The sequence below is a fragment of the Nitrospira sp. Nam74 genome, from assembly GCF_965152615.1.
Map to the genome: position 1 here is coordinate 3767501 of NZ_OZ224220.1, position 57671 is coordinate 3825171.

At 55.0% G+C, this 57671-nt stretch carries 51 protein-coding genes and 1 rRNA gene (2 of these 52 running past the window's edge); 25 read left to right on the forward strand and 27 right to left on the reverse strand.

The genetic code is table 11. The annotated features are described in order from the left end of the window. Positions 1 to 137 (reverse strand): 16S ribosomal RNA (locus ACWHYZ_RS17720); it reaches 1406 nt to the left of the window's first position. A 497-nt stretch (positions 138 to 634) separates the two neighbouring features. Here ACWHYZ_RS17720 and ACWHYZ_RS17725 point away from each other — a divergent pair. The 4 genes from ACWHYZ_RS17725 (at position 635) to ychF (ending at position 7374) form a co-directional block, all read left to right on the forward strand. Further along, entirely contained in the window at positions 635 to 1651 is a 1017-nt protein-coding gene (locus ACWHYZ_RS17725) for a molybdopterin-dependent oxidoreductase (protein WP_447984000.1), read from the forward strand. A 313-nt stretch (positions 1652 to 1964) separates the two neighbouring features. Then, entirely contained in the window at positions 1965 to 3224 is a 1260-nt protein-coding gene (locus ACWHYZ_RS17730; protein ID WP_447984001.1) for an MFS transporter, read from the forward strand. Positions 3225 to 3471: 247 nt separating this feature from the next. Beyond that, on the forward strand, positions 3472 to 5802 hold the full coding sequence (locus ACWHYZ_RS17735; protein WP_447984002.1) for a PAS domain S-box protein: 2331 nt from the start codon (positions 3472 to 3474) through the stop codon (positions 5800 to 5802). Between the two features lie 480 nt (positions 5803 to 6282). Then, a complete protein-coding gene (ychF, locus tag ACWHYZ_RS17740; protein WP_447984003.1) occupies positions 6283 to 7374 on the forward strand; it encodes a redox-regulated ATPase YchF in 1092 nt (363 codons plus the stop codon). A gap of 107 nt (positions 7375 to 7481) precedes the next feature. Here the strand turns inward: ychF and ACWHYZ_RS17745 are convergent, their stop codons facing one another. Continuing rightward, positions 7482 to 8156 carry a pseudouridine synthase gene (locus ACWHYZ_RS17745; protein ID WP_447984004.1) on the reverse strand — a complete coding sequence of 225 codons (675 nt, stop codon included), beginning with the start codon at positions 8154 to 8156 and terminating at the stop codon, positions 7482 to 7484. After that, a complete protein-coding gene (locus ACWHYZ_RS17750) occupies positions 8114 to 9592 on the reverse strand; it encodes a CHAD domain-containing protein (protein ID WP_447984005.1) in 1479 nt (492 codons plus the stop codon). The genes ACWHYZ_RS17745 and ACWHYZ_RS17750 overlap by 43 nt, the downstream gene beginning before the upstream one ends. A gap of 177 nt (positions 9593 to 9769) precedes the next feature. Here ACWHYZ_RS17750 and ypfJ point away from each other — a divergent pair, with 177 nt between their 5' ends. Then, positions 9770 to 10633, forward strand: coding sequence for a KPN_02809 family neutral zinc metallopeptidase (gene ypfJ / locus ACWHYZ_RS17755; RefSeq protein ID WP_447984006.1), 864 nt, complete (start codon positions 9770 to 9772; stop codon positions 10631 to 10633). 75 nt (positions 10634 to 10708) lie between these two features. Here ypfJ and ACWHYZ_RS17760 read toward each other — a convergent pair whose 3' ends face one another. Next, positions 10709 to 10909, reverse strand: a complete 201-nt coding sequence (locus ACWHYZ_RS17760; protein WP_447984007.1) for a hypothetical protein — start codon at positions 10907 to 10909, stop codon at positions 10709 to 10711. A 258-nt stretch (positions 10910 to 11167) separates the two neighbouring features. Between ACWHYZ_RS17760 and ACWHYZ_RS17765 the strand changes: the two genes are divergently transcribed. From ACWHYZ_RS17765 to ACWHYZ_RS17780, 4 genes are all read left to right on the forward strand, one after another. After that, on the forward strand, positions 11168 to 11389 hold the full coding sequence (locus tag ACWHYZ_RS17765; protein ID WP_447984008.1) for a hypothetical protein: 222 nt from the start codon (positions 11168 to 11170) through the stop codon (positions 11387 to 11389). Positions 11390 to 11504: 115 nt separating this feature from the next. Further along, entirely contained in the window at positions 11505 to 14504 is a 3000-nt protein-coding gene (locus ACWHYZ_RS17770; protein WP_447984009.1) for a DUF748 domain-containing protein, read from the forward strand. Positions 14505 to 15136: 632 nt separating this feature from the next. Beyond that, positions 15137 to 15622, forward strand: a complete 486-nt coding sequence (locus ACWHYZ_RS17775; protein WP_447984010.1) for a hypothetical protein — start codon at positions 15137 to 15139, stop codon at positions 15620 to 15622. Positions 15623 to 16011: 389 nt separating this feature from the next. Continuing rightward, on the forward strand, positions 16012 to 16518 hold the full coding sequence (locus tag ACWHYZ_RS17780; RefSeq protein ID WP_447984011.1) for a hypothetical protein: 507 nt from the start codon (positions 16012 to 16014) through the stop codon (positions 16516 to 16518). A gap of 839 nt (positions 16519 to 17357) precedes the next feature. On the opposite strand, the gene ACWHYZ_RS17785 is transcribed toward ACWHYZ_RS17780, so the two are convergent. The 3 genes from ACWHYZ_RS17785 to ACWHYZ_RS17795 form a co-directional block, all read right to left on the reverse strand. Continuing rightward, a complete protein-coding gene (locus tag ACWHYZ_RS17785) occupies positions 17358 to 17552 on the reverse strand; it encodes a hypothetical protein (RefSeq protein WP_447984012.1) in 195 nt (64 codons plus the stop codon). A 214-nt stretch (positions 17553 to 17766) separates the two neighbouring features. Continuing rightward, positions 17767 to 18054: a M48 family metalloprotease gene (locus ACWHYZ_RS17790; protein WP_447984013.1), complete on the reverse strand. Its 288-nt coding sequence runs from the start codon at positions 18052 to 18054 to the stop codon at positions 17767 to 17769. 37 nt (positions 18055 to 18091) lie between these two features. Continuing rightward, positions 18092 to 18436 carry a hypothetical protein gene (locus tag ACWHYZ_RS17795; RefSeq protein WP_447984014.1) on the reverse strand — a complete coding sequence of 115 codons (345 nt, stop codon included), beginning with the start codon at positions 18434 to 18436 and terminating at the stop codon, positions 18092 to 18094. 451 nt (positions 18437 to 18887) lie between these two features. Here ACWHYZ_RS17795 and ACWHYZ_RS17800 point away from each other — a divergent pair, with 451 nt between their 5' ends. From ACWHYZ_RS17800 to ACWHYZ_RS17815, 4 genes are all read left to right on the forward strand, one after another. After that, positions 18888 to 19577: an MEDS domain-containing protein gene (locus ACWHYZ_RS17800; protein WP_447984015.1), complete on the forward strand. Its 690-nt coding sequence runs from the start codon at positions 18888 to 18890 to the stop codon at positions 19575 to 19577. Between the two features lie 267 nt (positions 19578 to 19844). Next, positions 19845 to 20027 carry a hypothetical protein gene (locus ACWHYZ_RS17805; protein ID WP_447984016.1) on the forward strand — a complete coding sequence of 61 codons (183 nt, stop codon included), beginning with the start codon at positions 19845 to 19847 and terminating at the stop codon, positions 20025 to 20027. A gap of 66 nt (positions 20028 to 20093) precedes the next feature. Further along, on the forward strand, positions 20094 to 20399 hold the full coding sequence (locus tag ACWHYZ_RS17810; protein ID WP_447984017.1) for a PilZ domain-containing protein: 306 nt from the start codon (positions 20094 to 20096) through the stop codon (positions 20397 to 20399). 1025 nt (positions 20400 to 21424) lie between these two features. Further along, entirely contained in the window at positions 21425 to 21580 is a 156-nt protein-coding gene (locus ACWHYZ_RS17815) for a hypothetical protein (protein WP_447984018.1), read from the forward strand. Positions 21581 to 21723: 143 nt separating this feature from the next. Here ACWHYZ_RS17815 and ACWHYZ_RS17820 read toward each other — a convergent pair whose 3' ends face one another. The 9 genes from ACWHYZ_RS17820 to ACWHYZ_RS17860 form a co-directional block, all read right to left on the reverse strand. Next, on the reverse strand, positions 21724 to 22527 hold the full coding sequence (locus ACWHYZ_RS17820) for a PepSY domain-containing protein (protein WP_447984019.1): 804 nt from the start codon (positions 22525 to 22527) through the stop codon (positions 21724 to 21726). A 1-nt stretch (position 22528) separates the two neighbouring features. Next, the gene (locus tag ACWHYZ_RS17825; RefSeq protein ID WP_447984020.1) at positions 22529 to 23344 is read right to left on the reverse strand and encodes a DUF4198 domain-containing protein; all 816 of its coding nucleotides are present in this window, start codon (positions 23342 to 23344) and stop codon (positions 22529 to 22531) included. Positions 23345 to 23392: 48 nt separating this feature from the next. Then, on the reverse strand, positions 23393 to 25789 hold the full coding sequence (locus tag ACWHYZ_RS17830) for a TonB-dependent receptor domain-containing protein (protein ID WP_447984021.1): 2397 nt from the start codon (positions 25787 to 25789) through the stop codon (positions 23393 to 23395). A gap of 246 nt (positions 25790 to 26035) precedes the next feature. After that, on the reverse strand, positions 26036 to 26500 hold the full coding sequence (locus ACWHYZ_RS17835) for a hypothetical protein (protein ID WP_447984022.1): 465 nt from the start codon (positions 26498 to 26500) through the stop codon (positions 26036 to 26038). Between the two features lie 73 nt (positions 26501 to 26573). Continuing rightward, the gene (locus ACWHYZ_RS17840) at positions 26574 to 27605 is read right to left on the reverse strand and encodes a TonB family protein (protein WP_447984023.1); all 1032 of its coding nucleotides are present in this window, start codon (positions 27603 to 27605) and stop codon (positions 26574 to 26576) included. Next, positions 27602 to 27976, reverse strand: a complete 375-nt coding sequence (locus tag ACWHYZ_RS17845) for an ExbD/TolR family protein (protein WP_447984024.1) — start codon at positions 27974 to 27976, stop codon at positions 27602 to 27604. The genes ACWHYZ_RS17840 and ACWHYZ_RS17845 overlap by 4 nt, the downstream gene beginning before the upstream one ends. Next, entirely contained in the window at positions 27966 to 28391 is a 426-nt protein-coding gene (gene exbB, locus ACWHYZ_RS17850) for a TonB-system energizer ExbB (protein WP_447984025.1), read from the reverse strand. Before exbB ends, ACWHYZ_RS17845 begins: the two co-directional genes overlap by 11 nt. Before the next feature lie 288 nt (positions 28392 to 28679). Further along, entirely contained in the window at positions 28680 to 29492 is an 813-nt protein-coding gene (locus ACWHYZ_RS17855; protein ID WP_447984026.1) for a hypothetical protein, read from the reverse strand. Further along, entirely contained in the window at positions 29489 to 30304 is an 816-nt protein-coding gene (locus tag ACWHYZ_RS17860; protein WP_447984027.1) for an SDR family NAD(P)-dependent oxidoreductase, read from the reverse strand. Before ACWHYZ_RS17860 ends, ACWHYZ_RS17855 begins: the two co-directional genes overlap by 4 nt. Positions 30305 to 30475: 171 nt before the next feature. Here ACWHYZ_RS17860 and ACWHYZ_RS17865 point away from each other — a divergent pair, with 171 nt between their 5' ends. The 3 genes from ACWHYZ_RS17865 to ACWHYZ_RS17875 all read left to right on the forward strand — a co-directional run bounded on the left by ACWHYZ_RS17865 (position 30476) and on the right by ACWHYZ_RS17875 (position 33851). Beyond that, a complete protein-coding gene (locus tag ACWHYZ_RS17865) occupies positions 30476 to 30664 on the forward strand; it encodes a hypothetical protein (protein ID WP_447984028.1) in 189 nt (62 codons plus the stop codon). Between the two features lie 107 nt (positions 30665 to 30771). Then, a complete protein-coding gene (gene clpB, locus ACWHYZ_RS17870; protein ID WP_447984029.1) occupies positions 30772 to 33372 on the forward strand; it encodes an ATP-dependent chaperone ClpB in 2601 nt (866 codons plus the stop codon). 80 nt (positions 33373 to 33452) lie between these two features. Next, positions 33453 to 33851, forward strand: coding sequence for an Hsp20/alpha crystallin family protein (locus ACWHYZ_RS17875; protein ID WP_447984030.1), 399 nt, complete (start codon positions 33453 to 33455; stop codon positions 33849 to 33851). A 45-nt stretch (positions 33852 to 33896) separates the two neighbouring features. Here the strand turns inward: ACWHYZ_RS17875 and ACWHYZ_RS17880 are convergent, their stop codons facing one another. The 3 genes from ACWHYZ_RS17880 to ACWHYZ_RS17890 all read right to left on the reverse strand — a co-directional run bounded on the left by ACWHYZ_RS17880 (position 33897) and on the right by ACWHYZ_RS17890 (position 36435). Next, positions 33897 to 34322, reverse strand: a complete 426-nt coding sequence (locus ACWHYZ_RS17880; RefSeq protein ID WP_447984031.1) for a hypothetical protein — start codon at positions 34320 to 34322, stop codon at positions 33897 to 33899. 230 nt (positions 34323 to 34552) lie between these two features. Next, positions 34553 to 34765 (reverse strand): hypothetical protein, encoded by a 213-nt coding sequence (locus ACWHYZ_RS17885; protein WP_447984032.1) that lies wholly within the window; start codon positions 34763 to 34765, stop codon positions 34553 to 34555. Positions 34766 to 34908: 143 nt separating this feature from the next. Continuing rightward, complete coding sequence (locus tag ACWHYZ_RS17890) at positions 34909 to 36435, reverse strand: YifB family Mg chelatase-like AAA ATPase (protein WP_447984033.1); 1527 nt, start codon at positions 36433 to 36435, stop codon at positions 34909 to 34911. Between the two features lie 420 nt (positions 36436 to 36855). Between ACWHYZ_RS17890 and ACWHYZ_RS17895 the strand changes: the two genes are divergently transcribed. Together ACWHYZ_RS17895 and ACWHYZ_RS17900 are read left to right on the forward strand one after the other, a co-directional pair. Beyond that, the gene (locus ACWHYZ_RS17895) at positions 36856 to 38304 is read left to right on the forward strand and encodes a Kelch repeat-containing protein (RefSeq protein WP_447984034.1); all 1449 of its coding nucleotides are present in this window, start codon (positions 36856 to 36858) and stop codon (positions 38302 to 38304) included. A gap of 55 nt (positions 38305 to 38359) precedes the next feature. Then, the gene (locus tag ACWHYZ_RS17900; RefSeq protein WP_447984035.1) at positions 38360 to 38596 is read left to right on the forward strand and encodes an Lrp/AsnC family transcriptional regulator; all 237 of its coding nucleotides are present in this window, start codon (positions 38360 to 38362) and stop codon (positions 38594 to 38596) included. 38 nt (positions 38597 to 38634) lie between these two features. Here ACWHYZ_RS17900 and ACWHYZ_RS17905 read toward each other — a convergent pair whose 3' ends face one another. Next, the gene (locus ACWHYZ_RS17905; RefSeq protein WP_447984036.1) at positions 38635 to 39603 is read right to left on the reverse strand and encodes a Gfo/Idh/MocA family protein; all 969 of its coding nucleotides are present in this window, start codon (positions 39601 to 39603) and stop codon (positions 38635 to 38637) included. A 373-nt stretch (positions 39604 to 39976) separates the two neighbouring features. On the opposite strand from ACWHYZ_RS17905, the gene ACWHYZ_RS17910 reads away from it, so the two are divergent. The 3 genes from ACWHYZ_RS17910 to ACWHYZ_RS17920 all read left to right on the forward strand — a co-directional run bounded on the left by ACWHYZ_RS17910 (position 39977) and on the right by ACWHYZ_RS17920 (position 43809). Further along, the gene (locus ACWHYZ_RS17910) at positions 39977 to 41527 is read left to right on the forward strand and encodes a hypothetical protein (protein ID WP_447984037.1); all 1551 of its coding nucleotides are present in this window, start codon (positions 39977 to 39979) and stop codon (positions 41525 to 41527) included. Positions 41528 to 41776: 249 nt separating this feature from the next. Then, positions 41777 to 42571: a dienelactone hydrolase family protein gene (locus tag ACWHYZ_RS17915; protein WP_447984038.1), complete on the forward strand. Its 795-nt coding sequence runs from the start codon at positions 41777 to 41779 to the stop codon at positions 42569 to 42571. Between the two features lie 92 nt (positions 42572 to 42663). Further along, positions 42664 to 43809: a hypothetical protein gene (locus ACWHYZ_RS17920; protein WP_447984039.1), complete on the forward strand. Its 1146-nt coding sequence runs from the start codon at positions 42664 to 42666 to the stop codon at positions 43807 to 43809. Positions 43810 to 43817: 8 nt separating this feature from the next. Here ACWHYZ_RS17920 and ACWHYZ_RS17925 read toward each other — a convergent pair whose 3' ends face one another. Beyond that, positions 43818 to 44204 carry a DUF423 domain-containing protein gene (locus tag ACWHYZ_RS17925; RefSeq protein ID WP_447987606.1) on the reverse strand — a complete coding sequence of 129 codons (387 nt, stop codon included), beginning with the start codon at positions 44202 to 44204 and terminating at the stop codon, positions 43818 to 43820. Between the two features lie 316 nt (positions 44205 to 44520). Here ACWHYZ_RS17925 and ACWHYZ_RS17930 point away from each other — a divergent pair, with 316 nt between their 5' ends. Together ACWHYZ_RS17930 and ACWHYZ_RS17935 are read left to right on the forward strand one after the other, a co-directional pair. After that, positions 44521 to 44982 carry a hypothetical protein gene (locus ACWHYZ_RS17930; protein WP_447984040.1) on the forward strand — a complete coding sequence of 154 codons (462 nt, stop codon included), beginning with the start codon at positions 44521 to 44523 and terminating at the stop codon, positions 44980 to 44982. A 300-nt stretch (positions 44983 to 45282) separates the two neighbouring features. Further along, the gene (locus tag ACWHYZ_RS17935) at positions 45283 to 47598 is read left to right on the forward strand and encodes a GspE/PulE family protein (RefSeq protein ID WP_447984041.1); all 2316 of its coding nucleotides are present in this window, start codon (positions 45283 to 45285) and stop codon (positions 47596 to 47598) included. Positions 47599 to 47687: 89 nt separating this feature from the next. On the opposite strand, the gene pabA is transcribed toward ACWHYZ_RS17935, so the two are convergent. From pabA to ACWHYZ_RS17950, 3 genes are all read right to left on the reverse strand, one after another. Then, entirely contained in the window at positions 47688 to 48251 is a 564-nt protein-coding gene (pabA, locus tag ACWHYZ_RS17940; RefSeq protein WP_447984042.1) for an aminodeoxychorismate/anthranilate synthase component II, read from the reverse strand. A gap of 282 nt (positions 48252 to 48533) precedes the next feature. After that, positions 48534 to 48731, reverse strand: coding sequence for a hypothetical protein (locus ACWHYZ_RS17945; protein ID WP_447984043.1), 198 nt, complete (start codon positions 48729 to 48731; stop codon positions 48534 to 48536). A gap of 650 nt (positions 48732 to 49381) precedes the next feature. Further along, positions 49382 to 50815, reverse strand: coding sequence for a DUF4832 domain-containing protein (locus ACWHYZ_RS17950; protein WP_447984044.1), 1434 nt, complete (start codon positions 50813 to 50815; stop codon positions 49382 to 49384). 922 nt (positions 50816 to 51737) lie between these two features. Between ACWHYZ_RS17950 and ACWHYZ_RS17955 the strand changes: the two genes are divergently transcribed. Beyond that, positions 51738 to 52376: a PEP-CTERM sorting domain-containing protein gene (locus ACWHYZ_RS17955; RefSeq protein ID WP_447984045.1), complete on the forward strand. Its 639-nt coding sequence runs from the start codon at positions 51738 to 51740 to the stop codon at positions 52374 to 52376. 1435 nt (positions 52377 to 53811) lie between these two features. Here ACWHYZ_RS17955 and ACWHYZ_RS17960 read toward each other — a convergent pair. Next, a complete protein-coding gene (locus ACWHYZ_RS17960; protein WP_447984046.1) occupies positions 53812 to 53985 on the reverse strand; it encodes a hypothetical protein in 174 nt (57 codons plus the stop codon). A 139-nt stretch (positions 53986 to 54124) separates the two neighbouring features. Here ACWHYZ_RS17960 and ACWHYZ_RS17965 point away from each other — a divergent pair, with 139 nt between their 5' ends. After that, positions 54125 to 55840, forward strand: a complete 1716-nt coding sequence (locus ACWHYZ_RS17965; protein WP_447984047.1) for a serine hydrolase — start codon at positions 54125 to 54127, stop codon at positions 55838 to 55840. Positions 55841 to 56105: 265 nt separating this feature from the next. Here the strand turns inward: ACWHYZ_RS17965 and ACWHYZ_RS17970 are convergent, their stop codons facing one another. Both ACWHYZ_RS17970 and ACWHYZ_RS17975 read right to left on the reverse strand, forming a co-directional pair. Next, on the reverse strand, positions 56106 to 56285 hold the full coding sequence (locus ACWHYZ_RS17970) for a hypothetical protein (RefSeq protein ID WP_447984048.1): 180 nt from the start codon (positions 56283 to 56285) through the stop codon (positions 56106 to 56108). A 199-nt stretch (positions 56286 to 56484) separates the two neighbouring features. Then, positions 56485 to 57671 carry the 3' portion of an HAD-IC family P-type ATPase gene (locus ACWHYZ_RS17975; RefSeq protein ID WP_447984049.1) on the reverse strand. The gene runs 976 nt beyond the window's last position, so only the last 1187 of its 2163 coding nucleotides appear in the window; the start codon falls outside the window, past its right edge; its stop codon occupies positions 56485 to 56487.

Here is a 57671-nt window from a genome sequence, read left to right on the forward strand (position 1 = left end):
ACTCGAGGGTAGGTTACCCATGTATTCCTCACCCGTTCGCCACTGTACCAGCGGATTGCTCCGCCTTCTCGTTCGACTTGCATGTGTTAAGCGCGCCGCCAGCGTTCGTTCTGAGCCAGGATCAAACTCTCATGAATTCAGTGTGCTCTTCAATTTGGATCCAAGGGCCACCACTGCAATACACCTTCCCCTTGCTCGCTTGCTGTGCTCTCACTCTATTCAGTTGTCAAAGAACAGAACAAACCGGAGCCGCACACTCTACAACCAGAAACGTGAACCTGTCAAGGGGCGTTCCGATCAGCGCGAGAATCAATTCGAGGATCGTCGCGAGAGGTGAGTTTATACTCTCCTGCCTATTCTCTTGTCAAGCAAAGAGTCGGCCCCTTGGAAAAGTTTTCCCAGGCCGTCATCAATAATTAATCCGCGTCCCAACTTACATGTACCCCTTAGCCTCAGGAATCAAAGAGGAGTGAAATCTTAAGTATGCTGCTAGTTGCTTGACTGCTTTCCACGCGATGGTGCTTGGCAGTATTCATGCGGGTAGCCGTCTTGCTCACCGCCGCATGGATAGGGCTACCTTGCGCACTCCGGTTGCGCAGGAATATGATATTTCATTAAACGGGAGCGCGGTCGCGTGAATTTACGACGACGAACATTTTTGCAATTGATAGGCATGGGCACCGCAGCCGGCATGTTTGGAGGCTGTGATTCCGTTGGTAGTGTCTTTGGCCGTATGTTCGCCATGCCACCACGCGAGACGATGTATTTCACGCCTAACGACAAGTTTTATGTCGTCAATTACATGGACTCCCCGTACAACCTTTCTCGAGATCTTAATCAAGAGCAATGGAGATTATCCATCAGCGGGGAAGTCAGACAACCGATGACTCTGGGGTGGCGCGACATTTTAAACCGACCTTCGTTCGATCAAGCAGTCACGCTCGAATGCATTGATACATTGCCCGGTGGAGATAGTCTTGGCAATGCCATGTGGCGCGGCATCTCCCTCAAAAAATTACTGGAAGATGCAGGAGTCGATGAAGAAACTGCTCGGGATGTCGTGTTCAAAGCCGCCGATGGGTACGACGACAGCATACCGTTCAAGCGTGCCATGCAAGATGACGTCATGCTTGCCTATCTGATGAACGGCGAGAAGCTTCCCAAAGCACATGGCTTCCCGCTCCGGCTCCTCGTTCCGGGGCTCTATGGGATCAAGAATGTGAAATGGATTACCGAGATCCAAGTCTACAATGGTGATTATCTCGGCTATTGGCAACGCCAGGGCTGGACGGATGACGGCACAATCAAAATCTTTTCCCGCATCGACAGCCCCGGGCACTATCAAACGCTCCGGGGACCCGAACAACTCTTTCGCGGTATTGCTTTTGGCGGCCCGCATACGATCAGCAAAGTCGAGGTAAGTTTCGACGCCGGTAAAACCTGGAATGACGCAGAACTTGAAACGCCTCAGTCTCCCTACTCCTGGGTGATCTGGAACTACCGCTGGCACCCACCGAAAAAGGGCAAGTTCCAAGTGGTCGTCCGCGCCACGGACATCAAAGGCAACCTGCAGATTGCTGAACTCGTGCGGCCACAACCGGCCGGCGCGAGCGGGTTACACACCATCATCGCTGATGTTGAGGAACTCTAAGCCCCGCGCTTGCTATCCCTTGGCGTCCTCTTATTCGTAGGTGCGCCGGCGAAGACCCCGCGATAAGCGCCGAACCCCCGCCCCTTCGATCTCGCTATTGATCGGATCGCTTAACTCCCTACGCCTTGCACATTCCTTCTGCCTTCAGCCACGCCATCAGGCTCTCCTAACGCGAGTCCTCTTCTCCGGCTCACACCCTGATACCGTTTGAACGGACTGCACGAGCGCATCCCCTCGGCTATAAGACATCCACGTTAGCCAACGTGAGGGCGGGTTCCATAATCTGGACAGTTAATCACTCTTTCGTCACGCCATGGCGCCTCCTCGGCATTTATTATTCTTTTTTGGTCTGGCCTATTTTTCACAAGGTCTCGCCGGCACGCTCATTCAACATCCACTCGCCTATCATCTGAAGTCGAACGGCATGGCCGCTATTCACGTGGCCCAAGCGTTGGCCTTCATTGCCATTCCGTGGATCGTGAAACCGCTCTACGGCCTCATCAGTGACTCGATTCCTTTGTTCGGGTATCGGCGCAAGAGCTATCTCGCCCTTGTCACGTCGCTGTCAATAGCAGGCTATCTCACCATCGCGCGGCTCGAAGGTCCGGATATCATTCTTTCGGTCTTGTTTGTGACCACGCTCGGCATCGCAGCCATGGATGTACTGGTTGACGCGCTGATGGTCGAAGAAGGCCAGAGGACAGGGCTGATTGGAGAGTTTCAGGGGCAACAATGGACATGGTTGAATATCGCGTCCATTACGGCGGCGGCCCTCGCCGGCTGGCTCATTGAAACTTCGACACCGTCCGGCGCGGTGCGATCGGCTGCGTTGATTGTCGCCTTCGCCCCCCTCTCCGTCTTAATCAGTACGCTGTTCTTGATTCGAGAAACTCGCGTCGCGATCAACGCTCCGCTCTTCTCAAGCATGCGTCGGCACGCGAAGATCGCGCTTCGATCTGGACGCGTGTGGCTCATGGCCGCCTTCCTAGCCTTTTGGAATCTGACGCCCAATTTCAGCTTGCCGCTCTATTATCACATGACTGACCAATTGCAGTTCGAACAAGGGTTCATCGGGCAACTCCATGCCCTCGGCGCGGCGGGCGCCGCCGTCGGAGCGTACGCTTATCGCAAATATTTGCTTGAAGCGTTCACGATGCGAGCACTGCTCGTGCTGAGTATGATACTCAGTGCAGCAACGGCCTTTAGTTATCTGTTGCTCAACGGCTCTACCAGCGCCCAACTGTTGCATATCATAAGCGGTATGGTCAGCATGATCGCGCTGCTGACCTTCTTTAGTCTGGCGGCATCAATCTGTCGGGTTGAGGCGGCCGGGTTTACGTTCGCCGTCTTAATGGCAATCTATAGCATTGCAGGCCAAATCTCGGCCGTTGTCAGCGCCCACTTCTACCAGGAGATTTTTCGGCAAGATATTACCCTGCTGATTCTTGCAGCAGGAAGTTTTACGCTCTTGGCATTCCTCTGGATTCCGGTCTTGCCGGTCGCTGAGCCGAAGGCATATGCCTGTGCGACGCGATTAAAACAAACGGTAAACCCTTCGCAGATCTCTGTGTAATTGGAGGGGACTGCGGATCTAAAGAGGCTTGCGCGAGACAACATTAAAGAAACTGTCCGCACCACTTCGGCAAGCTCGACCGCCGACTGTAGCATGCTCACATATCCGTGCGACATCACGCTACGGTATAAAACGTACTATTGCCACCTGCTCGCAAGCAAGATCTTTTAACCTTGCTTTTTACGTGTAATTACTACTTACTGTTACCTGAATTCAATCGATGTCTGAACTCGGAAAGGAGATAGCTATGGCCATCTCATTTGAAGAGCAGCGTTTCGATTCCGGGCAGGTGACCATCTCAGTGATCGAGCCTGAGTCCTATAGAGTCCAGTTCCAAAATAAGGAAGGGCTCGGCAAAGCAGGGGATTCCACACAGGTGAATGAGACTTGTCATGAGAGGAATTTTGGTCGTCCTTCACCTTGCACTTTCTGCAAGGCATCCGAAGCGGTAGCCAGCGGACACACCGTGTCTTCTGAAGTCGTGCTTCCAAATAATGAATCTCTGCTCGTTCAATGGTCGAAAATTCAGACCACAGATGGCCACGCCCATATTCTTGAGACGATCATCGATATCACAGAGCGAAGGCAAATTGCGCAAACGCTGGAACACTTACAACGCCAGCACGAGTTATTTTTAAGCTCCGCGGGCGAGGGCATTTACGGGTTGGATCGGCATGGCAACATGACCTTCATTAATCCTACCGCCGAGAAGCTACTGGGGTGGAACGCAACCGAAATTATCGGCAAACCAATGCATGCGACGCTGCATCACTCAAAAGTAGACGGCTCTCCCTACTCGAAGGAGGACTGTCCGATCTTAGATTTCAAGGACAGCAGCGTGCATTCGACCAAGAACGAGGTGTTCTGGAGGAAGGATGGGACCAGTTTTCCGGTTGAGTATACGAGTACTCCTATCCGGGAAGGCGCGGAGATGGTGGGGGCCGTGGTGGTCTTCAAGGACATTACCGATCGCAAGCAGGCCGAAGAGCGGCTTCGATCCAGTGAAGAACGATATCGCGCGCTCTATGAAGACAATCCTTCGATGTATTTCACCGTCGATTCCACGGGGACGGTCCTTTCCGTGAATCGATTCGGCGCCGAGCAACTCGGGTATGCGGTTGAAGAACTCGTCGGACAGTCGGTGACGTCTGTATTTTACGAAGAAGATAAAGCCGCGGTTCTCAACGAACTGAACAAGTGCGTCAAGAATCCCGGAAACGTATGCCACTGGGAATTTCGGAAAGTCCGGAAGGACGGGACGCTCCTTTGGGTAAAAGAAACCGTACGGATGGTGTGTGATGCACAGGGCAATGCAACAGCGCTCATTGTGTGTGAGGACATCACCGATCTCAAGCGGGCGGAGGCTGAGCAGCAGCAGTCAGCAGCACGATTGCAGCAACTGAATGACTCTCTGGAGGTGCAGATCAAGGACCGGACGGCAGCATTGCTCACGAAGCAGCAACAGTTGCGTGCGCTGGCTTCCGAGCTCAGCCGCGCCGAGGAACGGGAGCGGAAACGACTCTCCACAGATCTGCATGACAACCTCGCACAGACGCTAGCCTTAGGCAAAATGAAGCTCGGCGCACTGGCAAAGAGTGTGAATCTCGAGGGGTCATCAACAATGCTACAAGATCTCGATGCCCTTCTCGACGACGCACTCAACTATACCAGAACCCTGATGTCCGACCTTCGCCCCACGCTCATGGGCGATGACCATGATTTAAGGGCGGCCATCGCCTGGGTAGTAGAGAAAATGCAACGGTATGGATTGCGCGTAACCATCGAAGATGATGGTCAGTTAAAGGTGCTGGATGAGGAGATGCTCACACTCACCTATCGATCGATTCAGGAACTGCTGTACAACGTTCTTAAACATGCGCAGACCCACGAGGCCACAGTGACGCTCCGCCGATCGGGCAAATGCCTCGAGGCGACGGTAATAGATCGAGGGGCAGGGTTCGATCCCTCCACCCTGCACGTCCCCTCAAAGGAGGGGCGTTTCGGGTTATTCAGCATTCGAGAGCGAGTCGAACTGCTCGGCGGGCGCCTGGAGGTGACTTCGGCTGCAAACCAGGGGTCCTGTGTGAAGCTTATCGTGCCGCTCAAAATCGAGACGGCCTCAACCGGTCTATTGGCGGATCAGCACGAGGGCCAATCGCCAAAAGGTCCAAAGGCGATTGAGCAAAAGACCGTGGGCTCAAAGACTCGAGTCATACTCGCTGACGATCATCGGATGATGCGAGAAGGCTTGCGGAACATTCTCGAAGGGCAGCCTGATTTAGTAGTGGTGGCAGAAGTCGAGGATGGGCGTATGGCGGTAGACGCTGCCTGTATCTTCCGACCGGATGTGATCGTTATGGATGTGAATATGCCGAGGCTGAGCGGCGTGGACGCTACACGGCTGATCAAGGCGGGACACCCTCATGTTACCATTATCGGGCTGTCTGTCTACGAGGATGAGAAGACAGCTTGCGCGATGCGGGAGGCGGGTGCTGCGGCGTATCTCACCAAGGGAGGATCATTCGAGGCGCTCTGTGCGACCATTCGCGAAAAGGGGGCCATAACGAGGGACTCATAGGGCGGAAAGGAAAAGGTCTTTCCCCGTCATTGGCTGCCTCTGGACTCACGCGCGAAGCTAGGTGCAAATAAGATTCTGACGTCTAAATACACGTCCTAATACCTAGGATCATCCGATTGACCACCGTATAGACCTTGCGGTCATCACACACACTTCTAACGTCGGCCGGCCCTGGTCATCGGTAAAACACGACCTTGCCATAAGACTGCTTGTAGAATCCTTAGTAACGAGTCGTTGTCCTTTTATTGGTGCTCCCTCTCCCACCCTTCAAAATGAGCCAGCACGATACAGAGGTCGTCAAAAAAGGCGCCTCTTCGCGACAGCGGCGCCGGACAGGTGCAAGAGGTTGAAGGCAGGGGTGGACCGGACCGAGTCTGAGAAAGTAGAATGCGACACCGCTTTTCCTTCCCCCCCCCGTCGTCCAGGAAGGCACGTTGGAAACGGCAACACTAAACTAACAATTAAAGCGAAGGGATCGTCATGAGTCTGAAATGCGGAATCGTCGGGCTGCCCAATGTGGGCAAGTCTACCTTATTCAACGCCCTCACCAAGTCTGGGATCGCCGTGGAGAACTATCCTTTCTGTACCATTGAGCCGAACGTCGGCATCGTGGAAGTGCCGGATGCACGAATGCAGGCACTCGCCGACATCGTCAATCCGCAGAGAATGCAATATGCCACCACAGAGTTCGTGGACATTGCCGGATTGGTGGCTGGGGCCTCGAAGGGTGAAGGCTTGGGCAATCAATTTCTCGCCAACATCCGTGAGACCGACGGGATTGTGAATGTGGTGCGGTGTTTCGAGGACGACAATGTCATACACGTGGCGGGCAAGGTCGATCCGGTTTCCGACATTGCCACGATCGTCACCGAACTGGCGCTGGCGGATCTGACCACAGTGGAAAAGGCCCAGGAGCGGAATACGAAGCTCGTTCGGTCCGGCAATAAGGATGCCGTAACACTTGGCGACCTGCTGGTCCAGGTCGCGGACTGTTTGAACCAGGGCAAACCGGCGCGCACGATGAAACTGGACGCGGCGCAGCTTGCCTTGCTGAAACCGCTGTGTCTGCTCAGCATCAAGCCGGTCATGTATGTGGCCAATGTATCGGAAACTGGGTTCAAGAATAATCCTTTGTTGACCCGAGTAGAAGATTTCGCCGCCCGCGAAGGCGCGCCGGTCGTGGCGATTTGCGCTGCGCTAGAGTCGGAAATCTCGGAACTCTCTGACGATGAGAAACGTGAATTCCTGGCCGATGTCGGCCTGGCCGAACCGGGTCTCAACCGCCTCATTCGCGTCGCCTATCAATTACTGGGACTGCAAACCTACTTTACCGCCGGGGTCAAAGAAGTCCGTGCCTGGACGATTCATGTGGGTGATACCGCGCCGCAGGCCGCAGGCGTCATCCATGGTGATTTTGAGAAGGGCTTCATCCGCGCTGAAGTGATCAGCTACGATGACTTCATTGCGTGCAAGGGCGAAGCGGGCGCGCGTGAAAAAGGGAAGATGCGGCTGGAAGGCAAGGAGTACGTGGTTCAGGACGGCGATGTGATGCACTTCCGCTTCAACGTATAGAACGGCAATCGTGCGTGCCTGCATCTCAAAGCATCCCATTTATCTAATCCAAACCATTTCATATCTGACGCAGCGGTGAGAAACACAGATCGGTCTGGGTCATAGGCCTACGGGTTTCGATAGAGCCGAGCCACTTCATCAGACGTCAATTCCCGCCATTGGCCTGGCTTCAATTCCCCAAGCATAATGGGACCGATCGCGATTCGAATGAGCCGTAATGTCGCATGGCCCACCGCAGCGGTCATGCGGCGGACTTGGCGATTCAGGCCTTCTCGCAACGTGATCTTTATCCACGCGGTGGGCACGGATTTGCGGAATCGGATGGGCACGGGACGGTCTGGAAGGTTCGGAGGTTCGGATATCATTTGGGCCTCGGCGGGTCGCGTGCGCTTGCCGTTGAGCAGAACGCCTTGCCTCAACTGTTCTAAGGCCTCGTCGCTCGGGATACGCTCCACCTGTGCCAGATAGACCTTTGGCAGCTTATGCTCTGGGTCCGTGATGTGATGTGCCAGCGCGCCATCCGACGTCAGGACCATGAGGCCCTCGCTGTCCATATCCAAACGGCCGGCCGCATACACCTCGGGAACCGCCACAAATTCTGCCAATGTGGGCCGGCCGTGCTGATCAGTAAAACAGGGAAGCACGCCATACGGCTTATTGAAGGCGAGCGCATATGGGCCCGACATCGGCTCGACCTTCGCAGTGTGTCGCTTGCCGGCACGGTTGGAGCGATTGCCCTTTAGCGCCACGCCTTTTCGCCCCGCTTTTTCAGCTTTCTCCATTGTGACTTGAACGTTGCCCGCGCTGATTCACGGCGTTGACGTTGGCGCTCAACCATCCGGCCTGCGACGAAGGCCGCCCGCACACTCGTTGAGTGCTCCAAAAATTCGCGGATATGTTTCTCAGCGAAGACCGCATCCTGGTGCACCCCCAGAAGATCCTGAAATACTTTCGCCTGTTCAATAAAGCGCGTGGCTGGACGGCCGCTGCAGCTTTCGGCAAGCTCAGCGGCATATCGGGCGCGCTTCGCCTTAATTCGCAAACGATGGAGAGTGGAATCGGTCGGTGCCCCTTCGAGCTTTCGCATGACCTTACGCAGTTTCATGAATTCACCTGCCGCAATATCATGTAACGTCACACTAGACACCACAACGGCCGGACCTTGAGCCGCCTGCACAAGCTTCCTGACCAGTTCGAGATATCGTTGAGACTTCAACTGCGTCACAAGCACCTGCTGCCTCTCTTCTCGTTCAGTGCGGAGATGCGCGATGAACCGTTCCAACGGCTTGCGATCGCGTGGTTCCAACACCGCCGCTTCCTCCTGAAAATATTTCACTTGCACATCCAGATCACGGGCGGGCCCGAGGAGTTCTCCCAGCCAGGCTAATTCAGTGCGCAAAGCTTCCGGCCATCCCGGCACGAGTAGCGGTCGAGCTGCCCGCAGGATCGCCCGGAGCCGTCGCGTGGAGACGCGCATCTCATGAAGATCTTCAATCTCACCACCAAGTCTGGTGCCCGGGTCGCGCACGCGCAAGGTATCCACATATTTCATGAGGATGTACTTCAGATGTTCGAGGGCCGGCGATTCAACAGGAGGCGGCTGAGTTGGATGAAAAGCGGGAAGCCCAAGCGCCCGGAACAGTTTAGGACGGCCGTCATGGTTACGTGCGCCCGATTTGTGGAGTGTCTCTTCAAGATGTGTGACCAGGGCGCCGTCTCCGCTCAGCCGTTCAATCTCCACTTCTCGAAAGCTGCGTATGACGTGGCGATCCTTCAACACAGACACGGTATCGAGCAGCACGTCAGCGCTCGCGTCGTTCTGATCGTGTACTCGGACACCTGTCCGCCAGGTGCGTAACGTGGCGACCGGTGCCAAGGCTTGGCCCTGGAGATGGAGAAGCAGCAACTCCTGGAATACAGTCGGCGGTACACCTGCAGCACCGGCCAGCTCGATTTCCCGCCTCGCGCCATCCAGCGGCAGCTTAAGTTGCCACGCGCCTTTGCGGTTCTCGACCCGGCGGCGGAGGGTAATCTGGGCGTGAGCGAGGTCGTAGTTGGATGTGTCGTAATACGTCGAGGTCAAGAGACGTCGGGGAAGCCGCTCCCCTTTCAGCTCAGGCAATCGAAAACCCCGCTCCATGCTAAGCTTCGTCTCTCGCTCGATCGCTGCTGTGATCGTGGTTTGTGCTTTTGTGACGCGCGGCTCGAAAAGTGCCATTGTGGACATGGGCTCCAAAACTGTGCCTCCAGCATCTTCCAGCGACATGTGAAAATCAAGAACCAGGCGGTCACAATCTCTGTAGAACATCCTTCCTACAGTCACGTCCCCGCATTTCGACTTGATCGGCATCAGTATGTGTGATTACGTGAGGGCGGGACGATAGGGGGGTGCAGGATGCGATGGGGCGGCCAACGAGAAAGCGGCAATATCGAGGATCGTCGTGGGATGAGCCCGGTTGGAGCCGGAGGGATTGGGATTGGTGGTCTCCTGTTCGTTCTGGTCGTCAGCTATCTCACCGGAACAAATCCGTTGACGCTTCTCAACATGGTTGAAACCGTGCAAGAGGTCTCGTCCCCTTCTGGAGCTGAATCCCCTGCGCCGACCGGTCCACCAACAGATCGACTCGGCAAATTCGCAGCGGTCGTCCTCGCTGACACTGAAGATACCTGGCAAGGTCTCCTTCCGAAGTTGGGGACACGATACGAAGAGCCCACGCTCGTCCTTTTTACCGGCACAGTCCGCTCCGCGTGTGGCCTCGGCTCCGCCGCAACGGGTCCTTTTTATTGTCCTCCGGATCGAAAGGTCTATCTCGACCTGTCATTCTTCAACGAATTGGCACAGCGATTCGGCGCGCCAGGAGACTTCGCGCAAGCCTATGTCATTGCCCATGAGGTCGGCCATCACGTGCAGAACTTGTTGGGCATAGCGGAAAAAGTGACCCGCCTCCAGCGTCAGGCATCGCAGACCCAGGGTAACGCGTTATCCGTGCGGGTTGAGCTGCAAGCGGACTGTTTGGCAGGCGTGTGGGGGTATCATGCCAGGCAAGATCGGAACCTCATTGAACCAGGGGATTTCGAGGCCGGGCTGCGTGCAGCATCGGCGATCGGAGACGATCGCCTCCAGCACAAGTCACAAGGTTCTGTGCAGCCCGAGACCTGGACCCACGGCTCATCAGAACAACGCACGGCTTGGCTGCGACGCGGTTTAGAGACAGGCGATCCAGGCGCGTGCGACACGTTTGCCGCAACCCGCTTATAGCGACGTTCACCTATCGTCACAAATCTGCGGCCACGCATTCCGAAACAACACGGTTTAACGAGCAACCGTCCTTCGCTAGATGCTCACCCGAAAGATGAGATAGAGTGCAGTCTTGCTTGCCGCGACGGTCAACGGTCTCTTCAGAATCCAGTTTCCAGTCGGCAATTGGCCCCACACCGCCATCCGATAGACCTGCATGCTGTCTTCATTGAGGACGGCAGCACCGTCTATCCGTTTCCAACGACCGTGGGCCAGTACTTTGCGCATCCACTTCATCGTTCACCTCCCGCATTGAAAACGTGTGATGGCCATCAATTCGAAAACTGTGCCGCGGGAAACTCTCCATGATTCCAGGATCTTCAAGACGCGAACGGCGGTACTTAAGACATGATTGGCTCAGTAGCTAGGCAAAATCTATCCAGCTATGACTGTATGAACCATTGACGTAACGATCTTTTAACGTGGTGGTAATCCGTGCGAGATGCTCGCTGCTTATTGTGTGGATGGAGTCCATTTCAATTAGGGGAGGTGACGATGCAGTGCTCACGTTGCGGCGGATTAATAATTAGCGATCGCTATCTCGGGCTGGACGGGCAGCTCCCGATGTTACGCTGCGCAAACTGTGGCGCGATTCTTGATGCGAGCATCCAGCGCCATCAACGCGACCGCCAGTGTACAGAGGTGCAACGCAGCCGTGCCAGGCACCGTTTCCCCGAGCTCTCCCGCATGACGCGGTTGCTGCTCCACAATGAGTGACTGAGACGCCCGGGTTGGCGCGGTGATAGTCGCACATAACAAAACCTGAGGATGGTATGATCTTAAGTAATAGCTGGGGATTGCTAGTCACTGCTTTGTCGTCAGACAATGCGAAATGGAATCGAGCACCTACGACGATCCGTCTGAGCCGAACGCTAAGATTCCCGCGATCCGGCAGTTACCCCCAGGCCGCCGGCGATGGACGCGCAGGCTCAGAACACTGGCCCTGATTGTCGTCGGCCTGGTCGCCCTCTACGCATTGCTCGGTTTCCTGATACTTCCCGCCTACCTCCGCGCCAAAATTCCGGCCATGCTCTCTCAGCAACTCGGTCACCCTGTGACGGTCGGCGACATTTCGTTTAATCCGTTTAGGTTCGCGCTCACCGTGAAGGAATTCGATATTCGCGAACAGGACGCCAGTCCATTGATTGGCTTCGAAGAACTGTACGTGAATATCGGACTTTCCTCGATGATTAATGGCGCGCTCACGTTCGATCAGATTCGTGTTCGCATCCCATACGGGTTGATCAAAATCCGCCACGATGGCACGTTGAATCTCCTGGACCTTCGGCCGGCTGCTGACACATCGGCCTCTCCACATGCGAATACTAGCGAGTCGCGTTCCCTTCCGTCGCTCATCATCCGTTCGCTCGAGATCGAGCAGGGCGCAGTAGAGTTCCATGATGAATCACGGCCGACTCCATTTAACGCGCATATCGTCCCTATTTGGTTGGCGGTGAAGAATTTCCGCACGCTCCATGGCGGCGACAATACCTTTGCGTTCAAAGCCGAATTTGAGGCGGGCGAATCGCTGGAATGGCGGGGCACGCTCCTCTTGAATCCAGTACGTACGGATGGCCATGTGGTCTTATCCGGTCTAAAGATCAGAGAAGTGTGGGAGTACATTCAGGACCGAGCCGGCTTTGAAATCACGGACGGCGTCTTACACGTCGACGCCACGTATCACGCAGAGGCCGGCACGGATGCGTTCCACGCCAATGTATCCGATGGTGAAATCGGTCTCGATAACCTCACGGTGTCGGAGAAAGGGTCTCCGATCCCATTGATTGTCCTTCCCGCATTCGAGATGAAAGATATCCAAGCTGATCTGCTTCAACATCAGATTGAGATTGGAGCGGTGCAGTCGCACGGGGCGCGTATTCAGGCATGGCTCGACAAGGACGGGACGATCAACTTTCGTCATCTGTTCGCCCCGGCACAGACAGGGGCGCCGGTGGACGCGCCTTCACCTCCTACCTCTAATCATCAACAAGCACCGTGGACCGTCTCACTCAAGAAACTGAAGTTGGAAGACTACGACGTGTCCATGGAAGATCGGAGGCCTCCATTGCCGGTTCGTCTACACTTGGCAGGGTTGCAGGTGCACCTGAACAACCTCACCTACCCCCCCACCTCTCAATTTGAGCTCACCGTCGATGCGGACATCAATCGCACGGGACACATTTCGACATCCGGGACAGTGCGACTGAACCCTGTGACCGCGGACCTCGCACTCGACATGACGAAACTTCCATTGATACCGTTCCAACCGTATGTCAGCCAAGCGGCCGATGTGGAGGTTCGCAACGGGTCGGCAAGCCTGAAGGGACGTCTACACTATCAACCTGCAGAGAAACAATCGATCCGTTTTCAAGGCGACGCAAGTGTCATAAAGTTCGCGACCGTAGATGGGCAGCTCCACAAAGACTTCGTGAACTGGGATTCACTCACTGTGAAACGTATCGATCTCGCCCTGCCCGAAGGACACGCCGCCATAGGCGAGGTGATCGCGACCAAACCTTATGCCGACATCATCATCAACGATGATCGAACCGTGAACGTTCGCACGATTCTCTCCAAACCCCACGAGTCCAAGTCCGCCCCTCGGAATGAATCGACTCCTGAACAAGTCAAGAGCCCGCCCTCCCGTCCACTTCTCGTGACGATCGGTTCCATCAACGTCACCGGCGGATCAGCGCATTTTGCCGACTTCTCAGTGCAGCCGAATGTCGATACCGGCATTTATGGTTTGAAGGGAACGATCAAGGGTCTGTCCTCGAAGGAACAGGCGCGGGCCGACGTAGCGCTGCAAGGCGAAGTGGACAAGTATGCGCCGGTGACCATTGCCGGGCAGATCAACCCGTTGAGCCATGATGCGTTCACGGACCTTAACATCTCGTTCAAAAATGTGGAGCTGACTACATTGTCACCCTATTCCACGAAGTTTGCAGGGTACCCCATCGTCAAGGGGAAGCTGTCGATGGACCTGCACTACAAGCTCGACCATCAGCAATTGGAGGCCAGTAACGATGTGCTCATCGACCACCTGACGTTGGGTGACAAAATAGAGAGTCCGGACGCCACATCGCTCCCGGTGAAACTGGCCATTGCGCTTCTCAAAGATCGTCATGGCCGCATTGATATCGATCTACCGGTGAAAGGGGACCTCAGCAATCCGGAATTTGAGTATGGCAAGCTCATTTGGAATGTCCTGACCAACCTCATCACCAAGGTCGTGGCATCGCCGTTCACGCTCATGGCCAAGCTTGTAGGTGGGAGCAGCGACGAACTGAGCGAAGTACCGTTCCCTGTCGGAAGTGCGGACATACCAACGGCCAAACTCACCCAACTCAAAGCGGTGGCGAAATCCCTTGAGGAGCGACCAGCGCTTCAGTTAGAGGTGTCCGGCACGGCCGACCCGGCGGCCGACAGCGCAGCCCTCAGCGAGATCAAACTGCAAAATGAACTGGAAGCCCTGAAGCAGGAAGCTTCAAAGAAGGGGCGCAAATCTACGTCTTCTACAGACGTCGGTGACACGGACGAGTCCAGTTTACTCAAGGCACTATACGTGCAGAAGTTTGGCCGGCTCCCCAACCAGATGGATCCAAAGATGCCCGTGCCGACCGAGCAATTAAGGGAGCGCCTGCTGCATGCATTTCCCGCCGAGGAGGCGGAATTGCGTCTCCTTGCCCAAGAACGCGGGAAACAGATACAGAATTTTCTGATCAATGATGCGGGGATTTCAGCCGATCGTCTGTTCCTACTCGATGCCAAGCTAAACGGCCGCGCTCAGAATGGCACCGTCGTCAGCCGCCTCAGCCTCACAGCCGAATGAGTCTGCCTGACCGTCTCCCGTTATAGCACTCAACGGTTTTCTAGAGAGAAGCAGCCACGACCATGCGGAGAAAGCTGTAGAAGTTAGCGGGTGAACCTCAGTGGAGACGACACGCCCGTTAGGTTATCACCCGCATTCGCGGTCAAATTTTTGCCATCAGGAGAGATGGTCAATGCGGCTTCCGGCTATCGCTTCCTGCCTGACGGCAGTCACGCCAAGCACGGGGATTCTATTCCTGAAATGCCACCGCCCGGCCAAATCGTGCCAATGCCTTCGGCATTGCGCGTTCAGCAGGCCTCATAAAACGCCTTGCCGATTCGTTGACATAGAAAGCCCGCCTCACTGACCGGCATGTTGCTCCGCGGCTGATCCACGCCAGTGCACTTGCCTGTAATAGTACGCCGCAGGTTCTGACCCGGCTTATTTGTTGGAGGTCTATCATGAAACAGATTGAAATGCTGGTGTCGTCCGCATCGTTGATCCGCATGCAGAAGAGAAGAAGGCCCGGTGTGCTGAGACATGCACTACAAGCCAAAAAGCGGCCAACGATGAGTATTCGGACTTTACTACGGCGAGTAAATCGGCCCGAGCGATCAGCACCAGGTCTATGGTGGTAGGGGCAAGTTTGAAGTATGCCGCCGACCGAAACAGGAGATCTAACACGCGCGCAGTATTACGATAGAATCAGAAGTCAGATTGAGCACGAAGATGAGCTCATTAATCTCCGGGTGGTATGGCAACTCCTCGCCCAATCCTTCTTCTTCAGCACCTATGCCTCGCTGTTAACTGCACAGAAGGAAGCGAAAAGCGTTTTGTTCGGCGACGAGCAACAACTCTTGCTGTGGCTAGTTCCATTCGCCGCCTTATTCGCCGGGCTGCTCACTTCTATCAGCATCTTTACCTCCCTGACCAATATTGCTTCTCTTCGAGAGAGTTATGAATTGTACGCAAAGGCTACACCAGCAGAGGACCGCAGTTCCAAGTTATTCCCTCCTATCCAAGGCGCGGACCGGCTACGGAAGCTTGCGAACATAGCTCCAATTGGCCTCCCCTTGCTGTTCATCGTGGCTTGGCTGATTATTTTAATACGGCTTCTACTGCCGGCTTCGAGGGGATAGAGCCTATCGGCACGAGGAAGCGAGTAGTCCTCACGTCCTCCGTTTTCCGAATCACGCGACACCAACCCACAGGCTTGCTGATGACTTTGCACAGGTGTGGCCTGTGCTGACAGTCACATCAGTTGGGTCTGTCCTTCCCCATGCAACCGCCGCCTGCGGTTTCCGTCTCGATATGGACTTCCACAGAGGTATCGAAAATGGAGGACTATCGCTGCCCCTATCGGTCTATCATGCATCGGCTACACAATGGGGCGCGTTTAAGCCTTCATTTGCCGGATGTGTTTCTCTACAGGTCGTCTGCTTCTGACAGATGCCCGGGGACCGTTCGCACACGGACGCGTGTATCGGGCCGATAGTTCATGCCAAGATTCCGTCGTATAGTGTCACTCATGCCAGCCGCTATTCAGAAGTGTCCATTCGTTCACACTATGCTCAGTGTTTACATTATCGCGATTGCGGGAGCGTCGCTGTGCAGCGCAGGGGTGGACTCAGGACAGGCGCGACTTTGGCTGGTGCAAGACAACAAACCGTATGAGTCCGTGAACAAGTCGAGCAAACTGTATCAGGACCGTGAAGCTCACACGATTCGGGGCATAGTGCAAGACATCAAGACCGTGAAGTTAGAGAATGATGAGCAGTTCTTGCAAGTGGATCTCAAGACGCCTGAGGAGGTGGTGAACGTTCACCTTGGCCCGGACTGGTACATGACCGAACAAATTCAAAACATCGAGATCGTAAAAGGCCGCGAATTGGAAGTCGAGGGGTCCGGCAATATTGTGGCCGGGACACCCGTGTTTGTCGCCTCGGAGATTCGCGATGACAAACGCAAGGAACGACTACGATTGCGCCACCGTGATGGTACTCCGGTCTGGAGCGGCAGCGAACGCACTCATTGACTCAATTCTTGTCCCACGACATCCCGACAGCCGCCGCACAAGAGCCATCCTTCAGCCGTTACAAATTTCCAGTCTGTATATCGCGACGGAGCCGTCCCGTCATATCGCCTCTGGTCATTTGAAACTGCTTCTTCATCGGAGCCCTTTCTTTCGGTTGGCCATAACCGAAAATCGCTCAAGTAATTGTGCTAACGACGATAGGCCCATTTTTGCCATTACTGTCAAGGCAGACAGCTTACGTAGATGTTGCATTCAGGTGTACAACCGGTAGACGACGGACTATGCAATGGAGTCCCTGATTATGAAGGAATCGGAACGTCAGCAGGGCGGCTGTGTACGGACTACGCCTACATGAGACCATGAGGCCTATCTCTCGCGGTTATACACAGCGCCTTGGACATTACATGAGGAAGACCTAGATTCACTTAGAGCCCTAGAAAAAAATAAATATTGACCCATATCTTGTGGTGGCACAGGGCGAACCACAATGCCTAAATAATGGGCAAGGAGCTGATTGCCTTGATCAGAGCCTCGTTGAAGGATCAAAACGAGGATTATCCACAGGATATTCCACAGAGCATCCGCATAACCGTCCCCTCCTGTCCCGCCTACAAAAACCTATCTCAATGCCTCGCCCCCTATGTCCGCGCGGCATTCAATTTGGTTTCTCCCTCTTGGTCATGCTCAATGTGTCGGCCGATAGTGGCGCGCTATACTGTCGGAACTTCAGTGGAACATCTTGGAACAACAATTTCTAGAGGGTTGCAACAGTCGCACCCGTCGTGAATTGTGCTCGCCGGCCGCTGGATGTTCCTATTATTGAAGTCCTAATCCATCAGTCAACAGTTGGCAGCGTGATGCTTCATTTGGCAGCGTTGTTCAAGGATCAGCTGACCCAGTTCAGTGAGACGTCCACCATGCTCCCATACATGGAGTGTCTGATCCAAAAAAGAATCGATGGTCGTATGCTTCTGGAGGTCATTCAGCAGTTTTTCGGTTGCATCCGCTACTATCGAGGCATCTCTACTAGTCATGATTTCACCTCGCGCTTTATAGGGCCAGAAACACCCCCACTACCATACAGACCCCGAACAGGCATAGAAAGTGGGGAACAGGGAAAACAACGGGCAGCGGCAGGATTACGACTTAAGTGGCCCGCCTGTCTCGCGCCTCCACCAGGGCATGACTCTTCTGGACACAAATTGTCCTTCCGTCACGCGTAAGTTGAGGTTCTTTGAAATCACAGTGTCAGCGAGAACCGCCGGCTGCGGGGAGTTCTGATACGGGGGCCTTTGAGGATTGTTCATACAGAGCGCGCGCTTCCGGCATCGGCTTGTTCAAGTCTTTGATTCGGGTTCCGTGCCCCGGATGCGTCGAAAGAAGCTCAGCAGGTTGCTCCCCGCTCTCCGCTTCCATACGCTCCCATACATGAACGGCCTCCTCTGGAGGATACCCCGCTTGGGCAGCGAGCAACAGTCCGATGTAGTCGGCTGGCTGAACATGGAACCGAACGTATGGGCCAAGGGTTGTTGGCACAAGTCGGGCTTGTCGGAGCCTCTATTGCACTTCAAAGTCAGGGGCTCAGTCCGATGGCTTCCCAGGCCGGCATGGCTGCACTCGGGCTAGGAACGCAGGTCGGTATATTGCTTCCCTTTAGCCGCAAGCATGAATCGGAGGCCCACTTAAACGCCCTTGCTTTTTCCGCATACTTCGATTGCTTCGCCGCCTCAATGATTCGTTCGGCCACCTGCTGAACCGGTTCTACCTCCTGAGGATCCTTGGAGATCTTGATATTCGGACTATTGATCACCTGCGCATAGGATCGTGCCTCCAGCCCTGCCATATAGCCGCTGGGAAAGGGCACGAATTGCCAGCGGCCGGTGTAGGGATTGGTGGTACAGCCAGAAAGGGAGATCACAACGAAAACGAAGCGTGAGCGACTTCGGTGAGTGACAGGTCGGCGGTTCCTACCTAGATATTACTAACTAACACTAGTCAGCGTTCTTAGCCTGCGCCGGCATGGCCCAGGGCCGGGAATCTCCGCGTTGCTCACGCAGCCATCCTTCATGCCGGTCCATATCCCCTCAACCCACTTCGCCGATGAGGATACGTGGCGCGACAGTCGTGTCACGGGGAGCACTGGAAAATTCTTCGAGCACTTGATCCGAATGCACCACACACATCGATCGCCGCCTACATGACGCTCACGGTTTCCTTGAAAAGCCGCCGGTTCGATAGTAAGATTCTTTCACGGTCAACGTCTCGTCCAGACAATACTAGTGTTCATCCCCGGTTCTTATCTTATAACGTAAAGCCATGGTAGTGTTCAGGAATGCTTGCATTCGCGTGCAGGCGAGAGGAGCCTCACAATGAGCAATGGATCGGTGGATGGACCCAAAAGCTTTGCACACCGGATCGCGCGATTAAAACAAGGAGAGCACCTCTGCTCGGTGTATGCCGAGTCAGGAGAGATGTTGACTCAGGTGGTTCCCTATATCAAGGCCGGCCTTCTTAACGGTGAACGCTGTATCTATGTTCTCGATGAAAATAAAAAGGAGTTGCTCGTTCAGGCGCTGAAGTTCTGGGGGGTGGATGCTGATCTGGAATTGAGCAAAGGCCAGTTAGTGTTCTGGACTCGACATGAATACCGGCAGCCCGGCCCGTTTGATCTCAACACCATGTTGAACTTTATCAATCGCAATCTACAACAGGCGTTGGTCGATGGGCATACCGGAATCCGACTTGGAGTGGAAATGAGCTGGACCATCAATAGCGGCCTGAGTAATGAGGACCTCGTGCGGTGGGAGGATTTTATCAATACCATTTCATTTCCAAACAGCAAGATTTCGTTTCTCTGCCAATACAACCGCCGTTTACTCTCGTCTGATTTGATTGCGCAGGCTGTTCACGTTCATCCCGTTGTGGTGTTGGGACAAGAAATTTGCCCGAATCGCTACTACCGCTCGGCCACTGATGTCCTGGCGAGTCAGGACAATCATAACCTGGACTCACTGCTGACCAACATTAAGGCCCCCGCTTTCCATCAAGCGACTTCTTAGCCGGTTCGGAACGCTGGCTCCCTGAGGCCGAACGGCCTTATCCATCGACCCGTCTTCAGCTGTCATCTGGCTCTACCTTCCTACTTTTCTCGTGTGATACATCTGCTGAATCATCCGCGCAGGTACGGATTCATCAACTGCGATTCGCAGACTGTTCGATGGTCTACAACGATGAGCGCTCTCCGTGTGTCCTCAAAAACAACCGGAAAACACTATCGTATTACTGTTACCTGAATCCGACCATCACGACGCACAAGTGGCAGTTCTATGGATTGCAACGATCATATGGGGCAATTATCGGCGTTTCGCCCCGCTCAGCGATGGAGCCTTCGGGTCGGCGTCGCACGCTTCCCTTTTGAGGCGGAGGATTCTGAGGGCTTGTTTCAAACTGCCACAGATACGCAGTTTCTTCTGCAAGCGTCCGTCGATCAGTTCACCATGACGCCGTAGTCCCATGCCCTTACTGGCCTAGGAATTCGAGAAGATTACATCGTGCCCCGCATGGAAAGACGACGAATGCCTCGATGTACCTTGCGCCTAGACTCGTGGGTGTCCATGGAGAACGGACGGCAATACGGTGGCCTGGTTACCGATTTATCGAAGTCTGGATGCCGAGTGCATAGTTTTATTCCTTTGGTAGACGGTATGCCTCTGCAGTTGCAATTGAGACTGCCGGGAGGCGTCTCCCCGCTGCAAATCGGACGTGCGGCTGTACGGTGGACATACCAGGCGTTCTTTGGTGTAGAGTTTCTTGCAATCGATCCTGACGAGGCGCAGCGCTTACATCGCGTGATGGCGAATCTTCTCGCCTCCCCTGCCTAGAATTCTGTGGTGTTGGTCTTTTCTCTGCTCTACCAGTTCATCTAGGCCATTTTGGCCCTAGTGGCAACATCCTCCATCCTCTATGCATGATTCGTAGGCCATAGCATAGACGCCTTTAGGTGCGTATCGGGCATGCATCTCCATCTACTTAGTCATCCACTTTTTTTCGGTCGTAGATATTCATCCTAGGACCATTAAAGATATACGTATATTACCCTGTCTGCGTTATGATCGATTCCCCAGGAGGTGATAGATTGACAGCAGATCAAGCCATGCGGCTGCGCGACCGCTGGGTTATACGCAGAGACACACGACCATGCCAACATTTTGAACTGGAGTTGCTATGGACCGATGAAGGCGTGTCGACAGGAACTTATATCTGTCTACACTGTGGGACAGAAGTATGCCAGGGCATAGAATCGGACCGGTCTGCTGACGACTCCTTGCCGTCTCAATAGGGGAACGTGTCAAACCGTTTTGAACCATCAACAGAAAGAACTGATAGCGGAGCACGGCTAGCGGTTAATGGAATTCGAGATGGGAAATCAGCAGGAAATGAAAAATGATTCCCTTTTCAAGGACACATAACACCTTTTTAACACTTAGGCTTTTAAATGCAGGATATCAACCTACGACGGGACTCGTCATTCTCCTTCTTCACAAAGGCAACCCAGGAGGCGCTTAATACCCTGCTTTCATAATCGTTGGCTGTAATTCCACAGTCCGTTGTGATTAGAATAGCGTGAGCTATGTTATGGGACCGCTTGCCTGATTCAACAGCACTCCCCCTGATGAACCTTTGCTAAGGAACGCTTAGACTTCACCCGCTCATCACTCCGACTTGGGGCTTCCGCACGCTCGCATTGACTGGTCTTCTGACTTTGCATCCAACAATTCTGCCGCTTATACAAGCTGTACGTTAGGATCCTTCCCGTCCTGGCCAATGCTCTTGACTTGAAGACCCTGGGACCGTTAGTTAATTCCACCGCCGGCATTTTGGTTATCTGTCATAGAGAGGGTGTCTTATGGAATCATGGGCCGAGAAGGAAGCGGAAAAAATCCTGGATGATTTTGCGGCGTATGAAGGGGCAGACGACCTGCTTAAGCTACAACAAGCCATTGCCCGCGCCCTAAGCCGTGCGTATGAAGCCGGCAAGGCACAAAGGCCGCCTGACCAGTGACCCAAATCGGCCGTTGCACGACTCATATGGGCTGCCGGTGTAACGGTGCAGCCGGATTGATGGCATGAGGAATTTTTAGTCTGCGCATTTGAACTTTCCGTACCGCTTGTGATTCTTTCCTTTTCGAGCATCGATGTCTCAGCTCATAGCACATTCGCATCTGTGTTCGGCATAGCTGGCTTATGTGATGCAACGTGGTTTGCGCGCCTGTCATGCACGTGTCCTGCTCGACGTTTCCTTGCAGCCTGTATGCGCCACAACACGAACCCCGAGACGCCCATCAGAAGAAGTGGGATGCCCGGGACATTGAGGAGCGTCTTCTCAAAGCCGAAGAAATTGAGTTGATGGAGTTGCATGACGAAGAAGTGCACTTTTCTCCAACGGCCTTCGTCTTCGAGAATTTCGCCGGTCTGCCTATCTAAGATGATCTCGGTTCGACCGGTATCGTTAAATCCCACACGAATGGCGTCTTGGGCATGGTGCTTTTTTCGCGGGGTGTATTGCTCCGGTGAGACACTGGTGACGTCGGCGGGCTCGTTGACGTATTGCCGGGCAATGTCGCGCGCCCAGTCTGTCGAGATCGGAGACAGTCGTTCCCCGGTCATGGCATCCACTAAAACCGTTCGCCCCTTCCCTTCCGCGCGAAGCCGGATATCATAGAACAACCTGCCGGCATCGGAGCGAAGCATCACCTGCTCTACATGAGCCTTGGCAGCCACAGCGGCTTTGCTCGCCTCTATTGCAGCCGGCAGGGCCACCCGGACGCCCTCCAGGGGAGGTGCGGCGACTGAATGCACTTTTTCCTTGTAATGGCCCTCCCAGTACAGGAATCGTGCGTTCGCCCACAGGAGTCCGGTAGTAAGTGAAAGCAGAAAAAATCCGAGCGCGGACATCGCAATCCAGCGATGCGCGTTTCTCATCTTTCGTTCAGTGTCCCCCTTGCTCATGCTATTTCTCCCTCTTCTTCTCCGGCACGACTTCAAGCGCTAGCGTTCCTCGGTGCCGAATCGCCTCGAATGACTTTCCTTTGAACTGGCCGGAGGTCTTTTCCTGGTGCTCTGCTTCGAACACATAGCGTCCAGGCCACGGCGGTGTGAATGACGCGATGCCTTGGGAGTCCGTATGAAGTTCCTTGTCCCAGCCGATGGGCGCATGCACCAGGAGGTGCTTGGACGCGAACGGCGCTCCTTTGAAGACAACCTTCACGACAATCTCACCGCCTGGCTCATACGTCAGCGTGCCCTTTGCGAGGTTCAGCCCTTTGCTAAGCGGAATGACGTCGAGATCCTGATGGGCCGCTGTATCCGGTTCACGCTCCCCCACTCTGCCCTCTTCGAAACACATGAACTGAGTTCTGGCATGGAACATCGGTTTCACGATCCCGATGTCGTACTTTGTGAGATCCTGTACATCGGCCTCGCGCTGTTCGGCCATTACGGCGTATCGGCCCGGCGTGCACGACGGCAAAGTTCCTTCGAAGTGATTGCCCTTCTTGGTCAGCATGAGCTCTGTCTGGGTACGCTTGGGATCGACGATTCGAAGCATCACACCGTCAATTGTATCGAGTCTGCCACCGGCTTCCTCGCGCAGAAACTCCTGGTATTCCCCAAAATACACGCGGATCGACTGCTCGATTCCCGGCCGTGCGGTGGAGTCCGTTTCAATCCACACAAAATGGGCTTCCGCCTGGGTCGTGAAGCCCATCGTCAACGCAACGCTCAAGCCGCACCCAGACAACAACACACGTACATTGTTCCCTAACATCGCGATTCCTCCTTCTCAATGAACGGAACGAATTGCCGCTATGCCTCATTAGAACTTCATCGCAACCCCGCCATAGAAATTCCTGATTTCTCCTGGCAGGATCCCGACAAAGCTCGCCGTTGCACGTTGGGCTATGAATCTCTCGTCGAAGAGATTCCGGATGCCGGCAAAGACCGACCACCGTGACTTCGGCGGCGAATAATTCAGGCGCAGGTTAAAAATGGCATAGGATGGGATTGCCCCGACTGATCCCAGCGTATTTTCCTGCGTGGTGTTGTTCACGTCTGAAAACTGCCGTCCGACAAACACCCCGTCCAGCTCAACAGAGGCGCCTTGAGGGTGGAAGTACCCAATCGATCCATAGGACGTCATACGTGGCGCCATCGGCAGATCTTTTCCATTGGTCGTCCCCGAGAGAGACTTGGGCCTGAGCACGGTCACATTCGCCCGGCTGGCGAAACCTTCCAACGGCTTCCACAAACGCCCCCAGTCGAACATCAGCGTGGTTTCAACCCCCTCATGCAACGTCTTCCCACCATTGACCAACTGACTGCCGTTCTGGACGATCTGGTTGCTAAAATCGATGCGGAACACAGCCACCTCAGCCGACACACCCGGATAGAACGTGGACCGGACACCGACATCGGAACTCAATCCGCGTTCGGCCGCCAAGTCTCGATCGGTTCCCGTGGTAGGGTCTATCGCGTTGGCAAAGGTTGGAGGGCGGAAGGTCGTATGGACGTGGCCGAAGAGCAGCGTATTCATCGGCAATTGGTATTTCACGCCGGTACCGTAGATGAGGCCTTGCGTCATAGCAGAACCTTTGAAATTCGGCGTGGTAGCCGGCGGAATCGCATTCATTGTTTCACGGCTCTGATTCACCTGCTCCCAGCGAATACCGGGGGTAATCGAAAGTGCTTCAGTGAACTTGAATTCCCCTTCCGTGTAGGCTGAGTAGGCCACCGTCTCGAGATCCGCATTATTCGTAGTCCGCGAAATCTTCGACCCGGCGGTGCCGAGACCAGTGACATCAGTCAGTCGCTCGGCGTGATACCGCACACCGGTCACCAGTTTGTGATCCAGCCCAAAGAGTGAAAAATTGAATTGATGCTGAGGCACCACGCCAAATACGTTAAACTTGCGGAGAAAATTGGTGCTGGTAGGCAGCAGGGCTCCAGTAGCGGCGTTCTGATCCTGAATGTACCAGTTCCGTTCGAACACATTGCCGTAGACGATCAGCTTGACGGTGTTATGAACATCGATTTGGCGGGTCGCGGTGACGTCGATGGCCCCACGCTGTCCCTTGAACTCGTCAAACTGTTTGCCTGCCTTCCTCACATCTGTGGCGAACTGTGCGGGAGTGATTCCTCCCGGGGTCTGGGCGGTTTCGTTGTACCAGTACACATTGGTTCGTATCTGAGTCTTGTCGTCCGGATTGGACTCCAGCCGAAGGGTAAAGTCATCCACTTGAGAGGCGCTGTGCTCCCTGAAGCCGTCGGACTGCTGACGGAGATAGCCGATTTGCGCGCCTAAATTTCCAAATCTCCCGCCGTAGTAACTGTTGCTCTGAAACAGATTGAAGCTGCCAACCGTGTTCGTGGTGGAAAACGTAGGCGTCACCGGGATACTTTTCGTGACAAAATTGATTAGGCCGCCTTGCGTGTTTGGCGAATAGCGGACCGTCGCGCCGCCTTTAATGACGTCGATGTGATCGACCCGATCAATAGGGATCATGTAGTACATCGAGGGATCGCCGAACAATGCGGGTTGAATCGGCACCTCATCCACCAGCACAAGAATATTTCTGCTTCTGGTCGGATTCATCCCGCGGATGCCGATATTCGGACGAAGGCCTTGACCATACTCTTCTAAGATGTTGACGCCTGGGATGCGCCGCAGAATCTCATTAGCGTTTTTGGGCCTAGCACGTTCAATCTCCTCTCTCGTGACGATGTTCACGGTGCCGGCGATCTCTTTGATTTGTTCTTCATCGCGGGTTTCGGTGAAATCTTCGCGCTCGCGCACATCTTTCACCACCACTTCCGGCAGCTTTACTTTTTTTGATTTTGGCTCCATGGCAGCGCGTGGTGGCTCGCTTATTCCCGCACCGGTGGGGCTGAAATCATTCTTGTGCACGGCGATCGTGGTGGCATCCACGAACGTATAGGTGAGGCCCGTGCCATCCAATAACTGATGAAGCGCGTCCTGCGGGGTAGCCGCATCGGTCACGCCCTTCGTCGAGAGTCCGCGAACCAGGTCGGGGGTGTAGAGTATCTGAAGATTCGTCTGCTCGACGAAGACTGCCAGTGCACGGTCCAACTCCTGCGGAGGAATAGTGACCATTGCACTTTCTATCTGTGCCCAACTTCCACTGGCAATCCCACAGATGGCTGCCGCCACAAAAGCGAACAGTAGCCGTCGTAATCCCGTCACATGCCATGTCATGATGGCGTTCCCTTTCTTCTCATCGAGGCTGTCTCCTTACCGTCGCGCACAACAAAAAGCCCACAACCGCTGGAGCGGCTGTGGGCTCTGGATTCTGAATCCTTTGGCCTCTTATGTTTATCGCGGGTGCGCGAAGAGCCTCACGCACGACTCCAAATCACTCCTACACCCAGGCACACTTGGCAGTCGCAACCCCACAGGTTGGGTGCCGGATTCGAATCTCACATGGGGAATGATTTCCGACTGCTACTTGAAGACGATCTTTTTCAGTTCGGCGGCTGGGAGTTCGACTTCTCCAAAATCCGATAGTCCCTTAAAGCTTCCCGCGATAGCCAATGTGAATTCTCCCGACTTCCCATCGTTCAGTGTAATGGTGACGGCCGGCAAGGCGCCGTTTCCGGATGGCTTGAAATCCAGATACTTGATCGTGTCGAACTTGATTTTGACCGTTGCGGTCCCGCGCTTGACGGGTACTTCGCGGACTTCATGGGGAACGAACGCGGTTTCACTTACTTTTTCTTCCCAATAGAACAGCACGTTTTTCATGTCGGTGTCGATTCCTTTGGCATCAGTGGCAGTGGCATGGAACGCCTTGTCCGCTTTCCCTTCGACCGCCCACAGGGAATTACTACCCATCAGAGTCACAGCAATCACGATGTACATGATGCTCTTCACAATCCGATCATATCGGTATCCTTGAACATGATTCACGGGTTCTCTCCTTCGTGGTGTGTCAATCATTGATGCGACTCTCCGTCTCTCTCCAGTAATGCTTAATATCTCGTTAGCTCTCCAGGTTGTAGCTGATCGGAACGAGAATCGTGATCTGGGGCTGCCCAAGCGGATGCTTCAGCGCCAACGGCGACGCCTTCTTCACGACGTTGAGCGCGTCCTGATCCAGGATGGCATGGCCGGAACTTTCATCGATTCGGAGTCCCACGATCGTTCCATCGTCTCGAATCACCGCTTCGAGAATGACCTTTCCTTCCCAATGACGTGTTCTGGCCTGCAACGGATAGCGTTTCAGTTGCTCGATCCGAGTCCAAAGACTCTCGGCTAACCAACCGTAATCGGCTTGGGCGTGCGGCATAGCCTGCACGGTCCGCTCTGTCACCAGCCGATGCTCGACTTCCGACGAGACTGGCACATGATGTGGAGCCTCATGTGTAACAACACCTGCTCGTTCAATGACCGGGGACTGTTCGACCGTCCTTTCCTTCTCTACCATCCTGTCCGTTTCCACCGGCTCCACTCGTTCCACTGCCATCTGCTCGACAGGCATGGAAGTCGTCGCTGCAACAATTGGGTCCTGTGCGATAGCCGGCGCTTGTGTAACGACCTGCCGCTCTTCTGTTGTCCTAGACTCCTGCACTGCCTGCGTGATTGGTTGCCCTGTGTCGTGAACCGATTCCAAGTGATGGGCCGCCGTTACCTGCTGTGCTGGTTGTGTGATGACAGGAGCGGGCCCGGTACGGATGTCGCGGGTCACTCGTGGAATATCTTGTGGGGTCGCGACGACACGCTTGGCTTGAATAGGCCGTTCAACGGGTCGTTGCCGAACCGGAGCCGGAGATGGAGTGTGAGCCGGCGGCGGAATATCGGCAGGGGCCGGTTCGCTCACCACCTGAGAACCAGCCGGCTGCACCAGTGCGACATCAAAGCGAAAGGGTTGAGTCAGAGCGGGCCGCTCGAGTTCTGCCATCAGTATCAACGCACCCCCGAGGCCACATATATGGATGAACGTTGAAGCGGCCCAGCCGTGAGCATGATGCCGTCGCACCCTCACAACCGGCTCATCCTGCTGCATCCTGTTCATGATCGCACCACCTCCAAACTGACTTGCCTAAAGCCCAATCCACGCACCTCGTCGACCAAGCCGACAAAGCGCTCCAGCACCGTAATTCGGTCGGCACGCACCACCACGAGCGACTCGCGCGGGTGCGGATTGAGAACGACCTTCAGCCCGTCCTCGGGCACCTGTTGATCATTGAGAAACATGGCTCCGGCTGCCGTGAGCGTAATGACCAGCGGGACGTCTTGCCGATCGCCCGCCTCCTTGGCTTTGGCCAACTCCACGGGGACCTGTCCTGTCGTGATGAATGTCGCGGTGGTCAACACAATAACCAACAGCACCAACATGACATCCACCAATGGGATCACATTGATCTGATCCAGGTCACGTTCCATGTTGAACCTTGTACAAGGTGAGCAGTTCGGCGACGCGGCGGCGCAGAATATTGTTCAGCACAACGCACGGAATCGCGACCAGAAGGCCCATCGCCGTCGCTTTGAGTGCCAAACTGAGGCCGACCATGATCGTCGCCACCGCCATCGTGCCGGAGGTCCCCATGGTATGAAAGGTCAACATGATGCCGAGGACGGTTCCTAACAGTCCGATGTAAGGCGCGTTCGCAGCGACCGTGCCGATAATGACGAGGCGCTTGGTCAAGGCCAGTTCCAGCATATGAAGATTAGCAAAGCTCTGCGTCTCTACACGCCGGTAGAACATCCAACGCTCGATCGCGATTGCGATCGACCAGAGACTGAGTCCGATCAAAAGCCCGATGATGCCGATATCTATGCTATGCTTGACTGCGTCCATCGTGTGACCGCCTCCTGTGCCTGACCTGAGAGAGCAACGCGTCAGTGTGTGGCAAAAAAAAGAGCCCAAGGGTGCTCTACAAGCACCCTTGGGCTCCGGTCTCAAGAACCTCTGGCCTTAATTACTGTCTTGGATGGAGCACGCAGCGCGTGAGGCGCCCGCACTCCTTGATTTCAATTCTCAATATCATGTCAGACCGACTGCTGTCAACATGCTTTCCTTTGCGAAGCTGTCCCGCTGGACAAGAAGCCCAACCGTCGTGTGGCAGCGAGCAATAGCCAGACAGTGCTACTGTGAATTGTGGAAACGCCCGCGAAACATACGCTGACGGCGTGAAGAACCATGGAGCGCGGCAAACAAATGACCACGAAACATCAGCATGGCGACTGCAACTGGAGGTGTCAGCAGCGCAAGGAGCCACGCGGCACCGGTCGGCAGACCAAGATAGGTGAGCCAGGCATTGAGGAGGGTGAACGGAAAGATGAGCACCTGGAAGAAATCCAATCCCGCTCCTCGCCCGAGCCTACTGGACAGGCCGAAGAAAAACGAGAAGCCGAACGGCGCCAGCACAATCGCCAACGGCAAAAACCATTCGATCCAATTATCCAGCACAAATTCATAGCTCTCCCGCAGCACGTCAAGCGGTGAATCATGTCGCACTTGATAGATTACTTCAGGAGCGGGATTGAGCAGGATAAATAAGAGCAGCAGGATGGCGGCAGTAAGCAATTGCCCGTTTGGGTTCGCCGCCATCCCCTTGTCCAGCAACATCATTGGAATCCATAAGACAAAACCCACGCCAATCACATCCCAAAAGTACGCGCCAAAGCTTTCCCAAATATCCTGAAAGGTAATCGCCCTCGCTCTGAGCACCGCGTCTTCGATCAAGCTCAGCGTAGCGCCGATCAAGAGAGCATTGACGGCTCCCAAGATGAACCCGCCGAGCATGCCGAGCGGTCTGGCGATTTCCGTCGCCAACACCATCAGGATGGCAAAGACGGTCACTGCCACCGCGGTCATCCACCCGCGAATGAATGAACGCGCCGTGGCCTGGAGGGCATCACGATATAAATGAAGTGTGGCCGTTACGATTCCGCTCATTGTCTGTATGAGTCTCCTTGTCGTGTCTGTCGTTGCCGTAACCATCGACCGCCGAGGCGCGTCACGATGGTCGCCGGAATGAATCGAGTCACCCACCGTAGCAATCGCCCCCGCCATCCGATGATGACGACCACAGGCCCCCGGGGCAAGGCGGCGAGGGATATGGAAACTACTTGGGCTGCCGTATCGCTACCCAACGGATTGTTCGCCCGAAAACCGGAGGTCTGATGAAAGTCCGTCTCTGTACTGCCGGGACAACACGCCTGAATGCGTACTCCGAAGGGGCGAACCTCTTCAGCCAGCGCCTGCGAAAATGTAATCAGAAAAGTCTTCGTTGCCGCATATTCGGCCATAAAGGGCAGCGCGAACAAGCCGGCGGTTGACGCGACGTTAATCACGGCGCCGCTGGACCGTTCAACCATGCCAGGCAGGAACAGCCGCATCGACTCCACAATCGTGTTCACATGTAGCCGAAGCATCTCTTGAATGCGCGGCATCGGCACGTCAATGAAGGGCCCGAAGGCGCCAAATCCCGCATTGTTGATTAGGAGGTCCACATGGTCGCGGCGCTGTCTTGCGGCAACGTAGAGCCGCTGCGCCGAATCGGGCAGGGCCAGATCCATGACTTCGGTGTGCGTGACTACCTTGTATCTATCGCGTAACTCCGATGCAAGGCTCCTGAGCCGACCTTCAGCCCGGGCGACAAGCAATAAATCATAGCCGGCCGCGGCGAGCGCCTTGGCATATTCTGCGCCAATTCCACGGCTGGCACCGGTCACGACGGCAAATAAGCGAACCCGTTCTTCGTTCACAACCCCTCGCTGCTCGGCGGCGACAATAGTCTGTCCCTCACGACGAGTCAACACTTTCGTAGGAGGATAGCCGTCAGCCCTCAGCAGTCAGTCACCAGCTTTGCGGAAAGAGAAAAATTGCCTTATGCTCAGCGCTACGACCTGAACATTGACGGCTCCATCACAGGATGAATGACTACAGTGACTTCAGACGCTCTTGCCGGCCATGCCGGCGATGTCGGAATCCAAGCCGCCATGCCCCATGAGATCTTGAGCGGGATAGCCATGTTAGCCGTTATCGGAATTGTTTTGATCGTTCTCGGCGCCATGGGCGTGTGGCTTCTTTTTAAAATCGAGCGGTGCCTGCGCAAACCCAACTAACACTCGTTTTTCCTCTCGTTGTCAATTTTTATCTCGCAGCGTTGACTTGCTACCATAAGTGCTTATGTCGATGTGGGTACCGCATAACCCTTGCTTGAAGGAGCGCCATGGACCTCAACCGGATGACAATCAAACTCCAAGAGGCACTACAAGCCGCTTCTGGCCACGCCATGCGGCGAAGCCACCAGGGCATTGATGTCGAACATCTGTTGCTCGCCTTACTGGAACAGGACCGTGGGCTCGCGACATCCCTCTTAGAGGCAGCCGGCGTGTCGGCGGCTGCAGTGGTGCAGGCCGCTGAACAGGCCTTGGGAAAACTGCCGCAAGTCCAGGGAAGCGGCGGCGGTCCCGGCCAACTCCATGTGACCTCACGTCTGTCTCAAGTACTGGCTCGTGCAGAGCAGGAGATGCAAGCACTGAAGGATGAGTACCTAAGCGTCGAGCATGTCCTCCTCGCTATGGTGGACGAGGGGGGCATCTTTCGCCGGCTTGGTGTTACGCGGGACCGGTTGCTCTCTGCCCTCCAGCAAGTGCGTGGTAACCAGCGCGTGACAAGCCAAGATCCAGAAGGAACTTACGAGGCGCTCGAAAAATATGGCCGGGATCTGACCAAATTGGCGGGCCAAGGCAAGCTCGATCCCGTCATCGGCCGCGACGATGAGATCCGACGAGTGATCCAAATTCTGTCACGGCGCACAAAAAATAACCCGGTCTTGATTGGTGAGCCGGGGGTGGGCAAAACAGCGATCGTCGAAGGGCTTGCACAGCGGATCGTCAAGGGCGATATCCCCGATGGATTAAAGAACAAGCGGCTTATTACATTGGATATGGGGTCGCTCGTCGCGGGAGCCAAATTCCGCGGTGAATTTGAAGAAAGGTTGAAGGCGGTCCTGAAGGAAGTCCAAGCGGCGCAGGGCCAGATTTTATTGTTCATTGATGAGCTCCACACCGTCGTCGGCGCCGGCGCGGCTGAAGGATCGATGGATGCCGCCAACCTTCTCAAACCGATGTTGGCCCGAGGCGAATTGCATTTAATCGGGGCCACGACTTTAGACGAGTACCGCAAACATATCGAGAAAGACGCTGCCCTGGAGCGGCGTTTCCAAACGGTGATGGTCGATCAGCCGTCGGTGGAAGATACGATCTCAATTCTACGCGGGCTGAAGGAGCGGTATGAAGTCCATCACGGTGTCCGAATCAAAGATTCGGCCCTGATTGCCGCTGCGAAACTGTCTCATCGCTATATCACGGACCGGTTCTTGCCGGACAAAGCCATCGACCTGATCGATGAAGCTGCGGCGCGCTTGCGCACGGAAATCGACAGCGTTCCTGTGGCCCTGGACGAAGTCTCGCGCAAGGTAATGCAACTGGAAATCGAACGTGAAGCACTGCGCAAGGAAACCGACCCGGCCAGCCGGGCCCGGTTGGAAACGATCGAGAAGGAGCTCGCTGAAAAACGCCGCGACATGGAAGCGCTCAAAGCCCACTGGGAGGCGGAAAAGGTGTCGGTCGGCCGCCTCCGGAAGTTGCGGCAACAGATCGAAGCCGTCAAGCAGGACATCGAGCGTGCCGAACGGAACTATGATCTAAACCGGGTGGCCGAACTCCGCTATGGTGAGCTCCCTCGCCTCGAGCGCGAGCTCGCCGCCGAGGAGCAGCATCTCGTCAAGAAACAGGGTGAGAGCCGTCTGCTCAAGGAAGAAGTGGACGAGGAAGATATTGCCCTCGTCGTCAGCCGATGGACCGGGATTCCGGTGACACGCCTGATGGAAAGCGAACTTCAGAAATTGCTGCGCCTTGAAGACCTTCTACATGAGCGTGTGGTCGGCCAAGATGAAGCTGTGAAAGCGGTGGCGGATGCGGTCTTGCGAGCGCGCTCCGGGATCAAAGACCCGAACAAACCCATTGGTTCATTTCTATTTCTGGGGCCGACGGGCGTCGGCAAGACTGAACTGGCGCGGGCGCTCGCAGCGACCCTCTTCGATGACGAAAACAATATGATTCGCATCGATATGTCCGAGTACATGGAAAAGCATACCGTGGCTCGCCTCATCGGCGCCCCGCCGGGCTATGTGGGGTACGAAGAGGGCGGCCAATTGACCGAAGCGGTGCGACGTCGACCGTTTGCCGTCATCCTGTTTGACGAAATTGAGAAAGCGCATCACGATGTATTCAACGTGCTTCTTCAAGTGCTCGATGACGGGCGGTTGACCGACTCACAAGGTCGCACGGTGGACTTCAAAAACACCGTGTTGATCATGACGTCCAACATCGGGAGCCAAGAAATCTTAGAGTCACAACAGCATGGACAGTCCTACGAAGCCTTGAAAATGGTGGTCACCACGGAATTACGGCGGCATTTCCGCCCAGAATTTCTCAACCGCGTCGATGAGACCGTCGTCTTCCATGCGTTGACGCTGGAGAATCTCGTAAAAATCGTGGATATCCAGCTGGCGCGACTTCGCGACCGTCTCGCTGAACGGCGGATCATTCTGCAGCTTACGCCGGCGGCCTTGGATGACTTGGCGAGACGCGGGTACGATCCCGTCTACGGCGCCCGACCGCTGAAGCGATTGATTCAGCAAGACATCGAGACGCCGATCGCCCGGCTTCTCGTCAAAGGTGAATTGCGCGATGGAGATACGGCCACTGTCGAGCTGAAGGATGGCCAGATCGCGGTGATCCCGACCGTGGAAGCGACCCCTTGACTTAAGATGGTTGTGACTTATCTATTATTATCAGTAGAAATCAGGTGAGTCAGCCATCAATCAATAGAAAGGGGGATGCGATGACCATGACGACGTTAATGCCGTTTGATGTTGATAAGTTTCTTGACGAAGCCCTTCGCGCCGGCAATGGGACCGCTTCCTGGTCGCCTGCGTGCAACGCGTATGAAGATGAACGGAGCTACTGGGTTCAAGTCGCCTTGCCCGGTCTGGATCGTAAGGACATCGAGATTGTCGTTGAGGACGAAGTCTTAACGATTAAAGGTGAACGGAAGAAAGAAACCTCTAAGGAGAGAACCTACTTCATCCATGAGTTCTCACGCGGCTCATTCGTGAGATCGTTTAAGTTGCCGAACACCGCGGATCACACGAAAGTCGCGGCCACCTATCAGGACGGCATCTTGACGGTGGAGTTGCCAAAGCGGGAAGAAACAAAGCCTCGCCGAATTACGATCGCGTAACGCAGGGACGTTGCCCAGCGGCGGCGGCACTCGCCGCCGCTTCTCTTATCCCAGCTTCACCGACGCGCCCTTCGCATCAACATCATCCCCCGCTTTTTTCAACTTATCGACGGACCATTGATGGGGGAGGATTTCCATTCGATGACCTTTGATGGTAATCCAGTCTCCCTGAGTGATCGTGACGCGACCCGGTTGCTTGACTTCCATTAAGACCACGACCTTCCCCGATTCCACATTCTTCAAGATAAAACGTGTCGGGGTCTTTTCCAATTCGTGTGCCCGCCGCTCATTAAACGCCATCGTGCTGTCCACGACTTTCATCAGCACCCGGCCGACTTGGTCAAACAGGACGAAATTGACGAGCAGGGGCCCTTCGGGCTTGCGAAGGGCGACCGTCATCTGGGGCACGCCTTCGACTTCCACGGTACCATCCGTATTGCGGTACAGATTCGATCCGATTTCGAGATCCATCGTTTCCATCTCCTATTAAATTTCCGGGGTGTTCAAAAGGGTGATTTATGATACCCGCCCGCCCAGGCGCGCCCCCTCTGGAGCGAGGCCGCAGGTGATAAACAACAGGAGGCGTAGACTCTTTATCATCCGCCCATCCCTGACCCGGCCAAGACCGGCTCTTCTGCCCCTGGCTACATTGAGGATTGTTTCGAACCGAGAACGACGCTGGGATCGTTTTCATCATCCTATTAAGGCTTTCGGATACGGTCCAAGATAAGCGCAATGCATCCCCCTAACAGCCCACCGCCAAAAATAGCCGTAAACACCTCAACCAGTTTGACTTCCCACAATGATCCCTGCGCCTGCATAATTTCGCGAACGCCGCCTTGCAGCATGATGACAGACAGGGCCATCAGTGCGCCAACCACGAACCACCATACGAATATGCGAAATGCGCTCATGTTTTCTAGAACTATGCAGTCTGCCCAAGAAGACCATCCAACACGGCCGCAGGTGAGAAACAACCGCACGGGTAGCCTGCGCTACGTTGAGGATTGTTTCGAACCGAGAACGAAGTTGGGGCCTTTTTCAGCCATATGCTATGCTATAAATCGTTTTGCCGATCCAAGCTTCTGTACTGTATCGCCTCGGCGACATGTGATGCCTGGATCTGATCGCAGTCGGCCAGATCGGCGATCGTACGGGCCACCCGTAGAATCCGTCCATACGCCCGTGCCGACAATCCCAATTTGGCCATTGCTCGCTCGATGAGCTGCTGACTCGGCTGATCCAGCACACAATACTTCTTCACATGTCGCGGTTTCAGCTGGGCATTACTAAAAATGCCGTCTTGTCTGTAGCGTGCGGCTTGTCGCGCCCTGGCAGCGCTGACGCGCGCACGAATGGCATTGGATCCTTCTTGCACTCCCTCCACCCCCAGCTCGCGTACCGGTACCGGTGGCACATCGATATGGATGTCCAACCGGTCCAAGAGTGGACCCGAGAGCCGGGCCCGATAACGGCGGATTTGATGTGGTGTACACAAACATTCTTTGCTTCGATCACCGTAATGGCCGCACGGGCATGGATTCATGGCCGCGACGAGCATGACGGCTGCCGGGTATCGCAGCGAGGCATTGACCCGCGTCACCGTTACGGTGCCATCCTCCAACGGCTGACGCAGACCATCCAAGACATGCCGCTTGAATTCGAGAATTTCGTCCAGAAAGAGGACGCCATGATGGGCCAGCGACACCTCTCCCGGTTTGGGCACCGCCCCGCCTCCGATCAACCCCGCATCGGAAACGCTATGGTGCGGCGCACGAAAGGGTCTGGTGATGATCAGGGGTCGGTTGGTGGTTAACAGTCCGGCGACGCTATGCACGCGCGTCGTTTCAATTGCCTCCTCGCGCTCCATAGGCGGCAGAATGCCGGGCAGTCGGCGAGCCAGCATGGTTTTGCCTGAACCCGGCGGACCGATCATCAAAATGTTATGCCCGCCGGCTGCTGCCACTTCGAGCGCGCGCTTTGCGTGCTCCTGCCCTTTGACATCCGCGAAGTCCTCTTCTTCATGATCCGTCACACTATGGAACTGGCTCAGTTCAGCTCGAGCAGGGACAATGGCTCGGTTTCCCATTAGAAACTCAACGACTTCGGGAAGCGTGTGGACAGGATAGGCATCCACTCCTTCGACCACCGCCGATTCGATGGCATTTTCAGGCGCCATTACCACCCCATAGCGTTTACGGCATGTTAGCGCGATTGACAGCGCGCCAGGCACGGGTTTGATCCGGCCGTCGAGCGATAATTCGCCGACCAGCACCCGATCGACCATGGCTTCTGCAGGAACGATTTCCTCGGCCACGAGAATGCCGATAGCCATTGCGAGATCCAGGCCGGATCCTTCTTTTTTCACGTCCGCGGGGGCAAGATTGATCGTGATTTTTTTGATCGGAAAAGAAAAGCCGCTATTCTTCAGCGCCGAACGCACGCGATCGCGGCTTTCTCGTACGGTCGCGTCAGGCAATCCCACGACAGAGAATTGCGGCAAGCCGCCGCTGATATCAACCTCCACCTCCACCAGGTGAGCATCCAACCCTGCAAGGGCCGCACTGAACACCTTCGCGAGCACATCGACCTCGTAGCTTTCCTTAATTCCGCCTGAGCCGTTTGCGGTATCTTGGCCGTCAGCAGCGGCGATTATAGGCGTGCGGTTTGCGGCTTTTCAACCAAAGACGGTAGCCGTACTCATGGACGACCATTCACGCTGTGACCTCCCCATGAACGTGCGTCGCCGGCAATTCCTATACGGGCTTCCCGAACGAGACAGGGACATCAATCTTCTCGGTTCCCGTTATGACTTTACAGCCGAACCATAGGATCGCTGGATTGCCCTCGGTGGGTGGCGTATACTCGTCGCCATGTGCCGGTGAACCTCTCCGAGGTCGTCTTCATGCGCACTCATTCCCTTGTGTCCCCGATTCGCTGCCGCCAATACCCACGACCGCGATCTGCAGCCCTGAGTTTTGCCTGTATCACAGTATTGCTCGTCATGCTGACACTAGTGGTTCCGTTCTCTGTCGCGGGGGAAGAGACCCCATCACCTCGAGGCAGTTGGAAATCGATGACTCCGGCTCCCTCAGCAAGGACTGAGGTCGCCGCCGCAGCCGTAGGGAACAAAATATATGTCGTCGGCGGTTTCAGCGAACCGAGCCTGAGCAACATCAAAGATCTGGCTATCACGCCTCTGGTCGAAGAATATGATTCAGCAACAGATCATTGGACCGCCAGGGCCCCTTTGCCGGAGGGACTTCATCACGTGGGCATCGGAGTGGTCGACAACCGCCTGTACGTGATCGGGGGGTTCAAACAATCACTGATGTCCGTGTGGAAACCGGTCGCCACGGTTTATGTGTATGACCCTGCCCACGATACATGGACTGAGGCATCACCGATGCCGACCGCGCGAGGAGCGCTCGCAGTGGCGGAACTCGGAGGCACTTTGTATGCCGTTGGAGGCTATGACGGGGATGGAAATACTCCAGCAGTGGAGGCCTATGACCCGATTCACAATTCGTGGTCGGCACGAGCGCCGTTGCTGACACCGCGCGATCACCTCGCCACTACAACGGTGAACGGAACGATGTATGCGATCGGGGGACGGCTGAACCGTGATTACGGGCACAATCTATCAGTGACTGAAGCCTATAATCCTTCCACCAATACGTGGACACGAGTCGCCGATCTTCCAACGCCCAGGAGCGGGATCACTGCCGGTGTGATTGACAATGCCGTCTATGTGTTGGGCGGTGAATCTCCCGGTGGAACATTTGCTACGAACGAAGCGTATGTGCCGGCCCAAGATCGCTGGTATACGATGACGCCCATGCCGACCGCACGCCATGGGCTGGGGTCGGCGGTCGTCGATCAACGTCTCTACGTGATCGGTGGCGGACCGAAGCCGGGTGGATCGTTCAGCCCCGTGAATGAAATGTTCCTGCCGCCCGCGCAGGCGTCTCAACGGATGAGCGGACGCGCTTCGTCGAAACAGGTCGGGACCATCATGGCGTTGCTCGCGACCTTTCAGGACGCACAGGCGCTTCCTCCTGAATCGAGCCCCGATGCCAATCGGTTGATCAAAGCCTTGATTCAATTCCAGGCCGCCTTCATGAAAAGTTCGGACCCGGCCGTTACGCAGCTTCTGACCGACGCGCTCAACGCCAACTTGGGACATCAAGCGCACGCGGAAATGGCTCGCTTTCACACGGCCGGTTGGACATCCGAATCGTTGGAAGCCCTTGTCGAGTTCATTATCAATCACAAAAGCTGGCAACAGGCCGATATTCGGGCCGCGTTCCACACGTACAATGTCGGAGAGGAGGATTTTACACTGCTCGCCAACACCTTTTTAACTGCACGCCGGAATCTCGCTGAACAGGGACACAACCTTCACGCTATCTATGCCTCACGGCGTCGTGAAATGCCGGGCGCCGGTTCTTGACATGTCCACATCACCCGCGCTCCATTAAGATAGCGCGAGAAAAACGGAGGGTCCTATGTCGACGAAAGCGTATATTTTGATCAAAGTGAAGGCGGGAAAAACAAAGGAAGTCGTGAAGGCGCTCAAGAAAGTCGCCGGCGTGGAGCAAGTTCATTCCTGTTTCGGCCAACCTGATATTTTCAGCTTCGTCGATGTCCCCGACGAAAAATCCCTCTCAGACGTCGTCATTACCAAAGTCCACACCATCGAGGGCGTAGAAGAAACCGACACGCATATTGTCGCCGACGCCTAGCTGAGGATGCCGAGCGATCAGCCTTGTTCGTCATCACGCTAGAGTGCCACGCGCGCGATACGTCCGCTTGCTGCCGACTCATAACACGCGTCGGCAATTGCGACGGCCTTGTAGCCATCCCATCCCGTGATGGGCATCGGTCCACCGCGCGTCAGTGCGCTCATAAAGGCTCGAATAGTTTCCACTACAGTGTGGCAGGGTGGCACAGACCATTCATCGACAAGGGCCTGTGGCGACAGTCTACGAACGCAGTGCTGAATCCAATCGGCATGGACTTGGACGTGCTCCCCGATCCAGTCCACTCGACTGACGCGACCAATGCTGACCCGTGACACATCCAGGATGCAGGCAAGATTGCTTCTGGTACGCAACGACACAAAGGCACGTGACTCAGTTGTCTCTCGTCCTAGACGACCAAGCTCGCACCGAACCTCCACGACTTCATCGCCTGTCAGGTAGCGAATGAGATCGAACAGATGCGTCCCAATCTCCAGTAGAATCCCGCGCTGCTCATACTCCGCCGGGTCTTTTCTCAGCGCGGTATTTCGTTCCAGGCGATAGGTGAGAGCCACATAGTCAGCCTGACCGGCCTTCGAAACTTCCGCTTTTAAAGCCTGGATCGTCGAATCAAAACGGAGCGTCTGAGCGGTCATTAAAGGCACTCCCGCCAACTCTGCCGCTTCCGCCATCGCTTTTGCCACAACTCCTGTACAGGCCAATGGCTTTTCGATCAGCACCGGCTTTCGAGCGTGAATGGCTGCCATGCAGATGGAAGAAGTCAATGCGGGTGGAGTGACCACGATGATCGCGTCGACATCCGGGTCCTCAATCAAGCCACGAAAGTCTTGATGGAAGTGAAGTCCGTGCTCGGCGGCAAATGCCCCGCCCTGGGTGGCATCGCGGCGGCAGACGGCCGCCAGTCTCGCCTCGGCGCCGAACTCGCCAAGGTGCTGAGCGTATCGCATTCCATGGCGGCCCAGGCCGATCAATCCGATGCCTACCGCCACAGCCGTTTCTCCATCGACCGACCTCTCCAGCAAGAATCATTCATGGCACATCTGGTTGACAGCCAGATAGATGCTCAAATCTCAACCGCTTCTCAAGCACACACCCTCTTGTACTACATTTCGCCTTCAAAATCCTAAGGACCTGTGTGGCGATCTGTCTCTCGAGCCACAGCAGCATGGCTCAACATCGCAGATGCCTACAACGAAACGAGATGAAATCTGATAGGTCTGGTCTGGGAGCATCGATACCATCCGATTGTTCAAGTACCGTCATGTGTAGCCACCGTAAGTCTAAGGTCTGATGAAGGATACCTCCTGACGTCAGGCCATGGTGGTACGTATTGGACTGAACCGTTCGTCCCAAGGAGTCTCCATGCTACGTCGTGTGATGCCGATCCTAGGTGCGTCGGTGTGTGCATGGTTGGCACTGGCCCATGATACCGATCTCCATGCCGGACACGCATGTCACATTCCATCGTCGGATACCCATGTGAGCGCGGCTGCATTTTACCTGAAGGCTTCGGCTGCTGAATTGTCACCGCATTGTCTAGCCACACTGACGGCAGCCAGTGCCGTCGGCGGCGCAAATTTGATGCCCCCCCGGCCCCAATCGCCACATTGGGACCACATTGCAATCAGCGATTTCGCTCGAGGGTACTATTGGTCAAATGAGCCGACGAAGGATGCCGATCGTCAATGGCTTGCGGCACGAGTCGATTTGATTGAAGGGAATTCAGCTTCCGATCCCTATGTTCAAGCCATGCGGCAAGGGAATCCGACGCTCGGCGTGTTTCGGTATCGACTGGATCATTACGATTTTGCCAATGAGAAGTCTCGTGTCTATCCCGAATCCCACGTTCTACACGTCATGAATACGACTAAGCTAACCCTCAAGGGACGAGACGTCGGCGAACAGGGCCTGACGTTCGCTCCCGGGGACCGGTTTCAGTTTTTGGTGTGGAACGATCGGTATGTGATGTTTAACTTGAAAGACGCCGCGACACGTCAGTGGAACATCCATCGACTCCTGTCCGACCTGGACGGCCTTCAGGGCCTATTCCTCGACGCCCATGCGCATGACTTTCCAACCGTGATCGGCATGACCAACGGCCAAACCAAGATTGCCACCGGCGGAGGCATCGCTGAATACGGCGGCCGCACTCCCACGGACCCCACGCTCATCCAAGATTATCAACGCGACATGGTGACATGGTTAACCGAGCTGGCGGCGAGTGCCAAAGCCAAGGGCAAATTCCTTTTGCTAAATCAGGCCAGCTACATGCTCGATGCATCGGCGAAGCAACAGATCATCGCAGCGAACGGTACGGGAACCGAGTTCATGCATCAACCCTTGGCGTGGGCCGGTTGGTATCAGTATGCCGACTATCTCGCCTTGACGAAACAACTGATCGATGCCGGGGGCGTCGTTGATGCAGAAGGTCACTGGTGTTACACCGGGAACTTCGATCGCGCTCGCTGGAATTTGTGGCGGCTTGCTGCGTACTATCAGATCAAAGAACCCGTCGGCTCACGGGGAAAAGTGTATTTGAATCTCTCACTCTGCAGTAATTCGACCGTACGCCCGTCACAGGATCGTCCCGAGTGGTTGCCTGCGTACCAGGTGGATGTCGGTCAACCTGTCGGTGAAACGACTCTCTTTACAGAGGGCAAGGCCGGCACCTCGACCAGCGATGGTCGGCCATGTGATTATAAAATTTATGGGCGGGAGTATACGAAGTCGCTTGTACTCGTGCGTCCCAAGGACTTTTGGGATTGCACCGATTATGGAGATGGCGCCGCCGCCATGGTGACCTTGCCAAAAGCTATGCGTGCCCTTCGAGATGACGGGACCGTGGGTGAGCCATTGTTCAACGTGCGGATACGAAATGCTGAGGCAGTCATTTTGATGAAGAATGGCGGCTGACAGGGCTCAACCCGATATTCCGCACACACTTGTCCCAGTGAGAACGCGCATACGGCCCGTGGCTCTAGCCCAACACGAGCCTTCATTGCAATTGTCACATCCTAAACTCCTTACAAGCGTTCACCGATCGGCACACATCCGTCTCTGGATCGCCATAAATTGACAGGGGTGCAAGCGGCTGGTTATAGTGAGCGCTCTGGTTGCTCCCGGTGCGATTTGAGTACCCCATTCACAATGATAGAGGGTTAGATGACGGATCGATCTTCTCCTTTTTCTATTCAGCAAATCGGGACGAACGCGGTACGGTTTCCGAGTGGTATCCCCATTCCGACCGCCACCGATGCCGCCGTCGATCCGTATTTTAAAACCCGCGTTCCAAAAGACGTCCAGGTTGAAGGCGTAATGTTTTGGCCGCAAGAGAAAGGGACCTTTCCCGGACTGGTGCTGCTGCATGAACGGTGGGGATTGATCGCGCAAATCAAAAGTGTCGCTACTCGTCTGGCGTGCGAAGGGTATATGGTGCTGGTACCGAACCTGTATGGTCGACAGGGCGGCATGGTGACCGCGAATGCCGAGGTGGCGGACGCCCTGGTCGCCCGCATCAAGGAACCGGACGTGTTACAGGATATCAACTCGTGTTGTGAGTTTCTGAATACCAGAGACCAGATCAAGAAAAATATTCATGGAGTGGTCGGATTCGGCGTCGGCGGCTCTCTCGGGATCCGCTTTGCATGCCAGCGGAAACGGCTGCGTGCCGCAGTTGCGTTTTATGCGAAGGTCACCACGCCGGCAACCGTACTGAAAGAGTTGGCCTGCCCGATTCTCTATCACCGCGCTGCAGCCGATCCCTCTGTCACCGACGAGGACGTTGCGCTCTTGCAGCAAGCCGCGCAGGATTCCGGCAAGCCGCTCGAACTCAAAACCTATGATCGAGCGCCACACGCGTTCTTTGATGATTCGCGACAGGACATTTATCGACCTGAAGCTGCCCAAGCCGCATGGGATTCGACGGTGGCCTTCCTTGCGGCCCACTTTCAGGGCTGAACGATATCCATCTCCTGTCGGCCGTCCTCGCCTGTCCGTGTATCCTGTCCTCGCTCCCTTGAGATTCCATCCATGATATCGGAGAATGAACCATGCATTCCTGGATCTTCGTTCTTGCAATCCTAACCGTTCCGCTCTTCTTTCAGTCGGCTTTCCCGCAGACCGGCCCTCCCGAGGAACTCCTTGTTCCGAGCTTGCAACAGACCGATGTGGAGAGGTTGGCGACAGTTCACTCTGATGAGGAAGCAAGAAGTTTTTTTTCAGCTCGTCTTCGGGAAGCATTTGGCCTACCCATTATCCGGGACATGAGTTCGGGAGTTCCCAGTAAATCCAAAACGTCCCAGAGGCCATTGCCCTCACCTGAATGGATGGAGGTCGGTGGCCGACTCACGGCTGAACTGGCAGCACGGCAATTGGCCATGAATCTGAAAGCAGCTGCGAGTGGTAATAATCCGGCACGTCTTTCTGCCATCCTGGAACAGACACGCGGACAGCACCCATGGCTCCTGGAAGGGAACACCCGCCCGGCACTTACACGGGCAGTGAAATTTGCCGCTGTTCTCTCTGACTTGACTTCTGACGCTCGTGGGACGACCACACCCGTCCTAAGGGACCAGTATGATCATCATCTAGACACGACCTATCCTGAGTTCATTGATACTGAGAATTCTTGGGTCGCTATTGCAGAGCGGGGGGGGTCGACCGTGGTCCGCCAACGGTTGATGGAATTCTGGGGCCTGGATTCTGACGCGCGATCCGACATGAGCGAAGCTGAGCGACAGGGACTGGCCTCCCACTATTTTGATAGCCGGCTCAGACCGGTTCTTTTGGCCCAAGTGACCGCTTCCGCTATTCGAGCCGAAGTGACCGCTGAACAACACGCCCGCACACATTGGGTCAGCTTGAAAGCATGGCCGGATAAGATACGCGAAACGAAAGGACTCGCGCGCCTTTGCGGCACGTGGCAATGGACGATCCATAACCATCAGCACCATCAGGACCAGAAAGTTGCCATGGTCTTTCCGCCGCCGGATGCCGGCGCATTTACGGGGGCACGTCCTGCCAAGACCGTGGTACTCGGTGATACGATTTATTTGCGGTGGGAATTTCCAGGTGTCGTCCAAGAGGACAGTCTTCTCTTCACAGGAGAAGGCCAAAGATTGGAAGGCTCGTTCGTCAATTCGTCCGGCGCGTGGGGATCCATCACCGGGAAACGCACGGCACCGTGCGGGCGATGATGCGAGTATTATCGCTCTTCTCTTTCTCCTTTTTGTTGCCACAGATTCCACGCCAGCGTCGTCCAGCCGATTAGAAAGGCGATTCCCCCAAGCGGGGTGATGGCGCCGACCCATCTGATGGATGTTAACGCGACGACGTAGAGGCTCCCCGAAAAGAGAACGATGCCGGCGACAAAGCACCAGCCGGCCACTCGCAAACCTCGTACAGGAACGTGTTGCCGCATGCCGACGGCGAGCAAGGCAAGCGCATGGTACATCTGGTAGCGCACTGCCGTTTCGAAGGCCACCAGCATGTCGACAGAAATGATTCCCTTCAACGAGTGTGCGCCGAACGCACCAGCTGCCACGCTCAGGCCTGCCAACACAGCCCCTAAATAACCGAACTTTTGCGACATACCGAATTTCCACCGCGCCATGCGCTATCCGCAAGCACTTTACATTGGACGCGGCAGCGCCTCAAGCCCGAAGTACAATCCGTTCCTTTGATGGACAAGTTTGCTTCTACTGAGGTGATTCGTCTTAGCGTCTCCTACCTGCTAGGGCGGCCTTGCTGGGGCAACGACGCCATTGTCTGCTGCACTGACAAACGCTTAGATGATGTCCAGTCGAGGTGAACGTCATGTGCTTAGCACATCGATACAGGAATCACATTCGGCCCGAACTTTGCAGTTGCGCACTATTCAATCACAGTAGCTTCGGAGAGGAGGACTTATGAAGATCCACTACACATGCATCCTCATGGCGGTGCTGGCGACAGGATGCCAAACGAATCCTTTCACATCAGAAAACCGCGACTTGGCTACATTCACTAGAACAGGCGCGATTCACGATATTCGTATCGGTGAATCCATCACTCCTGAGGAATTAACGGTGAGGCCTGGAGATGAAGTTCGATGGGTGAATGGTCGTAGTACCGGCGGTCGAATAGTCTTCACCGACTCTTTACGGGACAGGGTCTCCTGCCAAAACAGATTTTCTGCCAAGGACTCGACCAGCGTTGATCCCAATGAGTACGTGAGCCTCTGTTTCTCCTCTCCAGGTACGTACAAATATATCGCCCGAATGGGTTCCCCGGTACCGGGCGGAGAAAAGAACTTTTCAGGAATCGTCGTAGTGCAAGGAGAGGAGGCGGTTCCGCTGGTAGACACGCAATCCATTCAGTCGACGCCCTAGACATGGTCGTAGATCCTGACGAAACCGTCACTGTAGCATCGGTCCAGATTGGAACCAGACAATTATCGATCCGGCATGCTTTCCGATAAGCTTTCAAGGGGTTCCCTCCCCACAATCTCACAGTCGTGCTTCTCGTTCTGCCTTCTGTCTCTTTATCTATAGCGCATTGAATCTTCTGATGTATTTACATGCCCTCCCGCTTGTACGCCCACCGGCCCTCAGCTAATAATCTTGATTTTGCAATGTTTTATGCTATGGTTTTTACTCGTGCACAGTGCCTGACTAGCGGGTGGAGGCTTCATGGAAGCGAAGATACTTCCTGACAGCGTCAGTGAGCTTCAGCAGAAAATCGCGCGCGCTGAAGAGGTAAAGCGCATTTCAAATCAAATTCATGCCGCGAAGGACCTCGATCAAATCCTGTTGGATATGAGTCGCGAGATTCTAGGGCTGTTTGAGGCGGAAGAGCTCACATTGTATGCGATCGACCCCGAGAAAAAGGAAGTGTACGCGAAGCTGCCGCATCTGGACACGATCGAAGAGATTCGACTTCCCATAGATGAGCAAAGCATCGCCGGTTTTACCGCCAAGTATCTGAGGCCGGTGAACATTCAAGATGCCTATACCAAATCGGACCTGACGCGTATTCACCCGGCACTATGCCATGATAGCTCTTGGGACAAGAAGACGGGATTCCGAACCAAGCAAGTGTTGACCTACCCCATCGTGGCCGAAAACAAGTATCTAATGGGGGTGGTCCAACTCCTGAACAAGAAGGGCGAGGGTCGCTTTACAAAAAAAGACGAGGAGTCCGTCGCGGAGATTGCGAAAAGCCTGGGCATCGCGTTCTTCAACCTCAGAAAGCTCGCGAAAAAGACCGTCACCAAATTCGATTATCTTGTCGCGTCAAACAAGATTACGCAATCGGAGCTGGATGCAGCAATTCACGAAGCACGCAAAGGCGTCACCGACATCGAATCCCTGCTGGTCGAGAAATATAAGATCCCCAAGGGCGAAATCGGCAAGTCGCTCAGCCAATTTTACCAGTGTCCTCATGTGGAGTTTGACGACCGGACCTTCATCGATCCCGAACTCCTCAAGAACCTGAATATCGATTACATAAAAAAAAGCAACTGGATCCCCTTAAAGCGAAACAAGAACGTCATCGAGATTTTAATCGATGATCCCAATGCGCTGGAGCGCGTTCAGGATATCCAGCGGATGTTCCCGGGTCAGACGATCCGTTTTTCCGTCGGCCTTCGCCGGGATATCGCGCAGTTCTTTCGTGTTGCGACAGGCCAAGTTGATCCACTCAATACGGGCGATGCCGGGTCGATTACTGATATTCTCGGAGAGCTGGTCAATGAAGCGCAGGCCGAGCAGCAAGAAGACGCGTCGGCAATCGGTGTCGATGAAAATGACAACGTCATTGTCCGTCTGGCCAATAAGGTCATCGCGGATGCCTACCGTCTCGGCGTATCCGATATCCACATCGAACCCTATGGTGAGAAGCGAGAGACCGTGGTTCGATTCCGGGTCGATGGCAGCTGCTCCGAATACATGAAGATTCCGGCCAGTTATCGAAGAGCAATTGTTTCGCGCCTAAAAATCATGGCGAGCCTGGACATTTCGGAGAGGCGCAAGCCACAAGACGGGAAAATCAAGTTCAAGGTAAGCGGTGGGAAGGAAATTGAGCTTCGTGTGGCGACCGTCCCGACTGCCGGCTATAACGAAGATGTCGTCATGCGTATTCTGGCGGCCAGCGAGCCGTTGCCTCTCGACAAAATGGGATTTTCCGACCGGAACCTGCAGGAGCTGAAGAAAATTGCCGAAAAGCCCTATGGGATTATTTTGTGCGTCGGCCCGACCGGCTCCGGTAAAACCACGACGCTACATGCCGTCTTAGGTTACATCAATACCCCCGAACGAAAGATCTGGACGGCTGAAGATCCGGTCGAAATCACGCAATACGGCCTTCGTCAAGTACAGGTGCATCCCAAGATCGGCTTTACCTTTGCCATCGCCATGCGGGCATTCCTGAGGGCCGATCCTGATGTCATTATGGTCGGCGAAATGCGGGATAAGGAAACGGCGGACACCGGCATCGAAGCGTCGCTGACCGGACATCTCGTTTTCAGCACGCTCCACACCAACAGCGCGGTCGAAACCATTACCCGTTTGCTGGATATGGGGTGCGACTCGTTTAGTTTCGCAGATGCCATGTTAGGCGTCATGGCACAACGGCTCTGTAAGAGAATTTGCAAAGAATGCTCTGAAGAATATCATCCGACGCAAGAAGAGTATGGTGAACTCGTTCAGGGCTATGGGATCGATCAGTGGGATAAGCTAGGCGTAAGATTCGATGCCGGTTTCAAATTACGCCGAGGCAAAGGATGCGATAACTGCAATCACACCGGCTTCCGTGGACGCCTCGCACTGCACGAATTGCTGATCGGCACGGACCGAATGAAGCGCCTGATCCAAACTCATGCCAAGACTGAAGAAATGCTCAATGTCGCGTTGGAAGAGGGAATGACCACACTCGTGCAGGACGGCATTCAAAAAGTCCTACAGGGACTCACGACGTTCAAGCAGATCAAGGCGGTCGCGATTAAGTAGCAGCCGCATTCAGCTATCAGCCCTCACCCCCAGCCATGAATTCATCTTCACTGAGAGCTAACGGCTGAAAGTTGAGTGCTTCACCCCAGCTAGAGTTTTAAAAAATTTCGCAACAAATCCTTCCCCGATGTGGTCAGAATGGATTCGGGGTGAAACTGAACGCCTTCCACCCCCAACGTACGGTGGCGCATCCCCATAATCTCGCCTTCCGCGGTCTCGGCCGAAATTGCAAAACAGTCCGGAAGCGTCGACCGGTTTACGATCAACGAATGGTACCGTGTCGCTTGGAACGGGTTGGGAAGATCGCGGAACATGGTCTTGCCGTCATGATGGATCATCGAGGTCTTTCCGTGCATGAGTCGCTCTGCGCGAATCACCTCGCCCCCGAACGCCACAGCAAGGGATTGATGTCCGAGACACACACCAAGGAGAGGAAGCCGGCCGGCAAAGTGACGGATCGCATCGACCGAGACGCCGGCCTCTTTCGGCGTACAGGGACCCGGCGATATGACGAGCCGCTTCGGCTGCAACGCTTCTATCTCTTCGATCGTGATTTTATCGTTGCGATAGACCTGCACATCCTCCCCGAGCTCGCCAAAATACTGCACGAGGTTATAGGTAAAGGAATCGTAATTGTCGATCATGAGGAGCATACTTGCCTTAATCTAAGGTTTTGTAGAGCATATCTATTTCTGAACGGCCTTTGGTACCCCCTACTGCACCCGCTTTTTTCATCGCTGGAATTACGAGGGGTGCTCCTTTGATCGTGACCAATCGGCGATTGCGGCTCGCCTCTCCACACGAACTGTTTCGCAACGAACCCTCCGTTCTACTGTGAAACCGAGCCTCACCTTTGAGATCAGTCGTTATATTCACGGCGCCAATACCTCGGCGAGCCCATCACGATAGCAGAAAATGCAGTGCCCCCTCCAGTGCTATGATACCGCAAGGCTTCCTGAACCGCAGATCATTGGTTCAATCCCAATCGCCGGCCCCGCAATAACGATGGTTTGTAAGATCGTCCCGACTCCGATTCCGCCCTTTGCTACCAGTGTGCCACCAGTTGCACACTCGGCGAGCCGATCGCCGGCCGCCTTGTTGCCCGTCGGCAACCTCTTGCCGTAGATATCCACGGTGACTGAATGCTGGCGTGCCGAAGCTGCCGCCTCGCTCTCATAGCCTGAATGGGCGTCAGTTCTTTCATGGCCCCTCCTTGGTGAAAATTGGGCACGTAGCGCAGGGGGTTTTATGCGATGCCATCGTATCCCCTTCTTGCACAGGGTCGAGTCTCGTAGGCCGACTATCAATGCAGGGGTCGCAGCTCGCGTCTCTCATTTGAGCGACGCCCTGCATTGCTAAGCCTTAAAATCGTCCTGCCAGGAAGTTATAAACTTCATCTTGAGGAATACGGAGGGCCTCGGTGTTCCCGATAGTCATATCGTTTTACTTTTCGTCCGAGCGCCGGACCATGAATGGGGTCGGTGTTTCACGACATTCCCTACCGAACGCACGCTGATCGCGATGCCAATATAGCAATATTGTCCACTCTCAAGAATCAAAGCGGTTGATGCTGACAGCCTATTCGGAAAACCTCTTCCATGGGTCTCGGTAATTGACCGGAATATCAACATCCGATGAACGCGTTTAAAGCCATACGGAAATCATTCGATTATTGAATGGAAGTAGGATCTAGAGCATGGTAGTGCTGCGGTATGGTCATGCTTATTTCACAACTAGCGAGAACACTGCGTTTACCAAGCATCGGAGACAAGCGATTGTAAAGCTAATCCAGAATCGTGACTTGCGATACTCGATACCATCGATCCGCCCGTTTCCCTTCAATGGCGAGATCGACATGGGCTAATCTACCGTCTTCAGTCAAGATGGCCACATCCAGAGAATACGTGCCGGTTCGAATGTCTTTCGGCACCGTCACCGTGTCGCGGACTTCATGAAATACTCCTGGCAGCCAGCTCCTGGGATCGACGGTGCTTCTCCATGTGGCCACCACGACATCCGAGGCGGACCTGAGACGGTAGGCGAGCGGCCAGCCGCGATAGAAAGGCGCAACCCCTATATTCTCCCACTGTGATCGTAGGTGCAGGCTTCCGCCTGCGATCGTTTCCGTGGTGTGGCTCATCTCGCGGAGCACAATCCGGTATCCCAGCTTCTTCAGGAACGCATCAATACGCGGTCTCCATGCGGCGGGAATGGGCGAAGATTTCGCATTCAACACCGAGGTGTGCCACTCCAATCCCTTCTTGAGAATCAGGTCGATGTCATAGCCTCTGTCGTACCAATCCTGCATTACGCCACAGATCTCGAATTGTATAGGGCCCCTCTTCCAAGCATTTCTAATAAGTGGATCCTCGGCGACGGGACGATACACGTGCTCCATATGGTTGAATTGCTGACTGACGAGACCGTAGTCTCCAAAGCAGTCACCTCGCCAGCCCGCACCTTGGGACACCGCATACTTCAGCGGACCACCGACCAGCATCACGAGCGGGGTGGCGGGGAAGTATTTGAAGTACCACTGGATGATCGTGATTTGGTTGGGATGAGTCGGGTAATACATGTTGCAAAGAGCTTCCACCCCTTGACAGCAGGCAGTATTCCATTCCCCCCAGCAACCGACCGAGCCGATGTCCACATGATCAATATGGGGTGAGCCCGCGTAGCGTTCTCCGAATGCCTTGATGAGCCGCTCGTGATGATTGAGAAAGACCCGGCTGTTGTAATCAGGAAAGATGCCATCCTGCACCTTTACGCTCCCGACGCCCTTATCGAGTAGCCACTGCGGCGGCCCGGTCTCGAAGTCCGCCACAATACGAAAGGCGAGCGTCTCGCCCTTCGTCTTTGCCTCCTCGATCACGCCATCAACGAGACTGAAGTTATACTGCCCTTCGGCGGGCTCAAGAGCCGCCCAGGGCCAGCGGAAGTAGGCGACGGTCGAGCGGGGGTACTGGCTTGGCCCTGGCGGCTCGCCCCAGCCGAAATGGAAGTCGGCGAGCCCCATGCCAGGGTTATAGAGAATGCCGTCGATCTCGGCAGGCTGTACAGTAACCATCCGTCCAGAAGACGGAACCACGGGGTCTGCCACCTTGCTTTCGTCGCCTGTGAAGATCTTCGTGATGAGCACGCACGATCCTATGGCTGATAACAGTAATCCGCCCATCATCAGGTAGATCAGAAACCGTCCCTGTCGCTCGCTCATGACTTTCAATGAGTCTCGAATCTGGCGGTTATGTGATAGGCCGGGTAGAAATGTCCATGTAGAACGCTAAGACACCGTGAGAACTTCTACGTCGCGGTGATTAGGGTGAGGCAATTCAGGCAAATCTAACTTGCGGGAATCTAGCATCTGAGCTGTTGGGACGATGTCAGGGGCAATCCTTTGAACAAGTGGGAATCAGGCTGACTGCAAGTCATTTTGTCTTTTGTCTCGTCCTGAAAGGAAGCAGTCTGCTGAAAATGCGAGATGTGGTCGGTGAGGGGCTCCTTTCGATTGGGAGCAACTTCTAAAACTATAGAGCGTAGTGGTAGTCCTTAAACGAGTGGATCAGTCGAAACCGCTAGGTACGGGATGCGTTGCAGCGTATCGGTTATGCCACTGTCACCGCATCAAGGATTCTCTTGACGGTGCCTACCCTCGCCTTTCGCCCCACTGATCCAGTCGCCTCTATAGCAAGGACATTATGCTAGAAGCCTCGCGAAGTAGGGATTGCCGCTTTGAGCGGGTTTCCAGACCGATGATGCTGTCCGCCGAGTAGCCCTGTTTTTGTGTGTTCTAGGGCTCAGGGCTCATCACATCTCTCCTCCTAGCCAGTCTGCCGGCTGTCCTTGTGGATCGATGCGAGCGTGGATTCACACACTGACATGGTCGTAAAGTCTTGTGCTAATGGAATCCGATCTTGCCACCCGGATTCCCTTACGTATCCTCATATTTTCCTTAGATTTTCATAGCCTCGGCGTCTCACCGTCGTTCTGATAACGACTGAAGTGACCAGCGAGGGCGACACATCGATCAACCAAGCACGGAAGAATCGTTTTCATATCCAACTGTTATGTTATGGCACGCCTGTTGCTATTGTGTGGGTAAGTACGTTCTTCTTCGTACCATACACGGAGGTTTGACGATGACCTACTCACGACCAGTCCTTTTTATCATGGCCGCGATGGTTATGGCCTCGACAGTGCTTCCCGCGCATGCCGTCACGTTTACTCTAGGCAACAACCCTCAAGCCGACGAACAAAATGTGCTCTATTCCTCCTCTCAAACTGGAACGAGCATCACGGGCTTGACGAACCAAACCAATACTACCGTGCTCTTTACGTCGCCTGAGACCTTGCAGACCACGGCGTTGGGCCAATCCAGTCTCACGGCCACCGATGGGGCCATCAATAATGTCACCATAACGGTGCCGGGTCGGACCTATGGAGATTTAATCCTCAATCCTTTAGTCGGCGCACCGGGACAGCAAAGCGTGCCAGCCACGGTCTCGGTTCTCGCCAGCAGTGGAACGGCGACCTTCAATTACAATTTGACGCAAGGGAACAATTTTTTAACCATCCTTGCTGCCAGTGGCGAGACCATTTCCAGCACGACGATTACATCAAGCAATGGTTTTACGGATCTCCGGCAAGTACGGATTTCCGGGCTTTCTGGCACCGTGCCTCCTGGGCCTGGTCCGGCTGTGCCAGAGCCAGCCTCTGTACTGCTGGTCGCAACTGGACTCGGCAGCCTGCTCATGTTGCGTCGTCACCTTTCACGGTAAGCTCGGGGCTCAGGCAATGATCGCACTGCCTGAGCCTCACCCTCTTTGCTCACTGGTTGCCAACATATACCCTTCCGCTAAGCTATCCCCACTGACGCACTAACCATGGAGGCCTGACTAGCTGCGAGCCTCGAACTGTTGTCGATCATGATCTGGAGAAGCACGCTCTACTTCTACAATAAAGTCTCCCGCAGGAGCCGATAGAAGAGAAGCGATCGTCAAAATGGCAGGTCAATACCTTCTCCTGGACGGATCAACCTTGCACGAGGAAACGCCATGGTAAGCACCCGCGAGACTGTTACTTTGTTCAGGCAAACCGATGAGCGAAGGGTGGTATGGGATGGAACAGTGATCATACCGTTTTGGTGGCGTCACAAAGGCGACTCGGATCACTGTTTGCTTAGGGGCGCTTCCTGCCCACTGCGTTCCATCCCTTGCATGGGGAGGCCATAGCTTCGATTCAATATGCCTCCGCATCGCGAACAACGACGCTCTCATTCTTTGAATGCATCAGAGCGACGAGTTTCACGGCCCTAATCGCGAGCAAGCGCGTGGATTTCGGCTGCAACCTTTGGGCGACCCCCGGGATTGCCGCTGTGATCTGGTTTCCATGCGGATAAGGAACTCTCTCGCCTTACTGCCTGTTTTTGCCTGGCCTCAGATCCTATTATAAGTGCCTCTCATAACCGGTAACGGTTACGAGACGTTGGCGTTGTCTTTTGATCACTGGAGCACGCCGGCGTATCTAACGACCATGTCCCTTGACCTCTTGAGCAATGTCCACATTGGTAGACCTCGATAGGACGCGACCGTGCGAAGATCATCAAACAAACCGCCGTGGATCCACAGATCCAAGCATGAGAAATTCTCGGCTCGCCGCTTATCATCATGCTTTCGGACGCGCTCCTTGCCGCTCAAAGCTCCTCCGTTATCACTAGTTCGTGGCCCGGCTAAGTCGCAACGGGAATCACTCTGATCCATGGTGCCAGCCATTATTGATGCTTAGAATCCATCGCGTCGCACTGTGCTATCAAGCTGCTACCAGAACAGCCATCATCGGATTTCCGGTTTGTCGGCAAAGCTCATGGATGACTGTTGGCCGATGAATAAATCTCAGGCCGTAAGCATAGCCGGGAAACACGCCGCGCCTTCGAAATGAACTGGAACGGCTCACGATCACGGTAAGAGGCAAAAGTATTCAATCTTCTCATGCGCTTGGGATGCTTTCGAGCGGTACTTTGACGTGTCAATTTTTGGACCTAATAACACAGCGCTATTTTCCCTAGGCGGCCCTAGAAGCGACTGATGGGATGCATGTCTTCGGACGTACGGCTACAAAGCCTTAGGTATACACTCTGTCAAGGTAACCGACTTCAGGCTACGGCGAAAACCTGTACCCACGCGGCAACCAAAATTCGCATCACCGACGGCACGCCTAACGTCCTTGGGTGTTTAAGCCAGTATTCATGATCACAGTATGCGCAGAGGGCACCGTGAGGACTTCATTCATCTCTTGCGTTTGCAGCTTTTTGCGATAGCCGCTGGCCCCGAGGCGGGCGGCTAACGCCGACGTTATGGCGCTTTTCTTAAATAAAGAAGGGTCAGACATGCAAGATTCTCCGCTCTCCTTGAAGTCGCTTTACAGTGTGGCGCCAAAGATGCTCTCCTAGGCCGTACAGCGGGTTTGTTCACAGCTGAACATTAGTTGACGCACAGCTTCATGGAAGCCGGCTGCAAGAAAGGAGACCATGATAAACACACGCCTTGGCTATATGAATTTATTTCATATCGGTACCAGTATCAGTCGGCCGGGAGGCCTCTCAGTAGTTGTGGGTGCTGCGCGGTTTACCAACGTCGCGATCGGCGCTCTTGCTCTTATTATGGGTGGACTCTCGATGGAGGCGTGTTCATCGAAGCGTCAGGCTTCCTCTCTTTCGGTACACAAAGAAATCCAACGCGACGCGGAAGGAAGCAGTATTGTCTTGGGAGGCACCGTGACGCCCGATAAAGTGAAAGCGGCCCTACCCGAACTGGACACGCTCGTTAAAGCAACTCTCAAGAAGACAGGCGTGCCTGGTATAGCCATCGCTGTGACGTACAAGAATCACGTCGTCTACGCCAAAGGTTTCGGCGTGCGCGAAGCGGGCAAGCCCGACCCCGTGGATGCGGACACTGTGTTTCAACTCGCATCGGTGTCCAAGCCGCTCGGCTCGACGGTGATCGCGGGCCTCGTGGGGGACCATATGCTGAAATGGGACGACCGCATCATCGATCACGATCCGGGCTTTCAGATGCATGATCCTGCTGTGACGGCCGCGCTCACTATCCGCGACACCTATGCGCACCGCAGTGGTCTTCCGGATCATGCGGGCGACTTGCTAGAGGACATGGGGTATGACCGCGCGGAGATCTTGCGCCGTCTGCGCTTTATTCCAACGGAGAACAATTTTCGTTCACATTACGCCTATACGAATTTCGGCATGACGGAGGGGGCGATCGCTGCGGCGAACGCGGCGGGCCGATCATGGGAAACTCTCTCTCAGGAGCGGCTTTACAAACGGCTCGGCATGAATTCCACAAGTTCCCGCTTGTCTGATTTCCTTACACGCACCAATCGCGCTCGCGGTCACGCATTAATCGATGGCAAGTGGGTCGCCAAATACCAACGCGACGCCGACGCCCAATCGCCCGCGGGTGGCGCGAGTTCGAGTGTAAACGACATGGCTCGATGGATGCGCCTGCATCTGAACGGCGGCAGCCTTGATGGCCAACCCATCATATCGCCCGAAGCCTTAGCAGAAACGTATCGCCCTCACATGGTGACCGATCCCAAAACAAAACCTGCCACAGAGCGGTATGGATTTTACGGTCTGGGATGGGGCGTGCGGTACGATGAGGTGGGGCGCGTCATTTTGAGCCATTCGGGCGCATTCGCTCTGGGCGCCGCGACGACAGTGGATCTCGTGCTCTCCGACCAACTTGGCATCGTTGTGCTTACGAATGCGCAGCCGCTCGGTGTGGCAGAGGCCGTCGCGCTTAGTTTCGTCGACCTGGCGACTTATGGCAAGGTGCAACGTGATTGGCTGGCTTTCCTTCAACCCATCTTTGAGGCCATGGCAAAGGAAGGATACAGTCCGATCGATTATTCCAAACCGCCCCCATCACGATCTTCCTCCCTGCCGAACACCGTCTATGTCGGCACATACGCGAACGATTTCTACGGCGATCTTGACATCGTTGTACAGGATGGGGCGCTAGTGATGCAGCAGGGACCGAAGAAATTGTCCTATTCCCTGACACACTATAACCGTGACACGTTTTATTATGCCACGGTGGGAGAAAATGCGGTCGGGCTAAGCGGGGTCACTTTTGCCGTTGATGCGGATGACAAAGCATCGCACGTCGTCATTGAGAATTTGAATAACGATGGCTTGGGTACATTTAAACGGGTGCCGGACAAGTAGATCGATGAAGCGAAAACGAAGAAGGTCGCACGTGTACCATAGCATGCATGAATATGGTGGCGGTTCCAACTCTAATTTAACGGCCAACCAAATTTTAATCTAATGAACCATATTAGGCTCGGAAACTGTTCTCCATCTTCGGCTCAGACTGCCTAACGGTTTCATTCGGACGATGATGTTTGCCCTGAAGTCGGCTCTGGTGAAGTCAGGATCTGCGCAGCCGTGCGCCTGAGGAGTGCTAAGACGAAGATTCACGGCTTTCAACTCACAGTAGGCAACCCTCGCTTTGAACGGGACGCGCTTCGCCACTGATTTCGCGCGTGGGCCCGCCCATCTCGCCCGCCATCATCCCGGCGCGGTTGCGATCTGCATCAGCCTTCAAACCACTGGCCTCAAGATTGAATGCTTCTTTAACCAACGCCGTGTATTCAATCGTCTTGTGCATCGACTTGTGCGAGCCGCTGGCTCGTGGGTACGCTCCTTTTCAGTATTCCAGTCCCTCGGTGCCCTAGCCCCGCCTCATCAACGAATCGCTTCGACTCGGGGCAGCCGCATTCATTCCGAAATCGGCGAACGCCGCGTTCAGTTGATTGGCAATCAACGATATATGGGCAAGATGAACCGCTCTACGCAATGACCCGGTTTCAGGAAATCGCTTGGGCGTTTGAGACCGAGAGAGCGGGGCGCATACTATTCAAGGTGGCGAGGACCGTTGATCCATCAGTCAGCAAAGAGGTCATCTGCGGAGATAGCCAACCCAGTGCCGTAAGTACGAGCGCCGTCGTGTTCGCTGCAATGATGAGGTTCCGATCCTGGACCATCACGCGCCGTGTGTCTCGGCTGAGATCATAAGCAAACGGTAAGGGCAAGAGATCAGAAGTAAGGACGAGATGCGCGAGGTCCCGCACTACCGGCGACGCACTGCTCAACGCAATAGCGACGCTCGCTTCCTCTAACGCCTCCGCATCCGCCGTGCTATGGCCCATGACGGCAACGGTTCGTCCGGTTCTTCGAAGGTCACGGATGAGTTGTGCTTTCGCGTGTGGTCCCTTCGCCACAAATGATTCGATATGAAGTCGCTCCGCGATGGCCCGCGCTCGGTGTTCATGTCCGCCGGTCAAGAGGCGCACATCGGGAATTCGGGTGCGCAAGGCCGCGATCACGGCCTGCGCTTCCGGCCTCAAATCGTCGGTCAGGAGTAACGAGGCTACCACTCGGCCGTCCACGCCGACCGGAACAGGCGAGAGCCCTTCGGACACGGCCGCTTCTAGATCCGTCAGAACCGCCTGAGGAATAATCACGCCATGCGCCTTGAGAAAATCGGGGGCTCCGACGAGAATCTCATGGTGGTCAACCATCGCTTTAACCCCTCCACCGAGGCGACCCTCAACATCGCTTCGAAAGGGAACGGCAATTTCCCGCTGTCTCGCGGCTTCCGCAATGGCTCGTGCAATGCCATGGCCAAACCGCGCCTCGGCAGAGGCGGCCCAGGCCAGGACCTGCGCTTCTTCAACGGGCGCATACTTTGTGATGTTCCTGACGTGCGGGCGCCCGGACAGGAGTGGGCCAGAGAGAGTACAGATGAAGGTATCCACTGCACCCAGTCTTTCGAGGCCTCGGCCATCCTGAACGACAATCCCCTGCGCCGCAGCGCGCAACATGGCCACAATGATCGCGGTCGGGGCTGCGATCTTAATCCCGCTTTCATAATCAATCATGAGAACCGTCGTGGCGTGTCGGCCTCCGCGGACGAGAGCCGCGAGGCCGGCACCGCCCAGTGTCAGGGGGCGAAAGCGGCCCGCCGAACTCACGAGGTCTTGCTGCAGATCCG

Coding starts and splice junctions, on each gene's coding strand:
- ACWHYZ_RS17730 (WP_447984001.1), top strand. CDS start 1,965: ATGGCGCCTCCTCGGCATTTATTATTCTTTTTTGGTCTGGCCTATTTT.
- ACWHYZ_RS17735 (WP_447984002.1), top strand. CDS start 3,472: ATGGCCATCTCATTTGAAGAGCAGCGTTTCGATTCCGGGCAGGTGACC.
- ychF (WP_447984003.1), top strand. CDS start 6,283: ATGAGTCTGAAATGCGGAATCGTCGGGCTGCCCAATGTGGGCAAGTCT.
- ACWHYZ_RS17745 (WP_447984004.1), bottom strand. CDS start 8,156: ATGGAGAAAGCTGAAAAAGCGGGGCGAAAAGGCGTGGCGCTAAAGGGC.
- ACWHYZ_RS17750 (WP_447984005.1), bottom strand. CDS start 9,592: ATGGCACTTTTCGAGCCGCGCGTCACAAAAGCACAAACCACGATCACA.
- ypfJ (WP_447984006.1), top strand. CDS start 9,770: ATGCGATGGGGCGGCCAACGAGAAAGCGGCAATATCGAGGATCGTCGT.
- ACWHYZ_RS17760 (WP_447984007.1), bottom strand. CDS start 10,909: ATGAAGTGGATGCGCAAAGTACTGGCCCACGGTCGTTGGAAACGGATA.
- ACWHYZ_RS17765 (WP_447984008.1), top strand. CDS start 11,168: ATGCAGTGCTCACGTTGCGGCGGATTAATAATTAGCGATCGCTATCTC.
- ACWHYZ_RS17770 (WP_447984009.1), top strand. CDS start 11,505: ATGGAATCGAGCACCTACGACGATCCGTCTGAGCCGAACGCTAAGATT.
- ACWHYZ_RS17775 (WP_447984010.1), top strand. CDS start 15,137: ATGCCGCCGACCGAAACAGGAGATCTAACACGCGCGCAGTATTACGAT.
- ACWHYZ_RS17780 (WP_447984011.1), top strand. CDS start 16,012: ATGCCAGCCGCTATTCAGAAGTGTCCATTCGTTCACACTATGCTCAGT.
- ACWHYZ_RS17785 (WP_447984012.1), bottom strand. CDS start 17,552: ATGACTAGTAGAGATGCCTCGATAGTAGCGGATGCAACCGAAAAACTG.
- ACWHYZ_RS17800 (WP_447984015.1), top strand. CDS start 18,888: ATGAGCAATGGATCGGTGGATGGACCCAAAAGCTTTGCACACCGGATC.
- ACWHYZ_RS17805 (WP_447984016.1), top strand. CDS start 19,845: ATGGATTGCAACGATCATATGGGGCAATTATCGGCGTTTCGCCCCGCT.
- ACWHYZ_RS17810 (WP_447984017.1), top strand. CDS start 20,094: ATGCCTCGATGTACCTTGCGCCTAGACTCGTGGGTGTCCATGGAGAAC.
- ACWHYZ_RS17815 (WP_447984018.1), top strand. CDS start 21,425: ATGGAATCATGGGCCGAGAAGGAAGCGGAAAAAATCCTGGATGATTTT.
- ACWHYZ_RS17820 (WP_447984019.1), bottom strand. CDS start 22,527: ATGAGCAAGGGGGACACTGAACGAAAGATGAGAAACGCGCATCGCTGG.
- ACWHYZ_RS17825 (WP_447984020.1), bottom strand. CDS start 23,344: ATGTTAGGGAACAATGTACGTGTGTTGTTGTCTGGGTGCGGCTTGAGC.
- ACWHYZ_RS17830 (WP_447984021.1), bottom strand. CDS start 25,789: ATGACATGGCATGTGACGGGATTACGACGGCTACTGTTCGCTTTTGTG.
- ACWHYZ_RS17840 (WP_447984023.1), bottom strand. CDS start 27,605: ATGAACAGGATGCAGCAGGATGAGCCGGTTGTGAGGGTGCGACGGCAT.
- ACWHYZ_RS17845 (WP_447984024.1), bottom strand. CDS start 27,976: ATGGAACGTGACCTGGATCAGATCAATGTGATCCCATTGGTGGATGTC.
- exbB (WP_447984025.1), bottom strand. CDS start 28,391: ATGGACGCAGTCAAGCATAGCATAGATATCGGCATCATCGGGCTTTTG.
- ACWHYZ_RS17855 (WP_447984026.1), bottom strand. CDS start 29,492: ATGAGCGGAATCGTAACGGCCACACTTCATTTATATCGTGATGCCCTC.
- ACWHYZ_RS17865 (WP_447984028.1), top strand. CDS start 30,476: ATGACTACAGTGACTTCAGACGCTCTTGCCGGCCATGCCGGCGATGTC.
- clpB (WP_447984029.1), top strand. CDS start 30,772: ATGGACCTCAACCGGATGACAATCAAACTCCAAGAGGCACTACAAGCC.
- ACWHYZ_RS17875 (WP_447984030.1), top strand. CDS start 33,453: ATGACCATGACGACGTTAATGCCGTTTGATGTTGATAAGTTTCTTGAC.
- ACWHYZ_RS17880 (WP_447984031.1), bottom strand. CDS start 34,322: ATGGATCTCGAAATCGGATCGAATCTGTACCGCAATACGGATGGTACC.
- ACWHYZ_RS17885 (WP_447984032.1), bottom strand. CDS start 34,765: ATGAGCGCATTTCGCATATTCGTATGGTGGTTCGTGGTTGGCGCACTG.
- ACWHYZ_RS17895 (WP_447984034.1), top strand. CDS start 36,856: ATGCTGACACTAGTGGTTCCGTTCTCTGTCGCGGGGGAAGAGACCCCA.
- ACWHYZ_RS17900 (WP_447984035.1), top strand. CDS start 38,360: ATGTCGACGAAAGCGTATATTTTGATCAAAGTGAAGGCGGGAAAAACA.
- ACWHYZ_RS17910 (WP_447984037.1), top strand. CDS start 39,977: ATGCTACGTCGTGTGATGCCGATCCTAGGTGCGTCGGTGTGTGCATGG.
- ACWHYZ_RS17915 (WP_447984038.1), top strand. CDS start 41,777: ATGACGGATCGATCTTCTCCTTTTTCTATTCAGCAAATCGGGACGAAC.
- ACWHYZ_RS17920 (WP_447984039.1), top strand. CDS start 42,664: ATGCATTCCTGGATCTTCGTTCTTGCAATCCTAACCGTTCCGCTCTTC.
- ACWHYZ_RS17925 (WP_447987606.1), bottom strand. CDS start 44,204: ATGTCGCAAAAGTTCGGTTATTTAGGGGCTGTGTTGGCAGGCCTGAGC.
- ACWHYZ_RS17930 (WP_447984040.1), top strand. CDS start 44,521: ATGAAGATCCACTACACATGCATCCTCATGGCGGTGCTGGCGACAGGA.
- ACWHYZ_RS17935 (WP_447984041.1), top strand. CDS start 45,283: ATGGAAGCGAAGATACTTCCTGACAGCGTCAGTGAGCTTCAGCAGAAA.
- pabA (WP_447984042.1), bottom strand. CDS start 48,251: ATGCTCCTCATGATCGACAATTACGATTCCTTTACCTATAACCTCGTG.
- ACWHYZ_RS17950 (WP_447984044.1), bottom strand. CDS start 50,815: ATGAGCGAGCGACAGGGACGGTTTCTGATCTACCTGATGATGGGCGGA.
- ACWHYZ_RS17955 (WP_447984045.1), top strand. CDS start 51,738: ATGACCTACTCACGACCAGTCCTTTTTATCATGGCCGCGATGGTTATG.
- ACWHYZ_RS17960 (WP_447984046.1), bottom strand. CDS start 53,985: ATGTCTGACCCTTCTTTATTTAAGAAAAGCGCCATAACGTCGGCGTTA.
- ACWHYZ_RS17965 (WP_447984047.1), top strand. CDS start 54,125: ATGATAAACACACGCCTTGGCTATATGAATTTATTTCATATCGGTACC.
- ACWHYZ_RS17970 (WP_447984048.1), bottom strand. CDS start 56,285: ATGCACAAGACGATTGAATACACGGCGTTGGTTAAAGAAGCATTCAAT.